A 56,362-nucleotide genomic window follows, 5' to 3' on the forward strand; every position below is an offset into this window, starting at 1 on the left:
CGCCCCCCCCCCCCGCCCCCCCCCCCCCGCGCGGGGGGCGGCGCGCCGCCGCGCCCCCCCCCCCCCCCCCCCCCCCCCGCGGCGTGTCTCAGGCGAAGGTGATGTTCTGGTCGCGCAACGGCACCGAACGGATGCGTTTGCCCGTCGCCGCGAAGTACGCATTGAGCACCGCTGGCGCTGCGACGCCGATGGTCGGCTCGCCGACTCCGCCCCAGAACCCGCCGCTCGGCACCATCACCGATTCGACCTTCGGCATCTCGTTGATGCGCATCGAATTGTAGGTGTCGAAGTTGGTCTGCTCGATCTTGCCGTCCTTGACGGTGCAGCCGCCGTAGAACAGCGCGGAGAGGCCATAGACGAAGGAGCCCGCGATCTGCCGCTCCACCTGCGCCGGATTGACGACGTAGCCGGGATCGGTGGAGGCGACGATGCGATGCACCTTGATCTTGTTGCCGTCGGTCACCGAGATCTCGGCGGCGCCGGCGACATAGCTGCCATAGCCCATCACCTGCGCGATGCCGCGATAGATGCCTTGCGCCGCCGGGGTGCTCCAGCCGATCTTCTCGGCCACGGCATTGAGCACCGCCAGATGCTTGGGGTGATTGCCCATCAGCTTGCGGCGAAACTCGATCGGGTCCTGGCCTGCGGCCTGGGCCAGCTCGTCCATGAAGCATTCCATGTAGATCGCGTTGTGATTGATGTTGACGCCGCGCCAGAAGCCCGGCGGAACGTGCGGGTTGCGCATCGCATGCTCGACCAGGAGGTTTGGCACGGAGTAACCGAACGCGGCTTCGCCGGACTGGGCGACGCCCTGGAATGCGGCCGGATCCATGCCGTTCTGCAGCGCTTCGGGGCGGAGCGAGAACAGGATCGATTGCCCGGACAGGCGGTAGTGCAGCGCGACCAGATTGTTGTCCGCATCGAACGCGCCGGTCATCTTGCACTGGGTGATCGGGTGATATCTGCCGTGCGCCATGTCCTCTTCGCGCGACCACAACAGCTTGATCGGCGTGCCCGGCATCTGCTTGGCGATCAAGACGGCCTGACGGACATAGTCGGTCTGGCCGCGCCGGCCGAAGCCGCCGCCGGGCATCACCTTGTGCACGTCGCACTTCTCCGCCGGCAGGCCCGACGCTTCCAACGTGGCGGCGAAGGCCGCCTCGCCATTCTGCGTGCCGCACCAGACCTCGCACTTGTCGGCCGTGTAGAGCGCCGTGGCGTTCATCGGCTCCATCGTGGCGTGGTTCTGGTAGGGATAGCTGTAGACGGCCTCGATCTTCTTGGCGGCACCGGCGATCGCCGCCTTGGCGTCGCCGTTCTTGTTGCCGACATAGGCCGGCTGCGCGTTGTCGAGACCCTCGGCCAACCACTTTGCAATCGATTCGCTCGAGACCTTGGCGTTGTCGCCCTCGTCCCAGACGATCGGCAGCGCCTCCAACGCGGTCTTGGCCTGCCACCAGGTATCGGCAACAACCGCGACCGCGGTGTCGCCGACCTTGACGACCTTCTTGACGCCTTTCATGTCGGTGATCTTGGCTTCGTCATAGCTCTTCAGCTTGCCGCCGAACACCGGGCAATCCTTGATCGCGGCGTTCAGCATGCCCGGCAGCTTGACGTCGATGCCGTAGATCATGGTGCCGGTGGTCTTCTCGGCGGTGTCCAGCCGCTTCACGCCCTTGCCGATCAGCTTCCAGTCCTTGGGGTCCTTCAGCTTGACCTCGGCCGGCGGCGTCAGCTTGGCCGCGGCCTCGGCGACCTTGCCGTAGGTCGTGGTCTTGCCGGACGGCGTGTGGGTGATGACGCTGTTGGCGGCGGCGCATTCGGACGCCGGCACTTTCCACGCCTCGGCGGCGGCCTGGATCAGCATCACGCGTGCGGTGGCACCGCCCTTGCGGACATAGTCTTGCGAAGAGCGGATGCCGCGGCTGCCGCCGGTCGAGAAATCGCCCCAGACGCGCTTGCGGGCGACGCTCTGGCCCGGTGTCGGATATTCGGTCGAGACCTTCGACCAGTCGCATTCGAGTTCCTCGGCGACGAGCTGGGCGAGGCCGGTGAGCGAGCCCTGGCCCATTTCGGAGCGGGCGATGCGGATGACGACGGTGTCGTCGGGCCTGACCACGACCCAGGCGCCGATCTCGGGGGAGCCGTCGGCCGCGCGGACCACGGCGGGGCCGCCGAAGGGGATATCGAGGCCGATTGCGAGACCTGCGCCGACCGCGGCGGTGCCGATGACGAAGGCACGGCGGTTCATGCTGGGAGAGACATGCTTGTTCATGTGGCGGCTCCTTACGCGCTTGCGATCGTGTGGATCGCTTCGCGCACCTGCTGGAAGGTGCCGCAGCGGCAGATATTGGTGATGGCCTCGTCGATGTCGGCGTCGGTCGGCTTCGGCTTCTCGCTCAGCAGCGCCGCCACCGCCATGATCATGCCGCTCTGGCAATAGCCGCATTGCGGCACGTCCTGGGCAATCCAGGCTTCCTGCACCTTGTGCAGTGCGTTGCCGGAGGCGAGCCCTTCGATGGTCGTGATCTTCTTGCCTGCGGCCTCGCCGACCGAAACGCCGCAGGAGCGGGTGGCGACGCCGTCGATGTGAACGGTGCAGGCGCCGCATTGTGCAATGCCGCAGCCATATTTCGTGCCGGTCAGGCCGGCATTCTCGCGGATCGCCCAGAGCAGGGGCGTATCCGGCTCGACGTCGAGCGTGAAGGTTTTTCCGTTGATTGTTAGGTTTGCCATCGCAGTCCCCTGATTGGCCCAATCCACCGATTGGACTCAGGGGCGCAATGTGTCCGGCAAATTGGAAACGTTCAAATCAACAGTCCGGGGGGTAGCCGCCAGAGATTTGCTCCCTGGGCGGCCCGCGGCACGGCTTGGGGCGACGTCTACCGGCTTCCGTGCGCAGACGCCCTTGGAACCGGAGCGACAGTTTGTCTCTTTTGCCGGGGTGCAAGTCGACAATGCTCTGCTACAGTGGAATCAGCCAAAAAGAGGTTCCATGAACGTACCGCAGCCTTGCAAAGTCCTGATGCTCTATCCGCTGTTCTCGGCAGAGTCCTTCTGGAGCTTTGGCGAATCCTGCAAAGTGTTGGGCGTGAAGCGCCCTGCGGCCCCTTTGGGGCTGATCACCGTTGCCGCGATGTTGCCCGAGCACTGGACGGTCCGGCTGATCGATTGCAACACGGAAGCCTTCAGCGACGAGGATCTTTCCTGGGCCGACGTCGTCTTCACGGGCGGAATGATGCCGCAGCAGGCCGACACGCTGCGCCTGATCGAAATTTGCCGTGCCGCGGGCAAGCCGGTGGTCGTCGGCGGTCCCGATCCCACCTCAAGCCCCCATATCTATGAGAGGGCCGACTTCCAGGTGCTCGGAGAGGCCGAGAGCGTTCTCCACGAATTCGTCGCGGCCTGGGACAGTGGCGCCCGCTCCGGCGTCTTCATCGCGCCAAAATTCCAGGCCGACGTCACCAAGACGCCGGTGCCGCGCTTCGACCTGCTGAAGTTCGAGGACTACCTTTATCTCGGTGTGCAGTATTCCCGCGGCTGCCCGTTCACCTGCGAGTTCTGCGACATCATCGAGCTCTATGGCCGGGTGCCGCGAACCAAGACGAATGAGCAAATGCTGAACGAGCTCGACAGGCTCTACGCCATGGGCTACCGTGGCCATCTCGACTTCGTCGACGACAATTTCATCGGCAACAAGAAGTCGCTGCGGCTGTTCCTGCCCCAGCTCGCCGAATGGCAGCGTGCTCACGGCTATCCCTTCGAATTGTCGACTGAGGCCTCGGTCAATCTGGCCGACGATCCCGAGCTGTTGGAGCTGATGGGTCAGGCGAATTTCTTCGCCATCTTCGTCGGCATCGAAAGTCCGGATCCGGCGACGCTGGTCGCGATGCGGAAGAAGCAGAACACGCGGCGCAACATCGCCGAGAGCATCCACAAGATCTACGCCGCGGGCATGCTCGTCACCGCGGGTTTCATCGTCGGCTTCGACAATGAGAAGCTCTCGATGGCGGATGCCATGATCGACTTCATCGAAGAGGCGGCGATCCCGGTCAGCATGGTCGGCCTGCTCTATGCCTTGCCGAACACGCAGCTGACGCGCCGCCTCGAGCGCGAAGGCCGGCTGCACCCCGGCCACGATTTGGCGCCGACCATCGGCGCGGATCAGTGCACCGCCGGGATCAACTTCGATCCGGTGCGCCCGTTGCGCGACATCCTGACGGACTACAAGCGCGTGCTGGAGCACATCTACAGCCCAGAGGCCTATGCAAGGCGCGTTGATCGCCTGATGACGCTGCTCGACCGGTCCAGGCAGCGCCAAGAGCTCGCCGAGGGCGATATCCGCGCCGGGCTCGGGGCGATGGAAACGGTGCACAAGGTGGTCACAGCCCTTCCCGAGGCGCGAGGGCCGCTGTGGCAGACCTTCATGAACTGCGCCAAGCGCGACACCTCATCGGCGCGGATTGCCGTGCAGATGATCGCGGCTTATGCGCATCTCGGGCCGTTCTCGCGCAAGGTCATCGCTGCCATCGATGAGCGCCTCGCTGCGCTCGACGAGGAGACCGTCATTCCGGCCGCGACTGTCGACGTAACGGCGGCCCGGCATCTGGCCTGACGGTCTACTTCACCGCCAGCCGCAAAAAGCTCATCACGCTGCCGAGCGCGGCGAAGCCGGCGCCAAGTGCCAATGCCACGACTGCGCCGTCGTGACCGGCCAGCGAGAAGCAGGCTGCGGCGAGCGCGGCCCCCGTCGTCTGCCCGGTCAGGCGCGCGGTGGCGACGATGCCGGAGGCGCTGCCGCTGCGATGTGGCGGCGCGCTCGACATCACCGCCTTCATGTTCGGCGCCTGGAAGAAGCCGAATCCCATGCCGCAGATCACCATCCGCCAGATGATGTCGGGGATCGCAGGATTGGCCGGCAGCATCGCCAGCAGCGCCATGCCGAGGCCGAGCATCACGAGCCCAATGCCGCCGAGCAGTCCGACCGCGTGCCGGTCGGAGAGGCGCCCCGCGATCGGCGCCATGATGCCGACCACCAGCGGCCACGGCGTCATGAAGAAGCCGGTCTCGACCTGCGAACGCCCCAGCACGTCCTCGAAATAGAACGGCAGCGAGACAAAGGCGAGGCCCTGCACCGCGAACGAGCATACCGCGGTCGCCGCCGACAGCGCGAACATCGGCCGACTGAACAGATCGATCGGCAGCATCGGCGCGGGATGGTCGGCATGGCGGCGCGTCAGGATGAAGCCGAGCACCAGGGCCGTGAGCAGCTCGATGCCCACGACCACTGGTGACAGATTGTGCGCAGCACTGCCGATGCCCGTGATGAACAACCCGAGACAGGCCGACGCCAGGATCGCGCCGAGGAAGTCAAAGCCGTGATCGGCGCGCGGCGTTTTCGGCAGCATCGCAAAGCCGATGCCGATCGCGACGAGGCCGAACGGGATGTTGACGGCGAACAGCCATGGCCACGGGCCGAGCGCGAGGATGGCGGAGGCGATCGAGGGACCGAAGGTGAAGGCGGTCGCGACCACCAGCGCGTTGTGGCCGAAGCCGCGGCCGAGCATCCGGCCGGGATAGACGAAGCGCACCAGCGCCGTGTTGACGCTCATGATGCCGCTCGCACCTAACCCTTGCAGCGTGCGCGCAACCAGCAGGCTCTCCAGCGACCAGGCCACCGCGCAGAACAGCGAGGCGATGGTGAACAGGATCAGGCCGCCGAGATAGATGCGCTGGTGCCCGACGATCTCGCCGAGTGCTCCCAACGGCAGCAGCGTCGCCACCAGCGCGATCTGGTAGACGTTGACCACCCAGACCGATTGCTCAGGGCTGACATGCAGGTCGCCGGCAATGGCGGGCAGCGCGATGTTGGCGATCGCGGTGTCGAGCGAGGCCATGGCCAGCGCGGTGAAGATCGCGGCAATGGCCCAGCGCCGCTGTGCGGGCGGAAGGCCGTCGGAAATGGTGTGGTCGGGCTTGCGCGCGGCGGCGGGTAACGTGATTGTCATTGCGTTAGCGCGTTGCTCCGGCGGCCGGCTCCAGGGGACTTGGCATGTACTACGGCGCGGCCGCCTTCCACAGGCATATGCTTGCATGCAGTGTATGCGCGAAGGCTGGGCGATGATTCCTGGCGCCGGCGTATGATCGCATGAGCTGCTGCAATGTCAGGGGAGCGCCATGCACATCGTCGTTTTGCCCGGTGACGGCATCGGGCCCGAGATCACGACCGCGACATCAGGCGTGTTGCGTGCCGCCTCCGAGCGCTTCCAGCTCAATCTGCGGCTGGAGGAGCACGCAGTTGGCCATGCGAGCCTCAAACAATTCGGTACGACGGTGCGCCCCGAGCTGCTCGACATCGTCCGTGCCGCCGACGGGCTGATCCTCGGGCCGACCGCGACTTTCGACTTCAAGGACGAGGCCCATGGCGAGATCAACCCGTCGCGGTATTTCCGCAAGAACCTCGACCTCTACGCCAATGTCCGGCCCGCACGCACCTATGCGGGGCTGTCCGGCCGGGTCGGTGATTTCGACCTTGTCGTGGTGCGCGAGAACACGGAAGGGTTTTACGCCGACCGCAACATGGAGCAGGGCAATGGCGAGATGCTGGTCACATCGGATGTCGTGATCTCGCTGCGCCGGATCACGCGCCATTGCTGCGAACGCATCGCGCATGCGGCGTGCCGGCTGGCGATGAAGCGGCGCAAGCATCTCACCATCGTGCACAAGGCCAATGTGCTCAAGCTCGGCGACGGCATGTTCCTCGACATCTGCCGCGAGGCGGCGAATGCCTATCCCGGCCTCGCCCTCGACGACATCCTCGTCGACGCCATGATGGCGCATGTTGTACGCAACCCCGACCGCTTCGACGTCATCGTCGCCACCAACATGTTCGGCGACATCCTGTCCGATCTCACCGCAGAGCTTTCCGGCAGCCTCGGCCTCGGCGGCTCGCTCAATGTCGGTCACAGCCACGCCATGGCGCAGGCCGCGCACGGTTCGGCGCCTGACATTGCAGGCCAGGACGTCGCAAATCCGGTCTCGCTGGTCCTGTCGACGGCCCTGCTGCTGGCCTGGCACGGCGAGAACAGCGGCGCGGTACGGTACGAGGAAGCCGCTCGTGCGATCGAGGTGGCGGTGGCAAAAGCGATCGGCGAAGGCAGGGCAACGCGCGATGTCGGCGGCAAGCTCGGGACCATCGCGGCGGGGGCCGCGATCGCAGAGATCTTGCAGGCGGAGTGAGGTGGTCCTGCGGGTCTTGCGTGTTTTTTTTTAAGGCTCAAAACAAAAAACGCGAAAACAACCCCATGCACAGTAGAAGGCCCCTTGATTAATAAGGGATTTCCGAAACGCGCAGCGACGACATTTGCCGCGGCCATGACGTTGACGCGTCGGGCAAAACACTGGCAGGATGCCAGGACTGCACCGGTCCGCAAAAGACCATGTGTGCTTCCCGTGAAGGAGCGATGCCCGCTCCTGTGCTGAAGCAGATCTACGCGGGCAGCTCCGGCATTCACCTTTTGGACCCGTTGCAGACGTTAGGCTGGATATGTTGCCTTTTCCACCGCACGTTGAGGTATCATAAATTCTGAACTGCTAGCTGGGTTGTATGGCCTGGATTGTTGCCTTCGCAGTCTTAGTGTTTGTTTACCGTCGCGCGACGCGTGCTGGCGACCGGCTTGCGGAACTGAAACCGACGGGAATGCTGCGCTCGCCGCTGTTCTACTCACAAACGGCGCTCCTTTGCGTTCTAGTGGTGCTTATGTTGGCTCCGGGTTACCTGCCACACGAGCGGTGGGCTGTTGCCGCCTATCTTGTCGTCCTGGTGATCGTGGTAGCAGCGCTCTTGTTCGTGCGGCGCGCATTGAAATGGCGCTACCCCGTTTAATGTGATCACTTCCGCTTATGGCCCTTATCGTCGCTTGGCATACGGCATCGGCAGGTCCGGAGTCTGGCTAGAGCAGAAGTCATCGCCTCCGGTGCAGACTGCCGCCTTTGACCTGACCCGGTCATCAGTGCAGCTTGGACCAACGTAGAACAATGGCTGTTCTCAGCCGGGGTGTATGAGATCGGATTGATAATGAAACGACGAGAATTCCTGACTTTGGTTGGTGTGGCGTCTGCGTTGCCTCTGGCAGCGCGAGCACAGCAAGTGAAGCGAATGCCCCGAATTGGCCTTCTCCTCCCCCCACCGCGGAATTTGGAAGTAGACTCATTCCTCAAGGGGCTCAGCGATCTCGGTTGGGTTAACGGCGCGAACATTCATGTCGAATATCGCGACGCCGGTGGCGACGACGCCAGGCTGCCGGCGCTTGCGAATGAACTTGTCGCTCTTGATATTGACGTTCTCGTCACAGCCACATTCCCCGGGATTCTTGCCGCTCATAACGCGACGGCAAAAATTCCGACCGTAATGATCGTGGGCCCCGATCTGGTGACCATAGGCCTTGCAGCCAGCATGGCTCATCCTGGCGGCAACATCACGGGGCAAACCTTTTTCCTCACAGAACTGGCTGCAAAGCGCCTGGAGATTCTCGCAGGCTTGGCTCCCTCGACCAGACGCGTGGGGGTGCTCATGCAGCGAGGAAATCCCCTGAACAACGCTACAATGAGCACCATGAGGAACGCGGCGCAGGCATTGAAGATGGAGCTACTACCTATCGAGGTCGACGTTCCCGGCGATCTCGAAAGCGCGCTGTCACTCGTCGGCTCTAACCCGATGGACGGCCTCGTGATCACGGACGCAAACGCGTTTGTCACCAACACGTCCATGGTGGCCGCGATTGTGGACAAATGCAGGGTGCCATCGGTTGCCGCACCCATCGTCGCCTCCCGCGGGGCCGCCCTGATGGGTTACGGTGTGGACTTCACCGCAATGTTCCGCCACGCGGCTGTTTTCGTCGACAAGGTATTGAAGGGTGCCAACCCCGCCGAGATTCCCATCGAGCAGCCGACGCAGTTCAAGACCGTCATCAACCACAAGACCGCAAAGGCGCTCGGCGTCGAGATACCTCCGTCGTTGCTGGTGCGCGCGGACGACGTGATCGAATAACTGCGGCGGCCTTTCGGCGAGCGGGCGAGCCAATTCGCTCAGAACTGATACCTCCTCAGCCCCCCATCCACCGGGATCACCGTGCCCGTGATGTAGCGCGCCACGGGCGACGCCAGAAAGACCGCGAGCGCGGCGAGGTCTTCGGGCTCGCCCCAATAGCCGACAGGAATCTCCTCCTCCGCGAACCGCTCGCGATAATCGGGCGCGTAGTTGCGGCGGATCTGTTCGCTCATGATGCGGCCGGGCGGGATGCAGTTGATGGTGATGCCGTGCTCGCCGATCTCACGCGACAGGCCCTTGGCCCAGGCGTGCACGGCGGCTTTGGCGGCGAACGCGGCGTTGAGGCCTTCCGGCTCGGACTTGCCGGTGATGTTGACGATGCGGCCCCATTTGCGTTCGATCATCTGCGGCAGCAGCGCATGCGCGATGCGGCGATAGCTGGTGAAGTTCAGCGCGATCGCTTCGTCCCATTGGCTGTCGGGCGCATCGACGGGGAGGGGGCGGCTGCCGCCGGCATTGTTGATGAGGATGTCGACATGGCCGAGCTCGCTCACGGCGAAGGCCGAAATCCTCTCCGCCGCGTCCTTGGCCATCACGTCCTGCTCGAATGGCGTGATCAGACCGGAGCCGACTTCGCTCACCAGCTCGGCGAGCAGGTCGGTGCGCCGTGCCACGCCGACGACGCGCACGCCTTCAGCAGCCAAGCCCTTGGCGATGGCACGGCCGATACCGACGCTCGCTCCGGTGACGACGGCGGTTTTCGATTTGAGCCCGAGATCCATGGTGACACGCCCTCTTGTTTGCTTTTCTGCTTGTCGCTGTTCGTTCGGCTGTTCGTTTTTCTGTTCGTTTCCTGCCCTGTCCCGTCAGCCTGATTTGCCCGACCGGGACGAGCAGTGGTAACCAAGAGCCGCGTTGAAGGAAACACGAAAAAGAAAAGGCGCCGAGCGATGGTCTGGGATCCGCAGCAATATCTGAAATTCTCGGGGCACCGCCTCCGGCCCGCCGTCGACCTCTTGATGCGGATTCCGGATTCTGGCCCGCGTGCGGTTGCCGATCTCGGTGCCGGCGCCGGCAACGTCACCAGGCTGATCAAGGAGCGTTGGCCGGACGCGACGGTGACCGGTGTCGAGGGATCAGCCGAGATGGTTGCCGCCGGCCGCAAGGCGGCGCCGGACGTGGAATGGTCGCACGAGGATCTCGGCCATTGGCGCCCGACGAAGCAATATGACGTGGTCTATTCCAATGCCGCGCTGCACTGGCTGCCCAATCATGCGGCACTGTTTCCGTCGATCATGGAGAAAGTGACGCCCGGCGGAATGCTCGCTGTGCAGATGCCGCGCAACTTTCTGGCGCCCTCGCATGTGCTGATTGGCGAGACGGCGCTGAACGGTCCCTGGCGGTCCAAGGTCGAGCATCTCGTCACGCCGCCGCCGGTCGAAGCGCCGGCCTATTATCACGGTCTTCTTGCTCCTATGTCGGCCAATATCGACATCTGGGAGACCGAATATCTGCAGGTGCTGGAAGGCGAGAACCCCGTGAAAGAGTGGACCAAGGGGACTTGGCTGACGCGCTATCTCGACATCCTGCAGGGCGACGAGAAGGCAGCGTTCGAAGCCGCCTATGGGATGAGGGTCGCGAAAGCCTATCCGAAGAACGCCGCGGGACAGACGCTGTTTCCCTTCCGGCGTCTGTTCATGGTCGCCCAGCGCAACGGCTGATCGTACTGCCGCAATGCGACATAAGCGCTCGCTTCCGGGAACGCAGCAGGTGCCGGGTTGCGCAAGACAGCTTGGCTGCGGCAAATTGGGCTTAGGTCTAGTTGTTCGGGTGGCGGATTGCTGTCAGTACTGAAATCGGAAAACAAAAAAGACCCGGTTTTAGAGGTTGTTGGGAGGTTCGTTCATGCGCAAGCTGCTTCTTGCGGTCGCCGCCGCAGCTGTTCTCGTGAGTCCCGTCTTGTCTCCGGTCTTGGCCCAGGCCCAGAGCCCGATCGTCATCAAATTCAGCCACGTCGTTGCCAACGACACTCCTAAGGGCAAGGGCGCCCTGAAGTTTAAGGAACTCGCGGAGAAGTACACCGACGGGAAGGTCAAGGTCGAAATCTACCCGAACTCCACGCTGTACAAGGACAAGGAGGAGATCGAGGCGCTGCAGCTCGGCTCGGTGCAGATGCTTGCCCCCTCGACCGCGAAGTTCGCACCGCTCGGTATCAAGGAATTCGAGGCGCTCGACCTGCCCTGGTTGTTCAAGGACGACCAGACCTATTCCAACGCGATGACGGGCACGATCGGCAAGTGGCTGTTCCAGAGGCTCGAGACCAAGGGCATCACCGGGCTCGCTTATTGGGACAACGGCTTCCACATGCTCTCCGCTAATCGTCCCCTGATGAAGCCGGCCGATTTCCAGGGTCTGAAATTCCGCATCTCCGGATCGAAGGTCGCCGACCAATATCTCCGGATCATGGGCTCGATCCCCCAGATCATGGCGTTTTCTGAAGTCTACCAAGCTTTGCAGACAGGCGTGGTCGACGGCTGCGAGAACACCGCCTCCAATTACCTGACGCAGAAATTCTACGAGGTGCAGAAGGACATCACCGTGTCCTATCACGCGCACCTGCAATATGCTGTGATCGTCAATTCGAAATTCTGGTCCGGCCTGCCGCCCGATATCCGCGCCCAGCTCGAGAAGGCGATGAACGAGGCGACCGACTATACCAACTCGATCGCGCGCCAGGAAAACGAGGATGCGCTGGCCGAGATCAAGAAGACGGGCAAGACCACGCTGCATTATCTGACTGACGCCGATCGCAAGGCGTGGCAGGAAGCGATGCAGCCGACCTACAAATGGGCGAAGGGGCGGGTCGGGCAGGAGGTGCTCGATCTCGTCGCCAAGGAACTCGACGTCAAGATGAACTGACGCCGGCGCGCTATAAGAACAACCATGAACGGTCGGGGGTGATCGCACTCCCGGCCGTTGCTCTTGAATGATGAGCCAAGCTGAGGGGACCAAGTTGCTGCGTGCATTGAATCGTGTGCTCGATCATCTCGAGGAATGGCTGATCGCGACGATGATCGCGGCCGCGACATTGCTCATCTTCGTTGCCGTGCTGCACCGATATGGCGCCGGGCTGTCGATCGACATCGCCAAATGGGCGGAGGCCCGCAACCTGGCCTTGCTGGCCGTCCCCGCGCGAGCGGCGTTCGTCTGGCTTGCCGCTCTCGATTTGTCCTGGGCGCAGGAACTCTGCATCTACATGTTCATCTGGATGGCGAAGTTCGGTGCGGCCTACGGGGTGCGCACCGGCATCCATGTCGGCGTCGACGTCCTGGTCAATGTCCTTCCCGGCGGATCGCGCCGCCGCGTCATCACGTTCGGCCTAATGTGCGGCGCCCTTTTCACTGCCATCGTGTGCTATTTCGGTGCCGCGTTCGTCGGCCAGATGTGGCAGACCGGCCAGCAATCCAACGATTTGGAAGCGCCGATGTGGCTGGTGTATCTCACCATCCCGCTCGGCTCCGGGCTGATGTGCTTCCGCTTCCTGCAGGTCGCCTGGTCGTTCTATCACACCGGCGAGCTGCCGCATCACGACATGGCCGGCGTCGAGGGCGTCGAAATAGACCCGGTCCATCCGGCCCCGGTCACGCGCAGTCAGGTCGTCCGCGACGAACGCAGCCCGCTCGGCTGGGTCCTGATGTTGTTGCCGGTCCTGATCGTCGCCGTGTGCTTCGCCCATTCGGCGCACGTGATCACGCTGCCGCAGGGGCTGCGTGTCGCCGTGGTTTTCGGCCTTCTGCTGTCGTTGATGCTCACGGGCATGCCGATCTCGATCGCGCTCGGTCTGACCGTGCTCAGCTTCATGTTCACGCTAACCGACGTGCGAACGGAATCGGTGGCGCTGAAGCTGTTCACCGGCATCGAGAGCTTCGAGATCATGGCGATCCCGTTCTTCATCCTTGCCGGCAACTTCCTGACCCATGGCGGCGTGGCGCGCCGGATGATCACGTTCGCGACGTCGCTGGTCGGCCATTGGTATGGCGGCCTTGCGCTCTCGGGCGTGGTCGCCTGCGCGCTGTTCGCCGCGATTTCCGGCTCGTCGCCGGCCACCGTGGTGGCGATCGGATCGGTGATCCTGCCCGCGATGGTCGCGCAGGGATTCCCGAAGAGGTTCGGGGCGGGCGTGATCACGACCTCGGGCTCGCTGGGAATTCTCATTCCACCGTCGATTCCAATGGTGCTTTTTGCCGTCTCCACCAACACCTCCGTGGGCAAGCTGTTCATCGCCGGCATCGTGCCGGGAATGGTGCTCGCCATGCTGCTCGGCGCAACGACGTTCTATCGGGCCTGGCGTAACGACTATCCGAGGATGCCGAAAGCAACCCTCTACGAGCGCTTCGATGCGTTCCGCAAGTCGATCTGGGGTATCCTGCTGATCGTGATCGTGATCGGCGGCATCTATAGCGGCCTGTTCACCCCGACCGAAGCTGCCGCCGTCAGCGCGGTGTACGCCTTCATCGTCGCAGTCTTCATCTACAAGGATCTGAAGCTGCGAGACGTGCCGCGCGTGCTGCTGTCGTCGGCAAATCTTTCGGCGATGCTGCTCTACATCATCACCAATGCCGTCTTGTTCTCGTTCCTGATGACTTACGAGAACGTGCCGCAAGCGCTCGCGCAATGGATGATCGACCAGGGCCTCGGCTGGATCGGCTTCCTCCTCGTCGTCAATCTCCTGCTGCTATTGGCCGGCAACGTGATGGAGCCATCCTCGATCATCCTGATCATGGCGCCGATCCTGTTTCCGGTTGCGATCAAGCTCGGCATCGATCCGATCCATTTCGGCATCCTGATGACGGTCAACATGGAGGTCGGGCTGTGCCATCCGCCGGTCGGCCTCAATCTCTACGTCGCCTCGGGCATCGCCAAGATGGGCATCACCGAGCTCACGGTGGCGGTGTGGCCGTGGCTCCTGACCATGCTGGGATTCCTGGTGGTCGTGACATACTGGCCGGGTCTGTCGCTGTGGCTGCCGAGGCTATTGGGCATGTAACCGGGCACAGGCGATGCATGGCTAACGCGCGGTAAATCCGCTCGTTCAAATGCCACCGCTGTGCGATGCACACATTTTTACAGATGTGCGGTAGGACCATGCGAGCGGATGAGGCTGGCATGTCGTTCAATAGAATGGAATCCGGACGGGCGTCGATTTCCGATGTCGTCTACATGGAAGTGATCACGGGCCTGCACGGCACGACGGTGCCCACCATTCTCGCCGCCGTCTGCCAGGTGATGGTCGGCGCGATCACGACCTACGAGACCGGTGACGCGGTCACGGCAGCCCTTACGGTCGCCGGTGTCGTGGTGGCCATGATCCGTCTGTTCGAAATCGCTGCGTTCCGCCGTCGCCTCACGCAGCCGCCGCGGCTGGATCGGGCCGAGGCCGCGCGCTGGGAACGGCGGTACATTTCCGGCACCGTCATGACGGCCTTGGTGCTCGGCGTGTTTGCGGCGCGCAGCATTGTGCTGGGCGACGCGCTCTGCTGCGTGATGGCGGTCGGCATCGGTTTCGGCTTCGGTGCCGGCGTGGTGGCGCGGCTGGCGCTGCGCCCGGTCGCAGCGCTGCTCGATCTGGTTGCGATCGCCGCGCCTGCCGCGATCGTGACGTTCATGGAGCCCGATCTGCGCCATGTCGGGCTCGGACTCCTCATCCTGATGTATGTGGCTGCGAGCTTCGAGATGGTACGGCTGAGCTTCAATGCCTCGATCAGCCAGATCACGCTCAAGCGACAGTTCGAACAGCTCGCGCGCTCGGATTCGATGACCGGCGTCTTCAACCGTTCGGTGCTGGCGGAGGATCTGCCGCGCATGCTGGCGGACAGAACTTCCGGCATGATCGCCGTCCACGCGCTCGATCTCGATCGCTTCAAGGAGGCCAATGACCGCTTCGGCCATCCTGTCGGCGACGCGCTGCTCAAGCAGGTGGCCGGGCGGCTCAAGGCGCTTGCCGCAGCTCATGATCTCGTGGTCCGGATGGGCGGCGACGAGTTCATCCTGGTGCAGCGCGCGGCGACCGATGCGGAAGCGATGGCACGGCGGATCGTGCAATCGCTCAGCGCGCCCTATGATGTCGACGGGCAGGTGATCGGGCTCGGCGTCAGCGTCGGCGTTGCTGTCGCGCCGCAGGATGGGCGCACGGTGGAGGGGCTGTTGTCGCGCTCCGACCGGGCGATGTACCGCGCCAAGCAGGACGGCGGCGGCTACGTGCTGGCGCGGGAGCTGCGGACGGCGGACATGCGCGCCTCCGGTAAGCCGGTGGCCGGAGGTTTGGCTGCGTAAGGACTTGTTGGAACCGCAATCGAGATGCGGTTAGATGCCTCCCAAGAGACGAGCCGGGAGGGCATTATGAGCAGCATCGAAGCCAGCGACACGCCGAAGGGCGCAACGCCGTCCGTCATCGCGCAGCAAACAGCGATGCTGAACGCGCTGCCGTTCTCCGACACGCGGGATTTCGACGATTCCGCGCGCGGCTTTCTCGGCACGATCGAGAACGCGGAGATCGCCAATCCGCAAGGGCGAACGGTCTGGAGCCTCGAGCCTTACGGCTTCCTGTCGACTGAAGAGGCGCCAGCCACCGTCAATCCGAGCCTGTGGCGGCAGTCGCGGCTCAACATGCAGCACGGCCTGTTCGAGGTCGTGCCCGGCGTGTACCAGGTGCGTGGGCTCGACATCGCCAACATGACGCTGATCGAAGGCGACAGCGGCGTGATCGTGGTCGACACCCTGACCTCGATCGAGGGGGCGCGCGCCGCGCTCGATCTCTACTACAAGCATCGCGGCCAGCGACCGGTCGCGACCGTGATCTTCACGCACACCCACACCGACCATTGGGGCGGTGCGCGCGGCGTGCTGGAGGAGGATGCACTCGCGAGCGGCCGCGTACCGATCATCGCGCCGAACTTGTTCATGGAGCATGCCGTCTCCGAGAACATCATCGCGGGACCTGCGATGCTGCGCCGGGCGCAGTACCAGTTCGGGCCTCTCCTCGCCAAGGGCGCGCGCGGGCAGGTCGATTGCGGGCTCGGCAAGTCGATGGCGACTGGTTCAGTGGCGCTGCTGCGGCCGACCGATTTGATCATGGCGACCGGCGACCGGCGCGTGATCGACGGCGTCACATTCGAATTCCAGATGGCGCCGAACAGCGAAGCGCCGGCGGAGATGCATTTCTTCATCCCGCGTTACAAGCTGTTGAACCTGGCCGAGAACTGCACCCACAATTTCCACAATCTGCTGCCGTTCCGCGGCGCCGACGTGCGCGACGCGCTGGCCTGGTCGAAATATCTGGGCGAGGCCTTGCAGCTCTGGGGATGGCAAGGCGGAGGCGATGTGCGGCCAGCATCACTGGCCGGTGTGGGGACACGAACGCATCGGCACGATGATCCGCCAGCAGCGCGACCTCTATAAGTTCGCGCATGACCAGACCATCCGCCTGATGAACCACGGCCTCACCGCGGCCGAGATCGCCGAAACGATCCAGCTGCCCAACAGCCTCGAGGGCGCCTGGCACGGCCGCGGCTATTACGGCCACATCCGGCATAACGTGAAGGCGATCTATCAAAAGTATCTGGGCTGGTACGACGCCAATCCGGTCAATCTCGATCCGCTGCCCCCGGTTGAGTCGGGCAGGAAATATGTCGAGTACATGGGCGGCGCCGACGCCATCCTCGCGCGGGCGCGTGTCGATTTCGACAAGGGCGAATTCCGCTTCGTGGCGCAGGCGCTCGGCCATCTCGTCTTTGCCGAGCCGGACAATCAGGCTGCGCGTGCGTTGCTGGCGGATACGTTGGAGCAGCTCGGCTATGCCGCTGAAAGCGTGACTTGGCGCAATGCCTATCTGTTCGGCGCGCAGGAATTGCGCCAGGGCATGCCGAAGGTGCCGGCACGCCCGCCGATGCCGCGCGAGACGCTGGCGGCGCTGCGTACCTCACAGCTCTGGGACGTGCTCGGCATCCGCCTCAACGGACCCAAGGCGGAAGGAAAGCACATCGTGCTGAACTGGAGCTTCTCCGACACCGGCGAGACCTTCGTGCTCAATCTGGAGAACTGCGCGCTCACCTACACGGAGGGCATGCAGGCGGACAATGCCGATGCCAGCTTCACGCTCGCGCGGTCGACGCTCGATGAGGTGATCGCAAAACTGACCAGCTTCCCGGAGGCCGTGACCGCCGGCAAGGTCAAATTCGCCGGCAACCCGATGCGCCTGGCCGAGCTGATGGGCCTGATGGACGAATTCCCGCGCATGTTCGAGATCGTCGAGCCGAAGCGGGCGGTGGTGAGGTAGGGCAGCCGTCACCGCGTTCCCACTGTCATCGTCCGGCTTGACCGGACGATCCAGTACTCCGCGGCGGGAGTTGCGTGAGCAAACTGCTGCCGCGGCGTACTGGATGCCCCGCCAGCGCGGGGCATGACAGCGGCTACTCCGCGCTGCTCACCAGCTTGATCCGCGGCGCCTGTTCCTCGCCAAGGCTCCGATAGGCCGCGAGATAATCCAGCGCCATCCGCCGCGCCGTGAAGCGCGTCTCGAATTGCTTGCGGATGACGGAGCGGTCGAGTTGCGACAGGCGACCGACGACGCCGGCTGCGCTGAGGACGTCCTCGACGACGAAGCCGGTGAGGCCCTCGTCGATGATCTCCGGCACCGAGCCGCGGTTGAAGGCGATGACCGGCGTTCCGCAGGCCATGGCTTCGATCATCACCAGGCCGAACGGCTCCGGCCAGTCGATCGGCAACAAGAGGCCGAGCGCGCCGCTCAAAAAGTCCGACTTCTCGTGATCGCTGATCTCGCCGATGAATTCCACCAGCGGATTGTTCTCGATCATCGGCCGGATCAGCTCGTCGTAGTAATCCTGGTCAGCACGATCGACCTTGGCGGCGATCTTGAGCGGAATGCCGCAATGCGTCGCGATCTTGATGGCGCGGTCGACGCCCTTTTCCGGCGCGATGCGGCCGAGCACGGCGAGGTATTCCTGTTTCGCCGGCTTCGGCGTCAGCAGGTTCTCGGGTAGGCCGTGGTGGATCGTCCTCACCCAATTCGCCTGCGGCACCGGCCGGCGCTGCGCGTTCGAGATCGAGATGACGGGGACCTTCGAGAAGGTGTTGAAGACCGGTTGATGCTCCGGCAGGTCGAGCCGGCCGTGCAGCGTGGTCAGGAACGGCGTCGGCTGCCGGTAGAACAGCGACCACGGATAATAATCGAGATGGAAGTGGAGGAAGTCGAACTCCTCGTCGTCACATTTCTGCCGCACCCGCTCCAGCATCACCATGTGCAGCGCATTGGGATCGCGCACGGAACCGTCGAGGCGGAGCGCCCGCGGCCACAGCGCATCCAGCTTTGCCGAGGTTTGCGAGTCGCCGCTGGCGAACAGCGTCACATCGTGCCCAAGGGCCACCAGCTCTTCCGTCAACCAATGCACCACCCGCTCGGTGCCGCCATACAGCTTGGGTGGAACAGCCTCCGTCAACGGAGCTACCTGCGCGATGCGCATCTCACCATCTCCTCTGTGCGATCATGATTGTAGAAAGCCCCCGCCTGTTCAGCACCGGCACGCCAGACAAGGGAACGTTCCCGCACTTGCGAAGTTCCTCCTTCCGAACGTTACTTATTCGACACGTCGGATGCCCGTCGCGATGCTGCCATCACATCTTCGCAGAACGCCCGCATCCGCATGTCGTGATGAGTGTGCCCGGGAACCGAGGCGAAGTGGTCGATGTTCAGTCGGCTAACAACAAAAGTTTGAATCATCACGACGGGGTCAATAGTCACATGGATCATCTTTCTGGGTATGCGCACCGGCCGTTTGCCTTTGTTTTGCGCTATCTTCGGCGTCGGCTCGCATCGCATCTCGTGATCCTGACGGCTGTGGTGGCGGCCGTTGCCTGCTCCGTAGGCACGCAGTACGGCGTCAAATCCCTCGTCGACAGTCTGTCGGCGGGCGCTTCTCATGGTGGAAGCGTATGGCTGGCATTCATTTTCCTCATGACGCTGATCGCCGCCGACAATTTCCTTTGGCGGATCGCGAGCTGGACCGCCAGCTTCACCTTCGTTCGTGTCACGGGTGATTTACGCCGTGACATATTTCGTCATCTGACCGGCCATGCGCCGAGCTACTTCTCCGACCGCATGCCCGGCATGCTGACCAGCCGCATCACGGCGACGTCGAATGCGGTGTTCACGGTCGAAAACATGTTCGTCTGGAATGTGTTGCCGCCGTGCATCGCAACGGTTGCGGCCATCGCGCTGATTGGAACCGTCAGCCCTTACATGGCACTCGGCCTGATGGTGATTGCCGGCGGCATGGTGCTTGCGATGTTCCGCCTTGCGGCCGCAGGGAAACCGCTGCATGACGACTTCGCCGACAAGGCCGCCGTCGTGGACGGCGAGATGATCGACGTCATCAGCAACATGCCGCTGGTGCGCGCGTTCTGCGGCATCGGGCACGAGCATGAGCGGTTCGACGCGACTGTGAACCGGGAGCTCACCGCGCGCGGCCGCAGCCTGCGCTATCTGGAGAAGCTGCGGCTTATCCATGCCGGCGTCACTGTCGTGCTCACGATTGCCCTGATGGCCTGGGCGATCATGCTCTGGCAGGATGGCCGGGCAACCACCGGCGACGTCGTGCTGGTCTGCACCCTCGGTCTCTCCATTCTGAACGCGACGCGCGATCTCGCGGTGGCGTTGGTCGACGTCACCCAGCACGTTGCGCGGCTGACCGAGGCGATCGCCACGCTGCTGGTGCCGCATGAATTGCGCGACCATCCCGAGGCCGAGCCGCTGGTGAAGAGCGGCGCCGCGATCGCGTTCAACAATGTCACCTTCGGCTATCCCGGCGGCGAAAAGATCTTCGAGCGCTTCAGCCTGCGCCTGCAACCCGGCCAGCGCGTCGGCCTGGTCGGCCAGTCGGGCGGCGGCAAGTCGACGCTGTTCACGCTGCTCCAGCGCTTCTACGATACCGACGAGGGCAGCATCACCATCGACGGCCAGGACATTTCCAAGGTGACGCAGCAGAGCCTGCGCGAGGCGATCTCCGTCGTGCCGCAGGACATCTCGCTGTTCCACCGCTCGATTCGCGAGAACATCCGCTATGGCCGCCCGAACGCGACCGACGACGAGGTGCTGCGTGCCGCGATTGCGGCGCGCTGCGATTTCGTCGAAAGCCTGCCTGGCGGTCTCGACACCATGGTCGGCGACCGCGGTGTCAAGATGTCCGGCGGTCAGCGCCAGCGCATCGCGATCGCGCGCGCCTTCCTGAAGGACGCGCCGATCCTGCTGCTGGACGAGGCGACCGCCGCGCTCGACAGCGAATCCGAGGAGGCGATCCGTGAGGCGTTGTCGCGGCTGATGCGCGGCCGCACCGTCATCGCGATCGCCCACCGCCTCGCGACCCTGCGCAATTTCGATCGCGTGGTCGTGTTGAGGGGTGGTAAGATCATCGAGGACGGGTCGCCCGAGCGTCTGATGCAGGGCCACGGTCCCTATCGTGAGCTGGTCACGCAGGAAATGAGCCGGCTCGCCCAAGCCGCCGCGTAAACCAACAGTCGCGTTCGAGTCGGTTGCGTGTCGAAACAAGCGCAGGGGAGCTGCTGATGTCGGCTGAAGCCGTTACCCAATTCGTCTCCGTGACGCGGACCGTGGACCAGGTCGCGGAGCAGCCTTTCTATATTCCGATGACGGGACCGTCGGCGCGGCCGCGGCGTTCGCTCAAGCACGACGACACCTTTATCGTGCTCGACAGCCATGGCGACATCGGCGCTTCGGCTGGCGGGCCCGATGGCCTGTTCCACCACGACACGCGCTACCTTGCGAGGCTCGAGCTCGTGCTCGACGATCTCCAGCCGCTGCTGCTGGGCTCGAACCTGCGCGACGACAATTCAGCCCTGACCGTCGATCTCACCAATCCGGACATCTACCGGCAGGGCAGCCTCGTGCTGCAAAAGGACCTGCTGCACATCGTGCGCACGATCTTCCTGTGGCGCGGCACCGCCTATCAGCGCATCGGCGTGCAGAACCACGGCGACCGCCCGGCCGGCTTCGCGCTGACGCTGCTGTTCGATAACGACTTCGCCGATCTGTTCGAAGTCCGCGGCGAGCGGCGCCCGCGCCGCGGCATCGGCTCGAGCCGGCTGTTGGGACCGACCGACGTGCTGTTCGACTACCGCGGTCTTGATGACGCCGAGCGCACCACGGGCCTGCATTTCGATCCGCGCCCGACCAAGTTGTCGGTGAACGCCGCGACCTGGCAGCTCGAACTCGACCCGCATGAGTCGAAATCCCTGTTCGTGGCCGTATCCTGCAACCGGCCGGTCGCGGAGAAGCCGGCGCGCTTTTTCAGAAGCCTGCTCGCCCACCGCCGCGAGATGCGCCGATCGACGATGGGCGCTGCCAGCATCGAGACCTCCAACAACATCTTCAACGAGGTGCTGTGCCAGGCCATGGCCGACCTCAACATGCTGATGACGGAGACGCCGCAAGGCCGCTATCCCTATGCGGGGATTCCCTGGTACTCGACGACGTTCGGCCGTGACGGGCTGATCACCGCGTTGCAGATGCTGTGGGTCGATCCGCGGATCGCCAAGGGCGTGCTGCGGCGGCTCGCCCATTTCCAGGCCAAGGCGGTCGATCCGCTCGCCGATGCCGCGCCGGGCAAGATCCTGCATGAGATGCGCGGCGGCGAGATGGCGGCGCTGCGGGAGGTACCGTTCGCGCAATATTACGGTAGCGTCGATTCCACGGCCTTGTTCGTCCTGCTGGCAGGAAGCTATTTCGAACGCACCGGCGACGAGAAGACATTGACCGAGCTGTGGCCGGCCATCGAAGCGGGGTTGGCCTGGATCGACGGCCCCGGTGACCCCGACAAGGACGGCTTCGTCGAATATCAGCGCGCCACGGAAAAGGGCCTCGCCAACCAGGGCTGGAAGGATTCCTACGACGCGATCTTCCATGCCGATGGCCAGCTTGCGGAAGGCAATCTCGCGCTGGCCGAAGTGCAAGGTTACGTCTTTGCCGCCAAGCGGCTCGCCGCGCGCTGCGCGCTCCGGCTCGGCAAGCCTGATCTCGCCAGGAAGCTCGAGGCCGAAGCCAAGGCGCTGGCCGAGCGTTTCGAGACCGCGTTCTGGTGCGAGGAGCTCGGCACCTATGCGCTTGCGCTCGACGGCAAGAAGCGGCCCTGCAAGGTGCGGACCTCGAACGCCGGCCAGATCCTGTTCAGCGGCATGATCCGCGAGGACCGCGCGCGCCTCGTCGCCGCCGATTTGATGCGGCCGCATTTCTTCTCGGGCTGGGGCATCCGCACCGTCGCTGTCGGCGAGGTGCGATACAACCCGATGTCCTATCATGACGGGTCGATCTGGCCGCACGACAATGCGCTGATCGCGCTCGGGCTCGCGCGCTACGGGCTCAAGCATTCGGTCGCGCATGTCTTCAAGGGACTGTTCGACGCCGCGACCTACATGGACCTGCGCCGCTTGCCCGAATTGTTCTGCGGCTTCCGGCGCGAAAAGCGGCGCGGCCCTACGCTCTATCCGGTCGCCTGCGCGCCGCAGGCCTGGGCCAGCGCAACGGCGTTCACGCTATTGGAGGCGGCGCTGGGCATCGAGTTCGACGTTGCGCGCGGCGAGATCCGGCTGCGCAATCCGCATCTGCCGGCGTTTCTGCACGAGGTGATCTTGCGCGATCTGCGCCTGGGCGAATCCAGCGTGGACCTGCGCGTCAGCCGCCATGGCGACGACGTGGCGCTGGAAGTGTTGCGCACGCGTGGCCAGATCCAGGTCTCGATCGTGCTGGCGCGCTAGCGGCGCGCCGTGAGGAGGGTGCATGCGTACCGCCGGATGGTTGGCCCTGGGCGTCGTGATCGTCGGCGGGATGACGCTCGCCGTGTCACGTGCCGCGGAGGAGTCGCCCGCGCCCTCGACCGAAGCGAATGCACCGCCGACGGCGCAGCCGCCGGCGTCATCGGTCCCCGTCACGCCAAAGAATGCAGCGCCACCGCCGTCGGTCACGATCATCGGCGCGAGCGATGCGCACGGTGTGCTTGGCCGTGACGTGCTCAGCGCGGCGAACGAGGACATGGGCCGCATCGTCGACGTCATCGTCGATCGGAGCGGGCACGTGCGCGCCGCCGTGATCGATTTCGGCGGCTTCCTCGGCGTCGGCAGCCGCAAGATCGTGGTGGACTGGAACGCGATGCGGTTCGGCAAGATCGTCAACAAGAAGGACAGCATCACGCTGGAATTGACCAAGGCACAGGTCGCAGCCGCGCCGGAATACAAGGAGGACACGCCGATGGTGGTACTCGGCGCGTCCGGCAGCCTGCAGCCGCTGCAAGCTGTTCAGTAAGGCGCGGGGAGGGATGGCCGCCGGTGCTGTTGTCAAGGAAGCCGAATCATGCGGATCGCAAGGACCGCGTTGAGCAGGACAACGTTTCCACGCCGTCGCCTGCCGGCATTCCGGCGCCGTCGCGCCAGAGCCTGCGCGGCCTCGACTGGTTCATCTTCTTCCTCGCCGACGTGCAGACCGGATTCGGGCCGTTCATCGCGGTCTATTTGACGACCCAGAAATGGACCCAGGTCGAGATCGGCCTCGTGTTGTCGATCGGCGGCATCGTTGCCTTGATCGGCCAGATGCCGGGCGGCGCCATCATCGATGCCGCGAAATCCGAGCGACTGGTCGCAGGCCTCGCCATCGCCACCATCGGCTGCTGCGCGCTCGCCTATGCGGCGATGCCGATCTTCCCCGTGGTGGTGGCTGCGGCCACCTTGCACGCCGCCGCGAGCTGCGTGCTCGGACCGGCGATCGCGGCAATCAGTCTCGGTCTGGTCGGCCCGCTCGCGATCGGCGAGCGTCTCGGCCGCAACGCGCGCTTTGCCTCGCTTGGCAACGGTGTTGCGGCCGCGGTGATGGGAACGGCCGGCTATCTGCTGTCGAGCCGCTCGGTGTTCCTGGTCACCTTCCTGCTCGCAATCCCCACCTTGATCGCCCTCTCTCGCATCCGCGAGCACGAGGTCGACATCGCACGCTGTCACGGCGAGATGCCGCGCGAGGCGGAGGATCGCGGCGACACCAATATCTGGCACTTGATCCGGCAGCGGCCGCTCATTGTCTTCGCGCTCAGCGTGCTCTTGTTGCAGCTCGCGAACGCCTCGATGATGCCGCTGATGGCAAGCGCGGTGACGGCGCGATCGAGCGAGTGGGCGACGGTGCTCGTCGCGTTTTGCATCGTCGTGCCGCAGGCGATCGTGGCGCTGCTGTCGCCGAGCGTAGGGCGCAAGGCGCAAGCATGGGGCCGCAGGCCGCTGCTGCTGATCGGATTCGCGGCGCTGACGATTCGCGGTCTGCTGTTCGCGACCGTGCGCGATCCGTATCTGCTGGTGCTGGTGCAGGTGTTCGACGGCCTCACCGCGGCGGTGTTCGCGGTGATGATCCCGTTGATCGTGGCCGACGTCGCCTTCGGCAGCGGCCATTTCAACCTCGCGCAGGGCATCGTCGGCACGGCGATGGGCATCGGCGCGTCGATGAGCACCGCGCTTGGCGGCTATGTCAGCGATAAATTCGGCAATGCCATGGCGTTCACCGGATTGTCCGGCGTCGCGGCGACGGGACTTCTGCTTATTCTGCTTGTGATGCCGGAGACGCGGCGCAAGGGCATGATCGCAGCAAAAGAAATGGCCGGCTGAACCAATTCAGCCGGCCATGAGCGGGTGGGAGAGGGGAGATCAGGCGTCGAGATTGTGCAGGCGTGCGCGGTTGCGCAACACGATCTGGCGGGCGCCGGAGAAGCCGAGAATGCCTTGGGCGTGAAGCTGTGACAGCGCGCGCGAGACGGTCTCGAGCGTGAGACCGAGATAGTCGCCGATGTCGCGGCGGCACATCGGCAGCGCCATCATGCCGGCAACCGCGAGGCGGCGGTCCATTTCGAGCAGGAAGGTTGCGACGCGCTCCATCGCGGTCTTGCGGCCCAGCAGCAGCATGTGGTCTTCGGCGTGGCGAAGCTCACCGGCGGTCATGGCCCAGAGCTTGCGGGCGACCTGGACGTCGGTGGCTGCGGCCTTCTCGAGGCTCGCGCGCTTCACGAGGCGCACCGTGGTGTCGATGATAGCTTCAGCAGCGAGGCGGTGGGTGGTGCCGGATTCGAGGCCGAATACGTCGCCGGGAAGGTGGAAGGAGCCGATCTGGCGGCGGCCATCGGAGAGAAGCTTGTAGCTGCGCACGGCGCCGGTGACGACCTGATAGACATACTCGGCCGGCTCGTCCTCGCCATAGATCTCCTCTTCCTTGCGGTAGGAGAACTCGGTGGCAACGAGACCGACATGGCCGGCAATCGCACCGAACTGGTCGGAGACGGGATGGCCCGGGGCGATCTTGCTGCCGTTGATCTGGGTCTTGATCGCCTGGGTGTTGATCGTCTGGGTCAGCATCTGCGCCATCTCCGTTGTGATGACGCTTTGGTACGCGGTATCGGATGCCTCGAAAATTTCGCGAGATATCTTAAGGGGGGTGCCTTACGTAGAATCCCGTAGGTCAGCTATGGACCCGGTTCTGGATGGCGTGGCGAATGCGTTTGACCAGGTTTTCGTCCAGAAGCGGCTTCAGAATTACCTCGTTCACGCCTGCGGCCGCCGCCCGGGCCGAGATATTCGGGTCGGGATAGCCGGTGATCAGGATCACCGGGGTACCGCCCTCGGAGAGGCGCAGCCGCCCGGCCAGCTCGATGCCGTTGATGTCGGGCATTTTGTAGTCGATCACGTAACAGTCTGCACCGGACGGGCTCGCCGCATTGAGCAGCGCCGTGGCATTTCGAAAGGTCCGCACGGCAAAGCCGTCGGTTTCCAACAGGAAGCGCAGGGAGCCCAGCACGGCGGCGTCGTCGTCCACCACATAGACGGTTGGTTTCGCGGGTGACGACATCGGGAGCCGCTCAGGATGGGAGCTGATCGCAATCATTCCGATCTGGTAGCACAGGGCGAGCGACCGGTTTTGACTTGCCTCAATCCTGGTGACTTCAATCGTTGAGCATTCCGGCGCGCATCGCCAGCCGGACCAGCTCCGACAGGCTGTTGGCCTGCATCTTGGTCATCACGTTGGCCCGGTAGACCTCGATGGTACGCGGGCTGATGTCGTACTCGCGGGCGATCAGCTTGTTGGAGAGGCCCGCGATCAGCCCCTCCATGACCTGGCGCTCCCTGGGGCTCAGGGAAGCGACGCGAGCGGCGAGGTCCTGGGCCACGGCCTCGTTCCTGGCCGCCGGCTCGCCCTCGCGGATCGCGGATTCGATCATGGCGACGAGGCGGTCATCTTCGAACGGCTTTTCCAGGAAATCCATGGCACCGAGTTTCATCGCCTCGACCGCGAGCGGCACGTCGCCATGGCCGGTCATGATCAGGATTGGAAACCGGCTGCGCTGCGCCTTCAGGCGCTTGAGAAGCTCGATCCCGTCGATACCGGGCATCCGCACGTCGGAGACGACGCAGCCGAAGGCGAGGCCGGGCAGGGCGTCGAGAAAACTCTGCGCGTTGTCGAACAGTGTGACGCCGAAGCCAGCTGAATCCAGCAGGAAATTCAGCGAATCCCGCATCGCCTCGTCGTCGTCAATGACGTAGATGATTCCCTTGGTCGTCATGGATCAGTTCTCGTCGGCTGCCGGCAACGTGAAGCGGAATGTCGCTCCACCCGATGCGTTGCTCTCGGCCCACATCCGGCCGCCGTGAGCCTCGATGATCGAGCGGCTGATGGACAGTCCTACGCCCATGCCGGTGTCCTTGGTGGTGAAGAAAGTCTGAAACAGGTTTGGCATGACGTCGTCCTGGAAGCCGGAGCCGGTGTCGGAGACCTCGATCTCGATCATGTCGTCGGCGGCGCGGGTGTTGGTGACGACGAGCTCGCGCCGTGGCGACTGCGCCATCGCTTCCAGCGCGTTGCGGAACAGGTTGACCAGCACCTGCTGGATTTGCACCCGGTCGGCGAGCACGAGATCGGCATTTGGATTGAGGCCGAAACGGAGCTGCACATCCTGCTCGCGCGCGCCTGCCAGCCCGAGGGCGCCGGCCTCTTCGATCAGTCTGGACAGACTCTCGACCCGTTTCTCCGACTCGCCGCGGGAGACGAAGTCGCGCAAGCGCCGGATGATCTGGCCGGCGCGCAGCGCCTGTTCGGCGGCGCGGTCCAGCGCGCTCTCGATCTTCGGCGCATTCGGATCCTGGCTTCCGGCGAGCAACCGCCGCGACCCCTTCATGTAGTTGCTGATCGCTGCCAGCGGCTGGTTCAGCTCGTGGGCGAGCGCGGACGCCATTTCGCCCATCGCGCTCAATCGCGAGACATGGACGAGCTCGGATTGCAATTCCTGGAGCCGCGTCTGGGTTTTCTGATGCTCGGTCAGATCGCGGACGAAGCCGGTAAAATAGGGCTCGCCGCCCGACTGCATCTCGCCGATCGACAGGTGCATCGGAAAGGTCGTGCCGTCGCGGCGCTTGCCGGTCACGATGCGACCGATGCCGATGATGTGTGGGTCGCTGGTGGTCCGGTAGCGCGCGATGTAGCCGTCGTGACGTGAGCTGTCGGGCTCCGGCATCAGGATGCGGACGTTCTGCCCGATCGCCTCCGACTCGACCCAGCCGAACAGGCGCTCCGCCGCCGTGCTGAAGAGCTGGATGATGCCATGGCCGTCGATGACGATCATGGCATCGGGAATCGTCTGGAGGATCGAGCGGAGGTGACTCTCGCGGGTGCGCAGGGTTTCCTCGACCTGCTTCTCCTCATCGACGTCAAGAAAGATGCCGCTGAGATGTCGAGCGGCGCCGGCGTCGTCTCGAATCAGCCCCGCGCGGGCGCGAATCCACTGCGCTCTGCCCGACGCCCCCGCGACCCTGAACGACACGTCGAAGCTGCCGCCCCGTTCGGAGACGCGCCGGATCGCGATCTCGATCCGCTCGCGGTCGTTCGGCTCCAGCCGGGACAGGAACAGCGCGTAACTCACCGATTGGCCAGATTCGATTCCGAATAGGCTTCTGGCCGTCTCCGACCACTCCAATTCCAGTGTCGTGAGATCGAGATCCCAGGTCCCGACGCCAAATCCTTCGATTCGAACGCGGAAATGTTCGCCCCGGCCGTCATCTTGCGGATGAATCACACGGGTCGGCGCCAAACGATCACTCCCATTCTGATGCGGGGAACCGCACAGCGTTACCGTCGGCAATGTACCCAAGGAGGGGCCAGAGGCAAGTTCCGATGTCTTATACCATTGGCAGATTTCAGGCCGGCGCGGTGATCCAAGGTTTTGATCTATCTCATCCTGCCAGGCAGCGGCCGGCTTACGATCGGATCAAAGCCCATTGCTTCGGAGAATCTCGATGACATACGCGACCGTGATGGTCAGCCTGGCGCTCGATCAGCCCAACGAGGCGCGGCTTCAGGTCGCGGGCGAGCTTGCCGAACGATTTGAGGCGTCGATCATCGGCGTTGCTTCGGCGCAATTCGCCCCGCCGCTCTATTTCAGCGATGGCACTGCAGCGCAGGCACTGATCGATGAGGGGGAAGCCTCGGTCAAGCGACGCCTGGGCGAGCTCGAGGCGCAATTCCGCGCCGCGATCCGGAATCGCGGCGGACATGTGGAATGGCGCAGCGCCATGGATTTCCCGGCGCGCTTTACGTTCACTCAGGCGCGTTGCGCCGACATGGTCGTCACCGGCGGCCAGAGCCCGGCCTTCTCCGACGCCTTCGCGCTCGCGAGCCCCAAGGATCTGGTGATGCAGGCCGGCCGGCCGATCCTGGTCGTGCCTGACGGGGTCAACTGGCTCGATCTGCGCAGCGTCCTGGTCGCGTGGAAGGATACGCCGGAAGCGCGGCGGGCGCTCGCCGATGCGCTGCCGATACTACGCAAGGCCAGGGATGTCACCGTCCTCGCAATTCCCGAAGGCGACGACGACCGCCCTGCCGCGGTCGCTGGCGTGACCGACGTGACGGCGTGGCTTGCCCGCCACGGCGTGACCGCGATCGCGCGCGTTTCCGAAGCGGCCCGGAACGAAACCGTCGCCGGGCAACTGGAGAAAATTGCCGGCGATGTCGGCGCCAGTCTGATTGTCGCCGGTGCCTACGGTCATTCGCGCTTCCGCGAACTGATCCTCGGCGGCGTCACCCAATATCTGGTCACTCAATCTGCCCGCTGCGTGCTGCTGTCGCACTGACGCGGGAGCGATGCAAGACGAATCAAAGAGGACGCGCCGTGTACAGATTCCTTGAACAGACCGTCGACGGCTACATGACGCACGACGTCAGGACTGTGAGGCGCGACCTCGACCTGCTCGCGCTCAGCGAGATGTTCGAACGCGATGATTTCAATTCCTACCCCGTCGAGGACGACGGGCAGGTCGTCGGCATCGTCACCAAGTTCGACATCCTGAAGTGCTTCGCCTTCACGCCGAGCCAGATGCTGCCGCGCTACCACGACCTGATGAGCCGCAAAATCGGCGACGTCATGACGCCCGACTTCATCTATGTCAGCCCCGACACGCGGCTGACGCGCGTGCTCCAGATCATGGTCGAGCACCGCATCAGGAGCATCATCGTGCTCGACGGCGCGCAGAAGCTGGTCGGTATCGTCGCGCGCGAGGACGTCATCACGGCGCTCAAGGCGACGGCGCGGGAGTGAGAATTGTCGGCTCCATAATTACGGGAGAGTCTTTTTCTTCCCTTCTCCCCTTGTGGGAGAAGGTGGCATAGGCGGCTTTCGGCGCCGTTCTTAAGAACGCCGAAGCGAAGCTTCGGCTATGGCGCCGGATGAGGGGTTTTCTCCACCGAAAGAGTCTTCGTGCGGGGACCAACCCCTCACCCAAGTGAGTGCGCGGCATGGTCCTCGCTGCCCTCTCCCACAAGGGGATAGGGCACTTTAACAACCGCCTCACATTAACAGAAATCCACATAGCTTGATTTCAATCAATTCCCCGCGAGGGCGAATGTGGTTTCTGGCCCTGTGTTCTTTCAGAGAGAATCCGCATGAGCCAGCCCTCCATCTCCAAGTCCATGACGTCAGGTGAAAGCGGCCTGGCTGTCGTGTTCGCGGTCACCGCCTTCCTCTGCGTGATTGCCTCGGCCAAGGCGCTCGATGCGCCCTTCGCCTTCCATGCCGCGCTGAGCGCGGCGGCCAGCCTCGCGGCGGTCTTCTGCATCATCAACCGTTATCTCGATCGACCGGCGGCGTTGCCGCCTGCAGAGATCAGCGGCCGGCCCAATTACAACATGGGCCCCATCAAGTTCTCCTCCGTCATGGCGATGTTCTGGGGCATTGCCGGCTTTCTCGTCGGCCTCATCATCGCCTCGCAACTGGCGTGGCCGGCGCTGAACTTCGATCTGCCCTGGACCAGCTTCGGCCGCCTGCGTCCGCTGCACACGTCCGCAGTGATCTTTGCCTTCGGCGGCAACGTCCTGATCGCGACCTCCTTCTACGTCGTCCAGAAGAGCTGCCGCGTTCGGCTTGCAGGCGATCTCGCGCCATGGTTCGTCGTCGTCGGCTACAATTTCTTCATCCTGATCGCCGGCACCGGCTATCTGCTCGGCGTCACCCAGTCGAAGGAATATGCCGAGCCGGAATGGTACGCCGATCTGTGGCTGACCATCGTCTGGGTCACCTATCTGCTGGTCTTCCTTGCCACGATCATCAAGCGCAAGGAACCGCACATCTTCGTCGCGAACTGGTTCTATCTCGCTTTCATCGTGACGATTGCGGTCTTGCATCTCGGTAACAACCCGGCTCTGCCAGTTTCGGTGTTCGGCTCGAAATCCTACATCGCCTGGGGCGGCATCCAGGACGCCATGTTCCAGTGGTGGTACGGCCACAACGCGGTCGGCTTCTTCCTGACCGCCGGCTTCCTCGCCATCATGTACTACTTCATCCCCAAGCGCGCCGAGCGGCCGATCTATTCGTACCGCCTCTCGATCATCCACTTCTGGGCGCTGATCTTCCTCTACATCTGGGCCGGCCCGCACCATCTGCACTACACGGCGCTGCCGGACTGGACCCAGACGCTCGGCATGACATTCTCGATCATGCTGTGGATGCCGTCCTGGGGCGGCATGATCAACGGCCTGATGACGCTGTCGGGCGCCTGGGACAAGCTGCGCACCGATCCCGTGCTGCGCATGCTCGTGGTCTCCGTCGCCTTCTACGGCATGTCGACCTTCGAAGGACCGATGATGTCGATCAAGGTGGTCAACTCGCTCAGCCACTACACCGACTGGACCATCGGCCACGTGCATTCCGGCGCGCTCGGCTGGGTCGGTTTCGTCTCCTTCGGCGCGCTCTACTGCCTGGTGCCCTGGATCTGGAATCGCAAGGGCCTCTACAGCCTTAAGCTCGTCAACTGGCACTTCTGGATCGCGACGCTTGGCATCGTCCTCTACATCTCGGCGATGTGGGTGTCCGGCATCCTCCAGGGCCTGATGTGGCGCGCCTACACCTCGCTCGGCTTCCTCGAATATTCCTTCATCGAGACCGTCGAAGCGATGCATCCCTTCTACATCATCCGCGCTGCCGGCGGCGGGCTGTTCCTGATCGGCGCGTTGATCATGGCCTACAATCTCTGGATGACCGTTCGCGTCGGCGAACAGGAAGTCCAGATGCCCGTCGCTCTTCAGCCGGCGGAATGAGGAGTTTTCCATGTCGTTCTGGACACGCCACCAAATCTTCGAAAAGAACTCGATCATCCTGATCGTCGGCATCCTGCTGGTGATCGCGATCGGCGGTCTCGTCGAGATCACCCCGCTGTTCTACCTCAAGAGCACGATCGAGGCGGTCGACGGGATCAGGCCGTATACGCCGCTGGAGCTCGCCGGGCGCAACGTCTACATCCGCGAAGGCTGCTATCTCTGCCATTCGCAGATGATCCGGCCCTTGCGCGACGAGGTCGAGCGCTACGGCCATTTCTCGCTGGCCGCCGAGAGCATGTACGACCATCCGTTCCAGTGGGGCTCGAAGCGCACCGGTCCCGATCTTGCCCGCGTCGGCGCCAAATATTCCGACGACTGGCACGTCACCCATCTGACCAATCCGCGCGCAATCGTGCCGCAATCGGTGATGCCCGGCTACCCGTTCCTGAGCCAGACCGAGGTCGATCCGGACACGATCGCCGACCACATGCGCACGCTGCGGACCGTCGGCACGCCCTACACCGACGACCAGATCGCCAATGCGGGCGCCGACATGAAAGCCCAGGCCGATCCTGACAATGCCGGCTCCGACGCTTTCACCAAGCGCTACGCCAAGGCCGTGGTGCGCAACTTCGACGGCAAGGCCGGCACGCCGACCGAGATGGACGCGCTGATCGCCTATCTCCAGATGCTCGGCACGCTGGTCGACTTCAAGATCTACAACGAGAAAGCCAATCTTCGCTGAGAAGGCACAACGATGAAAGCCATCCTGACCCTCGACAATCTCGCGTCCGGTCTCGTGACCACGATCTGGACGCCGGTGTTCGTCGCGATCTTTGTCGCGATCATCGCCTACGCATTCTGGCCCCGTAACAAGGCAGCTTTCGACGAAGCGGCACACCTGCCGTTGCGGGAGGAGTAAGAGATCATGACCGATCATCATAGCGACATCGATCCCGTCTCCGGCAGGTCCACGACCGGACATGAGTGGGACGGCATCAAGGAGCTCAACACGCCGCTGCCGCGCTGGTGGGTAATCACCTTCTACCTCACCATCGTCTGGGCGGTCGGCTACTGGATCGTGTATCCGGCCTGGCCGCTGATCTCGGGCAATACCACGGGCCTGTTCGGCTACTCGACACGCGCCGACGTCGCGGTCGAGCTCGCCAACCTCGAGAAGATCCGCGGAGCCAAGATGGTTGCCTTGGGCGCGGCCTCGCTCGTCGAGATCGAGAAGGACCCGGCGCTGCTCGCGCTCGCCCGCGCCAAGGGCAAGACCGTGTTCGGCGACAATTGCGCGCCGTGTCACGGCTCAGGCGGCGCCGGTGCCAAGGGCTATCCGAACCTGAACGACGACGACTGGCTGTGGGGCGGATCGCTCGACCAGATCATGCAGACCATCCAGTTCGGCGCACGTTCCGGCCACGCCAAGACGCATGAAGGCCAGATGCTCGCATTCGGCAAGGACGGCGTGCTGAAGCCGGAGGAGATCGTCACGGCCGCCAACTATGTCCGGGCACTGTCGGGCCTTCCGACCCGCAAGGGCTATGACGCGGCCAAGGGCGAGAAGATCTTCGCGGAGAATTGCGTCGCCTGCCATGGCGACGGCGGCAAGGGCAACCCGGAGATGGGCGCCCCCAATTTGACCGACAAGATCTGGCTCTATGGTTCGGACGAGGCGACGCTGATCGAGACCATCAGCCAGGGCCGCGCGGGCGTGATGCCGGCCTGGGAAGGGCGGCTCGATCCCGCCACCATCAAGGCGATGGCAGTTTACGTCCACTCGCTGGGCGGCGGAAAATAGCCAATTGGGAACAAGCGGGGGCGAACAAAAAACGCTCCCGCTTGCGCTGGATCAACTGACGCGGCGGCGTCGGGTCTAGGTTTTATCGCACCTCCCGAAAAGCTGCAGGCGATGAACAGGACCGTGAACCCAAAAGAGCTCCCATTAGACGATGACAACGGGCCGCTCTATGTGGCCCAGAAGAAAGTCTATCCCCAGAGCATCTCCGGCACCTTCCGCCGGATCAAATGGGGCCTGATGGCGTTCTGCCTCGGCGTCTACTACTTCCTGCCGTTCGTGCGCTGGAACCGCGGCCTCGGTGCTCCGAGCCAAGCGGTGCTGATCGATCTTCCCAACAGCCGCTTCTATTTCTTCTTCATCGAGCTGTGGCCGCAGGAGGTCTACTACTTCACCGGCCTGCTGATCGTCGCCGCGGTGGCGCTATTCCTGATGAACTCGGTCGGCGGCCGCATCTGGTGCGGCTATCTCTGTCCGCAGACCGTGTGGACGGACCTGTTCTATGCGGTCGAGCGTCTGATCGAGGGCGACCGGCGCGAGCGGATGAAGAAGGACAAATCGTCCGACCCGATGAAGCTGGAGCGCATCTCCGAGATCGTGCTCAAGCATTCGATCTGGCTCTTGATCGGGTGGTGGACCGGCGGCGCATGGGTGCTCTATTTCAACGACGCACCGACGCTGGTCAGGGAACTCGTCACCTTCCAGGCGCCGATGATCGCCTATATCTGGATCGGCATTCTCACCGCGACGACCTACGTGCTCGCCGGCTTCATGCGCGAGCAGGTCTGCACCTATATGTGCCCGTGGCCGCGGATCCAGGCCGCGCTCACCGATGAATGGGCGCTCAACGTGACCTATCGTTACGATCGCGGCGAGAAGCGTACGTCGGTCAAGAAGGCGGCCGAGCTGCGCGCGCTCGGCGAGCAAGTCGGCGACTGCGTCGACTGTTATCAATGCGTCGCCGTGTGTCCGACCGGCATCGACATCCGCAATGGACCGCAGCTCGAATGCATCCAGTGCGGGCTCTGCATCGACGCCTGCGACAACGTGATGACCAAGATCGGCCGGCCGAAGCGGCTGATCGGCTACGACAACGACGTCAACATCCAGCGCCGCCAGGAAGGCAAGGCGCCGGTCTACCGCATTGTCCGGGCTCGCACCGTCGCCTACAGCGCGATCATCGCGGCGGTCGGTGGCATCATGATCTATACGCTGGCGACCCGCAGCCTGCTCGACGTCAACGTGCTGCACGACCGCAACCCGGTCGCGGTCAGGCTCAGCGACGGCTCGGTCCGCAACGCCTACACGGTGCGGTTGCTCAACAAGAGCGGCTACGACCGCGTCATTGCGATCGACGCGAGCGGTCCGGTTAATGCGACGATCCATGTCATCGGGATCGATTCCGTGACGCAGGACCGGCCGATGATCGTGGTTCCGCGCGACTCCACCAGCGAGCTGCGGGTGCTCGTGACCGCGCCGGTCGAGGGCAATCCGGAAAAGTCGATCCCGGTTCGCTTTCACGTCACCGATATCGGTCTCGGCGAAGTCGCCAGCGCCACCGACAATTTCGTCGCGCCCTAGGATCAGGAGTTTGCCATGGCAACCAAGCCGCTGACCGGAACCAAGGTGTTTCTGATGCTGGTCGCCTTCTTCGGCGTCGTGATCGGCGTCAACGTGACCATGATGAAGCTCGCGATCGCGACGCTGCCAGGCACGGACGTCGACAGCCCCTATGCCGCGGGCCTCGCCTATGATCGCGAAATCTCGGCGGCGCAGGACCAGGCCGCGCGCAAATGGAAGGTCAACGCCCATGTCGAGCGCCGCGCCGATGGTGGCGCCGTGCTTCAGGTCGAGGCGCGCGACGCGAGCGGCCAGCCGATCGCCGGACTGAAATTCGGAGGCCGCCTGGAGCGGCCGACCGACAAGCGCGCCGATCTCGCAATCGAGCTCTCGGAGGCCGGCATCGGGCTCTATCGCGGCAATGCCGCATCGGTCGCACCGGGCCAGTGGGACCTGGTGATCGAGGGCGAGACGCGGGGAGCGCGCGTGTTCATGTCGCGCAACCGCGTGATCCTGAACTGAAGGATTTTGCCATGCACGTCTCGCGCGACTTTTCGCATTACGTCCGGACTGCGGGCGAGGGCGTCCAGCACATCGATCTCGCGGTCGAGGGCGTTCACTGCGCCGGCTGCATGGCCAAGATCGAGCGCGGGCTGTCCGCGATTCCCGACGTCACGCTGGCGCGCGTGAACCTCACCGACCGGCGCGTTGCGCTGGAATGGAAGGCGGGCACGCTCGATCCGGCACGCTTCATCGATCGCCTCGAAGAGCTCGGCTACAAGGCCTATCCTTACGAGACCGAGAGCGCGGAGGCGACCGAGGTCGCCGAATCGCGCTTCCTGCTGCGTTGCCTCGGCGTCGCCGCGTTCGCCACCATGAACGTGATGATGCTGTCGATTCCGGTGTGGTCCGGCAACGTCTCGGACATGCTGCCGGAGCAGCGCGATTTCTTCCACTGGCTGTCGGCGCTGATCGCACTGCCGGCGGCGGCCTATGCCGGCCAGCCGTTCTTCCGCTCGGCCTGGCGCGCGCTGTCGGCCAAGACCACCAACATGGACGTGCCGATCTCGATCGGCGTGACACTGGCGCTCGGCATGTCCGTGGTTGAGACCATCAACCACGCCGAGCACGCCTATTTCGACGCGGCGATCATGCTGCTCACTTTCCTCCTGGTCGGCCGCTTTCTCGACCAGAATATGCGGCGGCGGACCCGCGCGGTCGCAGGCAATCTCGCCGCGCTCAAGGCGGAGACCGCGGCCAAGTTCGTCGGGCCTGGCGAGATATCTCAAGTGCCGGTGGCCGCGATCTATCCCGGCGACATCGTGCTGCTGCGGCCCGGCGAGCGCTGCGCGGTCGACGGCACCGTGATCGAGGGCCGTTCCGAAATCGACCAGAGCCTGATCACCGGCGAGACGCTCTACGTCACGGCAGGCCAGGGCACGCCGGTCTATGCGGGATCGATGAACATCTCGGGCAGCTTGCGGGTGCGGGTCTCGGCGGCCTCCGAGGCGACGCTGCTCGCCGAGATCACGCGGCTGCTCGACAACGCGCTGCAGGCGCGCTCGCGCTACATGCGGCTCGCAGACCGCGCCTCGCGACTCTATGCGCCCGTGGTGCATGCCACCGCGCTCGTCACCATCCTCGGCTGGGTCATCGCGGGCGCCGGCTGGCATGATGCGATCGTGACCGGCGTCGCGGTGCTGATCATCACCTGTCCCTGCGCGCTCGGGCTCGCCATTCCGACGGTGCAGACGATCGCCTCGGGCGCAATGTTCAGATCGGGCGTACTGCTCAATTCGGGCGATGCCATCGAGCGTCTCGCAGAAGCCGATCACGTCATCTTCGACAAGACCGGGACGCTGACGCTGCCCGATCTCGACGTGATGAACGCCGCCGATATCCCCGCTGATGTCTTCGAGCTTGCCGGACGGCTCGCGCTGTCGAGCCATCATCCGGTCGCCGCCGCCGTCGCGCAGGCCTCCGACGCCAGATCGCCGATCGTCAGCGCGGTAGAGGAAGCCGGCCAGGGCGTGCGCGCTGTGGTCGATGGCATCGAGATTCGCCTTGGCCGTCCGTCCTTCTGCGGCGCCGAGACGCTGGTGTCCGACGTGACAAATCTCGATCCCGAAGCCTCCGTCGTGGCTTTCAGCAAGGGCGGCGATAAATTCATCCTCTCTGTGCGCCAGGGCCTCCGTCCCGATGCGCAGGCTGTGATCGCAGCGCTGAAGGCGCGCAATATCGGCATCGAGATTCTCTCCGGCGACCGTGAACCGGCGGTGATCGCGGCGGCCCACGCGCTGGGCATCTCGGAATGGCGCGCCGGGGTGACCCCAGCCGACAAGATCGCGCGGATCGAGGTCTTGAAGCAGAGGGGCATGAAGGTCCTGATGGTCGGCGACGGCATGAACGATGCGCCCTCGCTGGCGGCAGCGCACGTCTCGATGTCGCCGATCTCGGCCGCGCATTTGAGCCAGGCGACCGCCGATCTCGTCTTCCTCGGCCGGCCGCTGGCCCCGGTCGTCGCCGCCATCGACGCTTCGCGCAAGGCGCTGCACTTGATGCGGCAAAATCTCTGGCTTGCGATCGGCTACAATGTCCTCGCGGTGCCGGTGGCGATCAGCGGCGTCGTGACGCCCCTGATCGCGGCTGCCGCCATGAGCGGATCCTCGATCCTGGTGATGCTGAATTCGCTGCGCGCGCGCAGCGCCTCGCGGGAGATCGCGTGATGGAAATCCTGGTCATCCTGGTGCCGCTGGCGCTGATGCTCGGTCTCGCCGGTCTCGCCGCCTTCCTCTGGTCGCTCCGGAGCGGCCAGTACGACGATCTCGACGGCGCCGCCTGGCGCGCCATCGCCGACGACGAGCCGCCGCAGGAAGCGCCGGCCAAGCGCTAGCGCTTCAAGGCGAGCGTCAGCAGGGCCGCGACCGCGAGCGCCAGGCCCACCCCGGCCACGCAGGCATGCCAGCCATACGCGTCGAACAGCCGGCCGAGGACGGCGGTGCCGATGAGCCCGCCGCAGAAATAGCAGGCGAGATAGGTGCCGCTGGCGATGCCGCGGTTTTCAGCCGCAGCCTGTCCGACGAATCCTGTCGCAGCCGCTTGCGCGGAAAAGGTGCCGATTCCGACCAGAACCATCCCGGCGAGGACCGCGCCCAGGTGTGGGGCCAGCATCAGCGGCAAGCCGATCCCGGCGGTCGCGAGCGAGCCCCAGATCGTCGGACGCGTTCCGAGGCGCGACGCCACTTTGCCGGCCAGCAACGTCGTGACCACCGAAGGCAGGAAGACGAAGTAAACGAAGCCGAGGTCCATCATGCCCAGCGACAGCGGTGGCCGAACCAGAACGAAATTGACGAATGTGAAAGTGCCGATGAATGCGAACAGGATGCAGAAGCCGATGCCGTAGGCGGCACGCAGCCGTGAATCCCGCCACTGCGCGATCGTCGCGCCAAGCGCCGACGCCTTCGGCGTCGTTGCACGCGTCGGCTGTACGCGCGCAGTGGTGAAATAGACCAGTGCGGCGCCGGCCAGATTAAGGGCTGCAAAGAAATAGAAATTCCATGCCAGGCCAAGGCTATCGGCGATCGCGGCCGAGACCAGCCGGCCGACGAGATTGCTGGCGACGTTTCCCGTGATGTAGGCGGCAAAGGCGCCGCCGGAATCCATTGCGCTGCATTGCTCGCCGAGATGAGCCAATGTCAATGCGAAGGCGGATGCCATGCAGAGGCCCTGCGCGACCCGCAGGCCGGTGAAGACGGCAAGATTGGGCGCAGTCGCCAGCAGGCTCGTCGGAATCGCGAGCAGGGTCAGGCTGAGCAGGATGCCGATCCGCCTGTCGATGTGCGGGCTGAGAAAGCCGACGACGAGGCCTGCGACGGCCATGCCGAACGTGCTTGCGTTGACCGCCAGGCTCATCGCCGCTGGTGCGACACCGTAGTGACGTGTCAGCGAGGGCAGGATTGCCTGTGTCGCGAACAGGTCGACGACGGTGAGGAAGGCAGTGAGGCCGATCACGAGGGAGCGAAGCGCGAGACCTGGTGAATGCGCGTCCATCGTCATCGCGGTCGGTTTGATCGGCGCGGAAAGATCGGTCATGGCAGGCCTTCCTTGTGATGAATGTGGCGCCCGCATGCGGGGCAGCATGGGGATCCCGGGCGCCACATTCCGTCAGGCGTGCTGGGGTCGCGCACCCGTTACATGTTGTGGTCGTGCGGGTCCTTGCGGACGTCGCCGACATAGAGGATGACCGTTTCCTTGCCGAGGTTCTTCCACCAGTGCGAGGTGCCGGACACCTCGGGGCGGATGTCGCCGGCCTTGTGCACGATCGGATCGACGCAGTTGGACGCGTGTTCGACGATCTCGCCTTGCTGCACGAAGATCAGGGCAGGGCGGTCGTCATGGCTGTGCCAGGGCACGATGCCGCCGGGCTCGATGGTCAGCTTGCGGAAGCGCAGCTCGCGGCCTTCGATATGCGCCGGCTGTTTGCCGAGGTCGATGGCGCCGAGCGTGACGTCGGTGACGCCGACCGGCTTGTAGTCGACCATCTGCTGCGCGTTCGGCTTGATCTTGTCGGCCGGGCATTCGCCGGCGGAGACTGGCTGCGCCGAGAGTGTCAATACGCCGAGGATGGCAAGGCCGGGCCAGACCGCGCGCGACAAGGTGTGATGCTTGAACATCGGGACGTCTCCTGTGTTGGCCGCAACCGCAATGGTCGCCGGCTATGTCGGGACTTTCGTCGAAAGAGTGCTCGTTCTGAAATGCTCTTTCGCTCTCGCTGCGATAGACCGGCGCTATCGGGCCCGATACGCGCTCGCTATCGAACCGATTGGGGATCGGCATTTCCGCTTTCCCAGCGATTGGCGTTCGATGGCAGGGCGCCCGATTGGCGGGCGTTCACGTCAATCCGGAGGAGCATCTCATGACGACATTGTCCAAGACCTTGATTGCCACGGCTGCGTTCGCGGTCATCGCCACATCGGCCTTCTCGGAGGCCACATGGGACTTCAAGGCCGGCATGGCCTACATGTATGGCGGTCCCGGCAAGATGTCGGCGATGGCCATGGCCCCGGCGGAGAAGAACCACGAGGCCATGATGAAGAGCGCCAAGAAGGTCCCTGACAACACCGTCTTCTTCATGGACAACGGATCGCTGTATTCCACCTCGGGGCGGCTGGACCCGACCGGCAATTTCTACGTGAACTGATCGCGTGCGCATGACGGCCGCCCCTTGCGGGCGGCCGGATCGGGCACCTAATATTCGTCCCCTGAACGCTGGAGCGCAAGATGACCTCTCTCTCGCCGGCCGATGCCGAGCGGCTCAAACTCGCCTTCCAGCGCTGCCGTGACATGGATGGCACGCTGAACGAGCAGCTCCGCGCCTATGCCGACGCCAGCCGCGACGTGTTCCCGGCCTATGGCGAGGCAGTCGATCATCTGGTGACCAGGTTGAATGGAAACGGCGGCGGCGACACCGCGCCGCGTCCGGGCGAGGCGATGCCGCCGTTCATGTTGCCGGACGAAAGCGGGCGTCTCGTCGCGCTGTCCTCGCTGCTGGAGAGCGGCCCGGTCGCCGTGATGTTCTTCCGCGGCCATTGGTGCCCCTATTGCCGGCTCAATGTTCGCGCGGTGGTCCAGGCGCTTGATCGCATCGAGTCCATGGGTGCGCGAATCGTCGCGGTCATGCCGGAGACGCAGGAATATACCCAGCAGCTCAAAGCGGAAGCTGATGCGCCATTTCCGATCCTGACCGACCTCGACAACGGCTATGCGCTGTCGCTCAATCTCGCGATCTGGCTAGGTGCCGAGATCCAGAGCCTGTTGTCCTACCAGGACATGGCGAAATTCCACGGCAATGATGGCTGGATGCTGCCGATCCCGGCCGTGTTCGTCGTCGGCCGCGACGGTCTGGTGAAAGCCCGCTTCGTCGATCCGGACTTCCGCAAGCGAATGGAGGTCGATGATCTGCTTGAAGCGTTGGAAGGCGCGAGCAGGGAAGCCTAAAAGGGTCAGCAGCGAGCGTCGCTGCTAACCCGCAATCTCCCGCCAATCCGCACCGCGCAGCATGCGCATCACGGCATTGGCCACCGCCGTACGCTGCCGGCCGGCCACCCCGTAGAGGCTGACGGTGCGACGGGCGTCCAGCCCGGCGACCGCAGCGCGCGTCAGCGTCTCCGGAACGGGCGAGGTGTGCGGCACCATGGCGACGCCGATGTCGGCCTCGACCAGCTCGATCAGGTCGCGCTCGTTCGAGATTTCGTGACCCTGTTCGACCGCGATGCCGTGCTCGCGCAGGCTCGCCGAGATACGGACGGAATGCTCGCAAAACGTCCGGCTCAGCAGCTGCTCCGCGCGCAAATCGTCCAGTTCGATGCTGCTGCGGCCTGCGAGCCGGTGTCCGTCGCTGACCACGAGCTCGAAGCTCTCGGTGAACAGCGGCCAGACATCGAGCCGCTCCCAGGCCTCGTCGATGTCGGCGGCAATCCCGAGCTCGGCCTCGCCCTTCTTCAGCAAGTCGGCCACTTCACGACTCGAGCCGCGCAGGAAGCGGAATTCGAGCCGGTTGAACTGCCGTTTGATCTGGTTGAGATGCGGGATGAGGAGCGAAAGATCGATCGAATGCGTCAGCGCGACGCGAAGCGCGCCGATCTCGCCGCTGCGGAAAGAGGAGGCCAGCGAGCGTGCGCCGGTGGCCGCATCAAAACACTGCTTCAGCAGCGGATGCATGCGCTGGCCGAGCTCGGTCAATTGTGCCGCAGGCCGTTCGCGGCGAAACAGATCGCCGCCGAGTTCGGCCTCGAGCTGCTTGATCGCGCGCGTCAGCGAAGGCTGCGTCACGTTGCAGTCCTCGGCGGCACGCGTGAAGTTCAAGAGCTGCGCCACCGCGAGGAAATAGCGGACCTGATGCATTTCCATTGGATCGGCTCTCCAGCAAGACCAGGCGGAGGCTAGCCGATCGGGGCGGGGAATGACATCCCGGCCGCAATAGCGCCCGGGCATGGTTTCGGAAGCTAACGGGCATTTCCGTCAAACCGGGCGATGCTTCACAGTCGGCTCAACACCAGTCGTCGGAGGATTTGCCAGTGAATATGTCCGTCAAGCCGCAGACGTCCGCCGCCCGGGCGCTCGCGGGCAAGGTTGCGCTGGTCACGGGGTCAACCAGTGGCATCGGCCTCGGTATCGCGCGGGCACTTGCCGCGGCCGGCGCCGACATCGTGCTGAACGGCCTTGGTGTGGCGGCCGAGCTCGATCGGACGCGCGAGCAGATCGCGGCCGAGTTCGGCGTCAAGGCAAGTTTTTCGCCGGCCGACATGACCAGGCCGAATTCGATCGCCGAGATGATCGCGGCGACGGTCGCGCAGGCTGGCCGGCTGGATATCCTGATCAACAATGCCGGCATCCAGCACGTTGCGCCGCTGGAGCAGTTTCCGGTCGAGAAATGGGACCAGATCCTCGCGATCAATCTGTCGTCGGCCTTCCACACCACGCGGCTCGCGCTGCCCGCAATGCGACAGAACGGGTTCGGGCGGATCATCAACATCGCCTCCGCGCACGGCCTGGTCGGCTCACCGTTCAAGGCGGCCTATGTCGCGGCCAAGCACGGCATCGTCGGGCTCACCAAGGTGACTGCGCTGGAGACGGCAGAAGAGGGCATCACCTGCAACGCGATCTGTCCCGGGTATGTCTATACGCCGCTGGTCGAGGCGCAGATCGACGGACAGGCCAAGGCGCACGGGATCTCGCGCGACCAGGTGATCCGCGACGTGCTGCTGGCGCAACAGCCGAACAAGCGCTTCTCGACCGTCGAGGAGCTCGGTGCGCTCAGCGTATTCCTGTCGACCGACGCGGCGGCCACGATCACCGGGATTGCGTTGCCCGTCGACGGAGGCTGGACCGCGCATTGAAGGCGAGCGCGTAACAAAACATCGCGAGGAACGAACATGGCAAGGATACGGGCTCTCAGGGAGCAGGATATGAACGGCGTAAAGCCCGATACCAGCGTGTCGAAGGATCTGCCCGGCCAGGTGGTGCTGGTGCTTCAGGGCGGCGGTGCGCTCGGGTCCTATCAGGCCGGGGTGTACCAGGCGCTGCACGAGGCCGGCATCGAGCCGGACTGGATCATCGGCACCTCGATCGGCGCCATCAATGCCTGCCTCATTGCGGGCAACGCGCCCGACCAGCGGCTGCAGCGCCTGAAGGAGTTCTGGAAACGAATGGAGCAGAATCCGGTCTGGAATCTGCGCACCGCGTTTCCCGACTTCAACGAAAAGCTCGCCTATTGGTCGACCGTGACCCACGGCATTCCCGGCTTCTTCCGTCCCAATCCATTGGCGCATGCGGGCGATTCCTATCCCCTCGGAGCCGATCACGCCGGCTTCTATTCGACGGCCCCGCTGGAGCGGACGCTGCTCGAGCTCGTCGATTTCGGCCGGATCAATCGCTGTGCGCCACGGTTGACGGTCGGCGCCGCTCACGTCCGCAACAGCCAGATGCGCTATTTCGACAGCCGCGACGGTGAGCTGACGGTGAAGCATGTCATGGCGTCAGGCGCGCTGCCGCCGGCGTTTCCGGCCGTGCGGATCGATGGCGAGCTCTATTGGGACGGCGGTATTTTGTCGAACACGCCGACCGAGGCGGTCTTTGATGATAATCCGCGTAAAAATTCGCTGATCTTCGCCGTGCATTTGTGGAATCCCGTCGGCGCCGAGCCAACCACGATGGCGGAGGTCTTGAACCGGCACAAGGACGTGCAGTATTCCAGCCGCATCGCGAGCCAGATCACGCGCCAGCAGCAAGCCCATCGCCTGCGCCATGTCATCAACCAGCTCGCCGCGCGACTGCCCGAGAGCGAGCGCAGCGATCCGGCGGTTCGTGAATTGGCGAGCTATGGTTGCCCGACACGCATGCATGTCGTGCGCCTGCTTGCGCCGCAGCTCGATCGCGAGAACCACACCAAGGATATCGACTTCAGTCCGTCCGGCATCATGCGGCGCTGGGATGCCGGCTATTCGCACACAAAGTCCGTGTTGGAGCGAAGGCCCTGGGTTGGCGAGTTCGATCCGCTTGCGGGCGTGGTGCTGCACGAACATATGGACGTCATGCCGATTGCGGCGGAGTGAGGGCTTCGTCCGTCATTGTTTCTCGCAGTGACGATTTCACGGGAAGGCCGTCCGGGTTATTGTCGCCCGCTGTCTTCGTCGCGAGGCCTTGCAATTGGTCGCTGAGAGAGATCTGGAATCTGCCCTCGATCAGGTTCGTGCTGATATGGCGGGACCGGTTGCTGGTGTGTTCGGCCCTGACACGATGACCTGGCAGATCGACCGCGAGGCCGTGATCTTTCTCGGCGCCGGTCGTGCGCTGTTGCTGCAGCTGGCGCATCCCTGGGTCGCTGCTGCCATCGCCGAGCATTCGAAAACCTTGGCCGATCCGATCGGACGATTTCATCGCACCTTCGACATCGTCTTTGCCATGGTGTTCGGCTCGCTCGACCGCGCGCTGTTGTCGTCGCGGCAACTGCACCGGCGCCACAGCATGATCGTCGGCGAGATGCCGGAGACCGTCGGTCCGTTCGCGGCAGGCTCGCGCTACTGTGCCAACGACATCCCGTCGCTGCGCTGGGTTCATGCCACGCTGGTCGAGACCGCGCTGATGTCGCATGATCTGGTTTTGCCGCCGCTTTCGGCGGAGGAACGCGAACGCTACTGGGCCGAGAGTCGGTTGTTCGGTGCCCTGTTCGGGTTGACGGCACACGATCTGCCCGCGGACTGGTCAGGCTTTGCGGCCTACACCGCGGCAATGACGCACTCGGATACGCTGACTGTCAGTCCGGCGGCGCGCGAGATCGCCGCGCAAATCTTTGGTGGCGCGCGCCCGTGGTTGCGTCCGCCGCGCTGGTATCGCGCGCTCACGGCAAGCCTGCTGCCGGAACGCCTGGGTGTGGGATTTGGGTTCGAGCTTGATGAGCGCGAGAAGAGGTCAGCCGACAACGCGCTGCAATGGATCCGACGCGTCTACCCGAAGTTGCCGGATCGCTTGCGCTATGTCGGTCCCTACCAGGAAGCGCAGGCGAGGCTGCGCGGCGAGCTGCAGCCGGACTGGATGACGCGGTGCCTTAACCGTGCCTGGATCGGACGGTCGCAGATGGATCAGCGCCGGAAGGGGTGAAGTCCTCCGCCGTTGCCACAAACCACCGTCATTGCGAGGAGCCCTTGCGACGAAGCAATCCAGGCTGCTGCCACGGAAACAGTCTGGATTGCTTCGCTACGCTCGCAAGGACGGAGCGCGAAGGACACGCCGTCGCCGCGCGCTCACACCGCCGCCAGCTTCCGGTACAGCGCGTTGTAGCTGCCGGCCGGGATGCTCCAGGAGAACGACCGTCCCATCGCACTGCGACGCATGGTGTCGAGCTGGTCCTGTGCCACGAAGGCGGAGAACGCCCGGCGGACGCCGCCGAGGAAGGACTCGTGCGAGGGTTTTGAGAACAGGAAGCCGGTTTCGCCGTCGGTAATGGTCTCGGCGAGGCCGCCGGTCTGGTGGCCGATCGGCAGCGAGCCGAAGCGCTGGGCGTACATCTGGCTGAGCCCGCAGGGCTCGAAGCGTGACGGCATCAATGTGAAATCGCTGCCGGCGAAGATGCGGCGCGCCTGGGCCTCGTTGAAGCCGATCACGACCCCGATCGCGTCAGGGCGCCGGCGATGCGCGTCGATCAGCGCCTGCTCGAGCGCCGGCTCCCCGGAGCCGGTGACCACGATCTGCCCGCCGGCATCGACGATCTCGTCGGCCGCCGCCAGCACGAGATCGATGCCCTTCTGGTGCACCAGCCGGGCGACGATGCCGAACATCGGGCCGCGCGACACCGCAAGCCCGAACTGCTTGCGCACATAGTCCGCATTGGCCTTCTTGCCTATCCAGTCGCCGGCGCCGAACTGCTGGGCAAGCTGGGCGCAGGAACGCGGGTCCCAGCTCTCGTCGATGCCGTTGAGGATGCCGGTGAGCTCGGCCGCGTCGGAGCGGACTCGAAGCAGGCCTTCGAGACCGCAGCCGAATTCATCCGTGGTGATCTCCCGCGCATAGGTGCCGCTGACTGTCGTGAGATGCGAGGCGTAGACCAGCCCGGCCTTGAGGAAGGAGAGCTGGTCGTAGAACTCGACGCCGTCGATATGGAAGGAGCTCTCCGGTGCGCCGATCCGCCGCAGCGAGTCCTTCGGGAAGAGGCCCTGATAGGCGAGGTTATGAATGGTCAGGATCGACGGCAGCTTGGAGCCGCGCCAAGCGAGGTAGGCCGGCACGAGCGAAGCCTGCCAGTCATTGGCATGGATCAGGTCTGCTGCCCAATCCTTGTCCAGCGTGCCCATCGCGAGCTCAGCGGCGGCCGAGGCAAAGCGAGCGAAACGGATGTCGTTGTCGGGCCAGTCGCGCCCGGACTCGTCGCCATAGGGGTTGCCGGGCCGGTCGTAGAGTTGCGAACACAACAACACATAGACCGGCAGACCGTCCTTGGTCGCGGCGCGGCCGAGCGAGCAGGCCGGCATCTCCGCGAACGCCGGACAGCGGCCAACGATCTGAATATGCGTGAGTTGTTCGATGATGTCGCGATAGCCAGGCAACATGACCCGGATGTCGGCGAAAGGACGGAGGGCTCGGGGGAGTGCAGCGGAAACGGCTCCAAGTCCGCCGACGCGGACAAAGTCGTCCATTTCTGTCGTAACGAACAAGACCCTCAAGAACTGCTGCCCTCTGCCGGAGCCCGATTGCTGCTATGCAAGAACGGGTCCAGTTGCCCCGGAATTCCCAAAGCCGCCCGCGAGACGTGTCTGTTCGCTAAAGACTTTCCTACTCAGCCGCCGCCCTCTAGGGTCGGCGCACCAACAACAGAGAACTTCGATAAGTTCCTAAGTGACTCAAGGACGCAAGCAGGCATGCAGCTATCAGATAAGCATGAGGGGACCACGACAAAGGCCTTCGCCGGCCTCCGTGTCCTGGATTTTTCGACCACCATCGCCGGTCCCCATTGTGCGCGGATGCTGGCCGACATGGGCGCCGAGGTCATCAAGATCGAGACCGACGGCGGCGAGACGATGCGGACCCGGCCGCCGCTGCGCAAGGGCTGCAGCACCGTGTTCGGCCAGCTCAACGTCGGCAAGAAGAGCGTCGTGCTCGACCTCAAGTCCGAGGACGGCAAGGAGGCGGTCCGCCGGCTGGCCGCGACTGCTGACATCCTGGTCGAGAACTTTCGCCCCGGCGTGATGCATCGGCTGCGGCTCGACTATGACAGAATACGCACCGTCAATCCGAAGCTGATCTACTGCTCGATCTCCGGCTACGGCCAGAGCGGCCCGTCGGCCGAGCTGCCGGCCTATGCGCCGGTGATCCATGCAGCCTCCGGTTACGACATGGCGCATCTCGCCTACCAGCCCGGCCGCAGCCGCCCGGATTATTGCGGCATCTACCATGCCGACGTCGTCACCGGCACCTACGGGTTTGGCGCGATCGCGTCGGCGCTCTACCAGCGCACCTTGACTGGGCTCGGCCAGCACATCGACGTTTCCATGCTGGAATCGATGCTGACGCTGACGCTGACGGAGTTGCAGAGTTCGCAATTCGCGGTGAAGCCGCCGCCGCGCCCGATGTTCGGGCCGACCGAGACGGCCAATGGCTATGTCATGATCACGGTCGCGAGCGAGAAGACGTTTCAGGGACTGATGGGCGTGATCGGCCGCCCCGACTGGATTTCCGATCCGCGCTTCGCCGCCTACGCGGCGCGCCGCGATCATTGGGCCGACTTGATGGACGGTGTCGAGGCCTGGTCGCGGCAGCTCTCGACCGATGTCTGTCTTGTCGCGCTAGGTGCGGCCGGCGTGCCGGCCTCGGCCTACCGCACTGTGTCCGAAGCACTGGCCGATCCGCAGCTCGCGCACCGTGAGGCGCTCTCGTCTGTGGAGGATGAAGGCGGTTCGTTCCAGGTGCTCAATCTGCCGTTCCGGATGACCGGTGCCGATACGACACCGGGCAAGACGATGGCCGTTCTTGGCGAGCACACCGACGGGCTGCGCGCGGAGATCGGGCTCACCGACGGTGGACCAATTCCGTCAGGCAAAACAGCCGCGCAAGGCTGACGAAGTCTGACGGACAGCTTCGTGCAGCGAGCAATGCGGCTTTCCGCGTGGCCGGCTTGCCATGATCCACCAGCCCACACTAGACAGGTCGAGTTTGTCTCGTCCTGCCGCCCATGCCATGGTGGCGGCGACAAGAAAAGTATCCGGGAGGACACCGATGAAAAGTTTCAAGGTCGCCGACTTCAAGGCGCCGCTGCAGGAGTTCGACGAGGCGACGCCGCAGCCGTCCGGCACGCAGGTGCTGATCAAGGTAAAGGCCGCCGGCGTCTGCCATAGCGACCTTCACATCTGGGAAGGCGGCTACGATCTCGGCCACGGCCGCAAGCCGCTCTCGCTGAAGGACCGCGGCATCAATTTGCCGCTGACCATGGGGCACGAGACGGTCGGCGAGGTCCTCGCCTTCGGCCCGAACGTGAAGTCGTCGGACCAGGGCGACGTGAAGATCGGCGATGTCGGGCTGGTCTATCCCTGGATCGGTTGCGGCAAATGCGCGACCTGTCTCGCCGGCGATGAGAACATGTGCCTGACGCCGCGCTCGCTCGGCGTCTACTGCGACGGTGGCTATTCCGACCACATGCTGGTGCCGCATCCGCGCTATTTGCTCAATCTGAGAGGCCTCGATCCCGCGTCGGCCGCACCCTACGCCTGCTCGGGCGTCACGACCTATAGCGCGCTGAAGAAGCTCGAGCAGCACTTCGACACGCCGATCGTGATGTTCGGTGCCGGCGGACTTGGCCTGATGGCACTGTCGCTGCTGAAGGCGATGGGCGGCAAGGGCGCGATCATGGTCGACATCGACGCGAAGAAGCGCGAAGGCGCGGAGCAAGCCGGCGCGCTCGCGACCGTCGATCCCAAGACGCCCGACGCGCTGGAGCAGCTTGCCAAGAAAGCCGGTGGTCCCATCCGCGCCGTGCTCGATCTCGTCGGCAACGCCGCCACCACCCAACTCGGCTTCGACTGCCTGACGAAGGGCGGCAAGCTCGTGCTCGTCGGCCTGTTCGGCGGCGGCGCGACCTGGGCGCTGCCGCTGATTCCGATCAAGGCGGTGACGATCCAGGGCAGCTATGTCGGCAATTTGCGCGAGACGCAGGAGTTGCTCGACCTCGTGCGAGCGAAGAACATAGCGCCGATCCCCGTGACGCGGCAGCCGCTCGCCAAGGCCAACGACGCGCTGGTGCAGCTGCAGCAGGGCGCGGTGGTTGGCCGCACGGTGCTGACGCCGTAGCCTCGGTCTATCCTCCGTCATTGCGAGCGCAGCGAAGCAGTCCAGAATCCCTCCGCGGAACAGTCTGGATTGCTTCGTCGCAAGAGCTCCTCGCAATGACGAGTCTCTCTCTCCTTCATTCGGAAGCCCCATGTCCGCAAATAACGCCTTCCACATTGCCGTGCTCGCCGGTGACGGCATCGGTCCCGAAGTCATGGCGCCGGCCATCGAAGTCCTGCGCAAGATCGAGACGAAATCCGGCCTGAGCTTCCGCTTCACCGAGGCGCCGGCGGGCGCCAATCATTATCTCGCCACCGGCAAGTCGATGCCCGATACCACCATCAAGCTGTGCGAGGAGGCGGACGCGATCCTGCTCGGCGCCTGCGGTCTGCCGTCGGTGCGCTACCCTGACAACACCGAGATCGCGCCGCAGATCGAGCTGCGTTTCATCTTCGATCTCTATGCCGGTGTGCGCCCGGCGCGGCTCATTCCGGGCGTACCGAGCCCGATAGTCGGCGCCGACCAGCGCGGCATCGATCTCGTCGTGATCAGGGAGTCTACCGAAGGCCTGTTCGCCTCGATGGGCAAGGGCGTCGTCACCCATGAGGAGGCGCGCGAGACCATGGTGATCACGCGCAAGACGTCCGAGCGCCTGTTCGAGTTCTCGTTTCGCCTCGCCGAACGGCGCAAGGCGCGCGGCAAGCCCGGCGCGCTCGCCTGCGTCGACAAGGCGAACGTGTTCAAGGCCTTTGCGTTCTTCCGCGGCATCTTCGACGACATCGCCAAGCGTCATCCGGAGGTGAAGACCGACCGGCTCTATGTCGATGCCTGCTCGGCGATGCTGGTGAAGCGTCCCTGGGATTTCGACGTGATGGTGATGGAGAACATGTTCGGCGACATCGTCTCCGACATCACCGCGAGCCTGATCGGCGGCCTCGGCATGGCGCCGTCGGCAGACATCGGCGACAAATACGCCGTGTTCCAGCCGTGCCACGGCACCGCGCCCGACATCATGGGGCAGGGCAAGGCCAATCCCACCGGGATGATCCTGTCGGCCGCGATGATGCTGGACTGGCTCGCCGACAAGCACGGCGTCGAGGGCGCGGCTGAGGCCGGCGAACAAATTGAGCGCGCCGTGGACAAGGTCTATGCCGGCGGCCTGAAGCCGATGGAATTCGGCGGCAGCAACGGCACCGCCGACATCACGAAGGCGGTGCTCGCGGCTTTGTAGGAAGAGAGGCCTCGCGGCCCCTTGTAGTTCACCAGCGACGCCAGTGGCGATGGCCCCAGCCCCACGGACGGCCGCCGTAGAAGCGTCGCGGGCCGCCGTAAAAGCCGTAGGCGCCATAATAGTTCGGACGCCAGAAGCAGCGACCCCAGGGGTTGCAGACCCAGCGCACCTGATCGACGTCGGCTGCCGGGCCGCTCGCGATACGGTCGGCCTGCGGAATGCCGTTCGGCATCGCTGCGAGCGCCTGTCCTGATGCGAGCGTTGCGCCGCCCAGGGCAGCCAGACCAACAACAGCAAATTTGAGTTTCATCGCAATCTCCCTCGTTTGATGGCGAGAGAACTTCCAGCAAATCAGCTGGTTGCTATGGTGTTGCAGCGGCGTGGGAATTTAATCTTCGTGAATGCATGTTCACGTTGGCGGCCGTCATCGCGAAGAGCCAAAGCGACGAAGCAGGCAGAGGCACTCTGGATTGTTTTTCATTTTGCTCGCTGATAACGGAATCACCGTCCCTGGAACTGCGGCTTGCGCTTCTCCATGAAGGCCTGCCGGCCCTCGCGAAAATCCGCGCTGTCCATGCAGGCCGTGCCGGCCGCCTTGATCGCGTCCATGTCGCGCCCGCTTTCGTCCTTCAACACTTGCGCGATGGTGAGCTTGGCAGCCTTGATCGCGAGCGGCGCATTTTGCGAGATCGTCTCGGCGATGGCCATGGTCTCGCCCCAGAGCTGATCCTCCGGAACCACGCGCTCGACCAACCCGATGCGCAGCGCTTCCGACGCATCGATGCGCATGCCCGTATACATCAGGAGTCGGGCCCAGGACGGGCCAACCAACGACACCAAGTGCTTCAATCCATCATAGCCATAGGCGATGCCGAGCTTCGCCGCGGGAATGCCGAACTGGCTGCCATGGGAGGCAATGCGGATGTCCGCGAGCATCGCCACTTGCATGCCGCCGCCGAGACAAAAGCCCTGGATGCAGGCAATGGTCGGCTTGGGATAATCGGCGAGCAGCGCGCGCTGGGCGGCGCTGCGTTTGCCATATTCCTCGGAAGCGGCGGCGTTATGGCGTGCCTTCTCGAACTGGCTGATGTCGGCGCCCGACACGAACGCCTTGCCGCCGCCGCCGCGCAGGATCACGACGCGCACGGCAGCGTCATCGCGTAAGGTTGTCAGCGCCTCGCCAAATCCCTCCCACATCTCCAGCGACATCGCATTGCGCTTGTCGGGATTGTTGAAGGTGATCACGCCGACGCCACCGGCTATGTGCTTGAGGATCTTGCCGTCGGCGTAAGGAGTTTCGGTCGTGCTGGACATGTCGGACATCGCGCTCGCTTTCGTTGGCGAAGCGCAATGTTCGGCCGGGGCGAGGCCAGGGTCAACCGCGGCAACGGACGTGGCTGTGCAGCCGCCTGTGCCGCGATTGCATGGCGCGATCTATCTCGTCATATGCGCGGTCAGCGGATGGCTGCCGGCATTGCTGAAGAAGGCCGCCTCTTCGGCGGTCGCCTCCAGCAGCTGCTCGTCCTGGTTATAGACGTCGTTGCGGAACTGGACGGTCTGGTCCTTGGTCATCCACGCCGTGAGATAGATCCAGGCCACCGGCACTTTCTTCACCATGGCGATTTCGAGATGCTGGCCGCTGGCGATTTCCGCGTCGATCGCGGCGCGGCTCCATTTCGGCTGGTCCTTCAACAGCCACGCGGCGAGATCGCGCACATTGTCGACGCGCGAGCAGCCATGGGAATCGAAGCGGTAATCATCGCTGAACAGATTGCGCTGGTTGGTGTCGTGCATGTAGACCGAATAGGAATTCGGCATGTCGATCTTGACCGCGCCGAGCGCGTTGAACGTGCCGTTGTGCTGGCGCACGGTGAAATTCGGCGTATGCGTGCCCGACCAATCAACCGAATTCGGATCGATCGGATTGTCGTGGGCGTCGAGCACCTCCATGTGCATGCGCGACAGATAGGTAGGATCCTTGCGCATATGCGCGGAGATCTCGGTCTTGGCGATCGAGGAAGGCACCGTCCAGGTCGGATTGAGGACGACGCTGCTGATCTGGGCCGTCAGCGTCGGCGAGGGCTTTTCGGTCTTGCCGACGATCACGCGATAGCGCCTCACCACGACGTCGTTCTCGATGGCTTCGGCGAAGGCGGCGGGGATGTTGACCACGACATAGCGCTGGCCGAAGCCGAAATTCATGTTCTCGAGCCGCTGCAGCGAAGCCTCCAGCTGCCGGATGCGCGTCTGCACCGGCACGTTCATCGCCGCGATCGTGCGTGGTGTCATCGTTCCGGTCGGTGCAAGGCCGTGGCGGGCCTGGAAGCGTTTCACGGCGTCGGCGAGATCCTGGTCGAAGGCGCCGCTCGCCCTGTCGGCGGCAAGATCGCCGGAGACGATCAGCCGCTTGCGCAGGAGATCGTCATTGGCGCCCTGGGCGCCGGGCGCGAATTTGGCGTCTGCCGGGATGGCCGGCCAGCCGCCGCGCACGGCCAGATCGGAATAGCTCAGTGCCGCATCCTTGATGCGCTGGGCGGATCCTTCGTCATAGGTCGGCTCATGCGTCAGCGCGAGCGCCGCGGCCGAGCGGCTTTCTGCCGTCGAAGCGGATGCCGGCGCGGCGGTTTTCGGGGCGGCTGCGTGGGCCGGATTGGCGGCGGCCGGCACGGTGCCAGCCGTAGTCGCCGGCTTAGGCCCGGCCTGCCCAATGGTCTCGGTCTGCGCAAGCGCGGAGGCGCTCGCAAGCATGCCGACGGCAATGATCATCGCATGGCGTTTCGACATGTGTCCCATATTCCCCATGAGAGCGAGGCCCGGACGGGCGATCGCGTCGGAAATTCCGGTGGTCGTGCTGATTCGAGAAATCGGCGAGAGGCTAGCGCCTCCCGGTTGCGGCTCCCTTAAGCACGGCGCATCACGAGCCCCGCACGTCGGACGGCGGTCTCTGGATTGGGTCGCGACAGGGCCGGAATCGGTTCGCGAAAACCGCGGGCGACGGCGGGAAAAATGGTCAACAAAAAGGGGCGGTGATGCCGCCCCGAGAAGTCTGCGCGAGCGCGCGGGCCGGATAGATCTCGTCCGGGTCTCGTCCAATCCAGCCGCGTCCCCGTGACGCGGCGGATTGAACATCGGGCGGAAAGGCGCGAACGCCGATCGGCTCAGGCTTCGTTCGCCGCGATCGATTCCATCAGAGAGACGAGCTGACGCTGCACCGTCTGGTCCTTGATCTTGCTGTAGGCGCGCAGCAGGCGGAGGCTGAAGGCCGAGTCCAGGAAGAGCAGGCTCTCGACTTCGCGCGCCTTGTTGTCGCCGTCATAGAAGAAGGTCACCGGCACATCGAGGGCGGTGGCGATCTGCTGAAGCCGGGCCGCGCCGACGCGATTGACGCCCTTCTCGTACTTCTGGACCTGCTGGAAACTGACGCCGAGCTTCTCGCCGAGCTCCGCCTGCGAGACCTTCATCTCGACGCGCCGCAGACGGATTCGCTTGCCCAACTCAATGTCCGGCTTGCCGGCACTGCGCTGCTTCATTCTCTTCGCCGCTGTCTTCATCTTTTTTCTCATCGGTCTTCGGTTGAAAACCCCCCGAAGAGGTGGGTCAGGGGTTCGCCCATATACTCGTCCTTGAATTCATGCGGGTGCACGAACTCTTCCTTAAACCACGGGAAACGCGCCGGATTGAAGGCTTCGATCAGCCAGTCAATCATGTGCCGCACTCGCGGAATCCGGCCGCTACCAGCGTGGTAGGACAACCAGATATCCAGCGATCTGTTCAGCTCGACCTCCAGTGGAATCAACTTCCCGCCAAGCGCGACGGCGTAGCTCGGGAATACGCCAATTCCGGCACCATTCGCGACCGCCCAGTAATTGGCGCTTGAGACGTTGGTCTTCATGACCAGAAGGTCACGCTCCGGAACGCCGGGGAAGAAGCTCTCGAAAGTTTGCTTGGCGTCGAGCTGGTCGGCGAACTGCAGCACCAGGCGGTGCTTGATCAACTCCATCGCCGAACGCGGCGCGCCATGTTTTGAAATGTATTTCTCGGAGGCCCAGAACATCAGATGCATGCGGCCGAGGCGCACCAGCTTGACGTCGAGCGCGGAGGGCCGCGACAGGTGAATGGCGACATCGGCCTCATGGCGAGAGACGTCGGCCGAGCGCATCGCGCAGTGCAGGTCGACCAGGATCTTCGGAAAGGCCTGCTGGAATTCGACCAGTCGCGGGGCGAGCCAGAATGTGCCCAGTCCCTCGGTGACGGCGACGCGGACCTCGCCGGACAGGGCGTTCGCCGTCGAATCGCTGGTGCGCAGCACGTCGAACGCGGCCGCCTCCATTTGCTCGACGGCGGAGACCACCAGCGCGCCTTCGTCGGTCAGATGAGTGCCGTGGACGTCGCGGGTGAACAGGGTGGTGCCGGTCTGGCGTTCGAAATCATCGATCCGGCGGCGGACGGCATTGATCGACAGCGACAGGCGCTCGGCCGCCGAACGGAAACTTCCGCATCGGACGACTTCCAGGAAAATGCGCGCCGCATCCCAGTCCGACAGGCCGCTGATGTTTGTCTTTGGGCGTTCCTGCAGTGGAACGCCCCTTTCCGCCAAGGAGTGCATACAAGTCCCTTCGGGTCGCTAAACTGGCAGAATCTGGCGCAAACCACAACCACTGCGGGTTGGGGAACGACGAGTTTTGAACGTCATCCTTACTACGCCGCAGGTGGTATTCCGGTGCTGCCAGGGCTGGGAACAAGGGCTGGGAATCGGGCAAACCATCGCCCGTATGAGGGGTGTGGCGTGAGTTCCGTTGTGAGCCGTGACATGGCTGCGGGATCGTCGGCGCTGTCCGCGATGAACGTCCATGGGCGAGACCCGGCGCCGCGTTCCGCGATGGATCAATTGCAGCACGCCAGGCGTTTTACGACTGAGCGTTTCGACGACGGTCGGCGGGGCGACGCGATACGCGCGGGAACCGCGGTTTCAAGGCAGAAACACACTGAAATCCTGTTCGGGGGCGCAGCGGCCTCGTGTTATCCTCAACGCTCCATGGGGGCCAAAAGGGTCGTCACAACCACGTCTCACAGGCCGAATTAGCGGAAAGAACGCCGTGTCGCATTCAGACGAACAGTTGCAGTCGGTGCTGGAAACGCTCGAAGAGTGCCGCAGGGTGCTCAACGAGAGCAACAGCCGCGAGTCGGCCGAGCTGCTGTCCATTGTCATCCTGGACGTGCGGATGAAACTCAAAGGAATTGACAGTGCCGATCTCAAGGCACTGTGCGACGAAATGCTGCGGACGGCCACGAACGAACCGCAGCCCCCCTCCAAGCAGACGCAGGACCAGCCCCGGCGTCCGCTGCTCCGCGTGGTGAAGTAGCCGCGCCGCCGAGTTTCGCTTTTTGGCGAGATTTGTGCGTGTCCCGATGCCGCATCTGTGATCACAGACGGCATCGGGAGGAGCCCTGGTTTTGTGCGCCTCTGTTGCGCATTCGCTGGCATCGGCTACACCAGAGCCGGTTCGGCTCCGGGCCGCGCGCATTCCCCGCGCGCCGCACCGGGGCCTGAGATGGCTCCGACTGCATCATGCAAAACGTTTCGATCCCGGCGGCGCTGATTGCCGGCCTCGTCAGCTTCCTCTCCCCTTGCGTCCTGCCGCTGGTTCCGCCCTACCTGATCTATCTGACGGGCGCGACGATCGAGCATGTCGAAAGCAACGAGCCCGCTTCGACCTCCAAGCG

The 56,362-nt window shown here is 64.2% G+C and carries 50 protein-coding genes and 2 pseudogenes (1 of these 52 cut by a window edge); 34 read left to right on the forward strand and 18 right to left on the reverse strand.

Going from position 1 to position 56,362, the window contains the following annotated elements:
• Positions 1-88: 88 nt before the first annotated feature.
• A complete protein-coding gene (locus tag AC0L30_RS00295; RefSeq protein WP_473403620.1) occupies positions 89-2,275 on the reverse strand; it encodes a xanthine dehydrogenase family protein molybdopterin-binding subunit in 2,187 nt (728 codons plus the stop codon).
• An 11-nt stretch (positions 2,276-2,286) separates the two neighbouring features.
• A complete protein-coding gene (locus AC0L30_RS00300; protein ID WP_007594050.1) occupies positions 2,287-2,736 on the reverse strand; it encodes a (2Fe-2S)-binding protein in 450 nt (149 codons plus the stop codon).
• 259 nt (positions 2,737-2,995) lie between these two features.
• On the opposite strand from AC0L30_RS00300, the gene AC0L30_RS00305 reads away from it, so the two are divergent.
• Positions 2,996-4,615 carry a B12-binding domain-containing radical SAM protein gene (locus tag AC0L30_RS00305; RefSeq protein ID WP_007594049.1) on the forward strand — a complete coding sequence of 540 codons (1,620 nt, stop codon included), beginning with the start codon at positions 2,996-2,998 and terminating at the stop codon, positions 4,613-4,615.
• Between the two features lie 4 nt (positions 4,616-4,619).
• On the opposite strand, the gene AC0L30_RS00310 is transcribed toward AC0L30_RS00305, so the two are convergent.
• Entirely contained in the window at positions 4,620-6,008 is a 1,389-nt protein-coding gene (locus tag AC0L30_RS00310) for an MFS transporter (RefSeq protein WP_007594048.1), read from the reverse strand.
• 169 nt (positions 6,009-6,177) lie between these two features.
• On the opposite strand from AC0L30_RS00310, the gene AC0L30_RS00315 reads away from it, so the two are divergent.
• The 3 genes from AC0L30_RS00315 (at position 6,178) to AC0L30_RS00325 (ending at position 9,049) form a co-directional block, all read left to right on the forward strand.
• Positions 6,178-7,239, forward strand: coding sequence for an isocitrate/isopropylmalate dehydrogenase family protein (locus tag AC0L30_RS00315; protein WP_007594047.1), 1,062 nt, complete (start codon positions 6,178-6,180; stop codon positions 7,237-7,239).
• Positions 7,240-7,606: 367 nt separating this feature from the next.
• Positions 7,607-7,885, forward strand: a complete 279-nt coding sequence (locus tag AC0L30_RS00320; protein WP_007594046.1) for a hypothetical protein — start codon at positions 7,607-7,609, stop codon at positions 7,883-7,885.
• A 192-nt stretch (positions 7,886-8,077) separates the two neighbouring features.
• Positions 8,078-9,049, forward strand: coding sequence for an ABC transporter substrate-binding protein (locus AC0L30_RS00325; RefSeq protein ID WP_007594045.1), 972 nt, complete (start codon positions 8,078-8,080; stop codon positions 9,047-9,049).
• A 38-nt stretch (positions 9,050-9,087) separates the two neighbouring features.
• Here the strand turns inward: AC0L30_RS00325 and AC0L30_RS00330 are convergent, their stop codons facing one another.
• Positions 9,088-9,831, reverse strand: coding sequence for an SDR family NAD(P)-dependent oxidoreductase (locus tag AC0L30_RS00330; protein ID WP_007594043.1), 744 nt, complete (start codon positions 9,829-9,831; stop codon positions 9,088-9,090).
• Between the two features lie 168 nt (positions 9,832-9,999).
• Here AC0L30_RS00330 and AC0L30_RS00335 point away from each other — a divergent pair, with 168 nt between their 5' ends.
• From AC0L30_RS00335 to AC0L30_RS00360, 6 genes and pseudogenes are all read left to right on the forward strand, one after another.
• Entirely contained in the window at positions 10,000-10,770 is a 771-nt protein-coding gene (locus AC0L30_RS00335; RefSeq protein WP_007594041.1) for a methyltransferase domain-containing protein, read from the forward strand.
• 184 nt (positions 10,771-10,954) lie between these two features.
• Complete coding sequence (locus AC0L30_RS00340) at positions 10,955-11,968, forward strand: DctP family TRAP transporter solute-binding subunit (protein ID WP_007594040.1); 1,014 nt, start codon at positions 10,955-10,957, stop codon at positions 11,966-11,968.
• A gap of 151 nt (positions 11,969-12,119) precedes the next feature.
• Positions 12,120-12,593: pseudogene (locus AC0L30_RS00345) on the forward strand (TRAP transporter small permease); the annotation flags it as partial.
• Between the two features lie 222 nt (positions 12,594-12,815).
• A complete protein-coding gene (locus AC0L30_RS00350) occupies positions 12,816-14,096 on the forward strand; it encodes a TRAP transporter large permease (protein ID WP_245286081.1) in 1,281 nt (426 codons plus the stop codon).
• A gap of 119 nt (positions 14,097-14,215) precedes the next feature.
• Positions 14,216-15,382 carry a GGDEF domain-containing protein gene (locus AC0L30_RS00355; RefSeq protein WP_007594038.1) on the forward strand — a complete coding sequence of 389 codons (1,167 nt, stop codon included), beginning with the start codon at positions 14,216-14,218 and terminating at the stop codon, positions 15,380-15,382.
• A gap of 66 nt (positions 15,383-15,448) precedes the next feature.
• Positions 15,449-17,384, forward strand: a pseudogene (locus AC0L30_RS00360) (alkyl/aryl-sulfatase).
• 133 nt (positions 17,385-17,517) lie between these two features.
• Here the strand turns inward: AC0L30_RS00360 and AC0L30_RS00365 are convergent.
• Positions 17,518-18,588 (reverse strand): glycosyltransferase family 4 protein, encoded by a 1,071-nt coding sequence (locus AC0L30_RS00365; RefSeq protein WP_007594036.1) that lies wholly within the window; start codon positions 18,586-18,588, stop codon positions 17,518-17,520.
• A 278-nt stretch (positions 18,589-18,866) separates the two neighbouring features.
• Between AC0L30_RS00365 and AC0L30_RS00370 the strand changes: the two genes are divergently transcribed.
• Genes AC0L30_RS00370 through AC0L30_RS00385 form a run of 4 tightly spaced genes read left to right on the forward strand, consistent with a single transcriptional unit; the run spans position 18,867 to position 24,772 of the window.
• A complete protein-coding gene (locus tag AC0L30_RS00370) occupies positions 18,867-20,630 on the forward strand; it encodes an ABC transporter ATP-binding protein (RefSeq protein ID WP_035993152.1) in 1,764 nt (587 codons plus the stop codon).
• A gap of 56 nt (positions 20,631-20,686) precedes the next feature.
• Positions 20,687-22,891 (forward strand): amylo-alpha-1,6-glucosidase, encoded by a 2,205-nt coding sequence (locus AC0L30_RS00375; RefSeq protein WP_007594034.1) that lies wholly within the window; start codon positions 20,687-20,689, stop codon positions 22,889-22,891.
• A 22-nt stretch (positions 22,892-22,913) separates the two neighbouring features.
• Positions 22,914-23,435 (forward strand): PRC-barrel domain-containing protein, encoded by a 522-nt coding sequence (locus tag AC0L30_RS00380; RefSeq protein WP_007594032.1) that lies wholly within the window; start codon positions 22,914-22,916, stop codon positions 23,433-23,435.
• Between the two features lie 23 nt (positions 23,436-23,458).
• Positions 23,459-24,772, forward strand: coding sequence for an MFS transporter (locus AC0L30_RS00385; RefSeq protein WP_007594030.1), 1,314 nt, complete (start codon positions 23,459-23,461; stop codon positions 24,770-24,772).
• 39 nt (positions 24,773-24,811) lie between these two features.
• On the opposite strand, the gene AC0L30_RS00390 is transcribed toward AC0L30_RS00385, so the two are convergent.
• The 4 genes from AC0L30_RS00390 to fixL form a co-directional block, all read right to left on the reverse strand.
• Positions 24,812-25,513 (reverse strand): helix-turn-helix domain-containing protein, encoded by a 702-nt coding sequence (locus AC0L30_RS00390; protein WP_007594028.1) that lies wholly within the window; start codon positions 25,511-25,513, stop codon positions 24,812-24,814.
• Positions 25,514-25,616: 103 nt separating this feature from the next.
• A complete protein-coding gene (locus tag AC0L30_RS00395) occupies positions 25,617-26,039 on the reverse strand; it encodes a response regulator (protein ID WP_035993149.1) in 423 nt (140 codons plus the stop codon).
• A gap of 58 nt (positions 26,040-26,097) precedes the next feature.
• Entirely contained in the window at positions 26,098-26,715 is a 618-nt protein-coding gene (fixJ, locus tag AC0L30_RS00400; protein ID WP_007594024.1) for a response regulator FixJ, read from the reverse strand.
• 3 nt (positions 26,716-26,718) lie between these two features.
• The gene (gene fixL, locus AC0L30_RS00405; protein ID WP_007594022.1) at positions 26,719-28,236 is read right to left on the reverse strand and encodes a sensor protein FixL; all 1,518 of its coding nucleotides are present in this window, start codon (positions 28,234-28,236) and stop codon (positions 26,719-26,721) included.
• Between the two features lie 205 nt (positions 28,237-28,441).
• On the opposite strand from fixL, the gene AC0L30_RS00410 reads away from it, so the two are divergent.
• The 10 genes from AC0L30_RS00410 (at position 28,442) to ccoS (ending at position 37,987) form a co-directional block, all read left to right on the forward strand.
• Positions 28,442-29,275: a universal stress protein gene (locus AC0L30_RS00410; RefSeq protein ID WP_007594020.1), complete on the forward strand. Its 834-nt coding sequence runs from the start codon at positions 28,442-28,444 to the stop codon at positions 29,273-29,275.
• 38 nt (positions 29,276-29,313) lie between these two features.
• Positions 29,314-29,739, forward strand: coding sequence for a CBS domain-containing protein (locus tag AC0L30_RS00415; RefSeq protein ID WP_007594019.1), 426 nt, complete (start codon positions 29,314-29,316; stop codon positions 29,737-29,739).
• A gap of 344 nt (positions 29,740-30,083) precedes the next feature.
• Positions 30,084-31,733, forward strand: coding sequence for a cytochrome-c oxidase, cbb3-type subunit I (gene ccoN / locus AC0L30_RS00420; protein WP_007594018.1), 1,650 nt, complete (start codon positions 30,084-30,086; stop codon positions 31,731-31,733).
• Positions 31,734-31,743: 10 nt separating this feature from the next.
• Positions 31,744-32,478: a cytochrome-c oxidase, cbb3-type subunit II gene (gene ccoO / locus AC0L30_RS00425; protein WP_007594017.1), complete on the forward strand. Its 735-nt coding sequence runs from the start codon at positions 31,744-31,746 to the stop codon at positions 32,476-32,478.
• A gap of 12 nt (positions 32,479-32,490) precedes the next feature.
• Positions 32,491-32,655: a CcoQ/FixQ family Cbb3-type cytochrome c oxidase assembly chaperone gene (locus tag AC0L30_RS00430; RefSeq protein WP_007594016.1), complete on the forward strand. Its 165-nt coding sequence runs from the start codon at positions 32,491-32,493 to the stop codon at positions 32,653-32,655.
• A gap of 6 nt (positions 32,656-32,661) precedes the next feature.
• Positions 32,662-33,537 (forward strand): cytochrome-c oxidase, cbb3-type subunit III, encoded by an 876-nt coding sequence (gene ccoP, locus AC0L30_RS00435; RefSeq protein WP_007594015.1) that lies wholly within the window; start codon positions 32,662-32,664, stop codon positions 33,535-33,537.
• Positions 33,538-33,648: 111 nt separating this feature from the next.
• A complete protein-coding gene (gene ccoG / locus AC0L30_RS00440) occupies positions 33,649-35,115 on the forward strand; it encodes a cytochrome c oxidase accessory protein CcoG (RefSeq protein WP_007594014.1) in 1,467 nt (488 codons plus the stop codon).
• Positions 35,116-35,130: 15 nt separating this feature from the next.
• Complete coding sequence (locus tag AC0L30_RS00445; protein WP_354127773.1) at positions 35,131-35,616, forward strand: FixH family protein; 486 nt, start codon at positions 35,131-35,133, stop codon at positions 35,614-35,616.
• Between the two features lie 11 nt (positions 35,617-35,627).
• Entirely contained in the window at positions 35,628-37,820 is a 2,193-nt protein-coding gene (locus tag AC0L30_RS00450; protein WP_007594009.1) for a cation-translocating P-type ATPase, read from the forward strand.
• The gene (ccoS, locus tag AC0L30_RS00455) at positions 37,820-37,987 is read left to right on the forward strand and encodes a cbb3-type cytochrome oxidase assembly protein CcoS (RefSeq protein WP_007594007.1); all 168 of its coding nucleotides are present in this window, start codon (positions 37,820-37,822) and stop codon (positions 37,985-37,987) included. Before AC0L30_RS00450 ends, ccoS begins: the two co-directional genes overlap by 1 nt.
• Here the strand turns inward: ccoS and AC0L30_RS00460 are convergent.
• Both AC0L30_RS00460 and AC0L30_RS00465 read right to left on the reverse strand, forming a co-directional pair.
• Positions 37,984-39,186 carry an MFS transporter gene (locus tag AC0L30_RS00460; RefSeq protein ID WP_007594006.1) on the reverse strand — a complete coding sequence of 401 codons (1,203 nt, stop codon included), beginning with the start codon at positions 39,184-39,186 and terminating at the stop codon, positions 37,984-37,986. The two genes, ccoS and AC0L30_RS00460, sit on opposite strands and share 4 nt — an antisense overlap.
• Positions 39,187-39,284: 98 nt before the next feature.
• On the reverse strand, positions 39,285-39,767 hold the full coding sequence (locus tag AC0L30_RS00465) for a cupin domain-containing protein (RefSeq protein WP_007594004.1): 483 nt from the start codon (positions 39,765-39,767) through the stop codon (positions 39,285-39,287).
• Positions 39,768-40,009: 242 nt separating this feature from the next.
• Between AC0L30_RS00465 and AC0L30_RS00470 the strand changes: the two genes are divergently transcribed.
• Both AC0L30_RS00470 and AC0L30_RS00475 read left to right on the forward strand, forming a co-directional pair.
• Positions 40,010-40,294 carry a hypothetical protein gene (locus tag AC0L30_RS00470; protein WP_007594003.1) on the forward strand — a complete coding sequence of 95 codons (285 nt, stop codon included), beginning with the start codon at positions 40,010-40,012 and terminating at the stop codon, positions 40,292-40,294.
• Positions 40,295-40,374: 80 nt separating this feature from the next.
• Entirely contained in the window at positions 40,375-41,091 is a 717-nt protein-coding gene (locus tag AC0L30_RS00475) for a peroxiredoxin-like family protein (protein WP_473403621.1), read from the forward strand.
• A 24-nt stretch (positions 41,092-41,115) separates the two neighbouring features.
• On the opposite strand, the gene AC0L30_RS00480 is transcribed toward AC0L30_RS00475, so the two are convergent.
• Positions 41,116-42,003, reverse strand: coding sequence for a LysR family transcriptional regulator (locus AC0L30_RS00480; protein ID WP_354163203.1), 888 nt, complete (start codon positions 42,001-42,003; stop codon positions 41,116-41,118).
• 173 nt (positions 42,004-42,176) lie between these two features.
• On the opposite strand from AC0L30_RS00480, the gene AC0L30_RS00485 reads away from it, so the two are divergent.
• The 3 genes from AC0L30_RS00485 to AC0L30_RS00495 all read left to right on the forward strand — a co-directional run bounded on the left by AC0L30_RS00485 (position 42,177) and on the right by AC0L30_RS00495 (position 45,252).
• A complete protein-coding gene (locus AC0L30_RS00485) occupies positions 42,177-42,992 on the forward strand; it encodes a 3-hydroxybutyrate dehydrogenase (RefSeq protein WP_354163356.1) in 816 nt (271 codons plus the stop codon).
• A 69-nt stretch (positions 42,993-43,061) separates the two neighbouring features.
• Positions 43,062-44,207 carry a patatin-like phospholipase family protein gene (locus AC0L30_RS00490; protein ID WP_473255068.1) on the forward strand — a complete coding sequence of 382 codons (1,146 nt, stop codon included), beginning with the start codon at positions 43,062-43,064 and terminating at the stop codon, positions 44,205-44,207.
• A 94-nt stretch (positions 44,208-44,301) separates the two neighbouring features.
• Entirely contained in the window at positions 44,302-45,252 is a 951-nt protein-coding gene (locus AC0L30_RS00495) for an oxygenase MpaB family protein (RefSeq protein ID WP_354127766.1), read from the forward strand.
• Between the two features lie 143 nt (positions 45,253-45,395).
• Here AC0L30_RS00495 and glgA read toward each other — a convergent pair whose 3' ends face one another.
• Positions 45,396-46,811: a glycogen synthase GlgA gene (gene glgA, locus AC0L30_RS00500; protein WP_219682748.1), complete on the reverse strand. Its 1,416-nt coding sequence runs from the start codon at positions 46,809-46,811 to the stop codon at positions 45,396-45,398.
• Between the two features lie 195 nt (positions 46,812-47,006).
• On the opposite strand from glgA, the gene AC0L30_RS00505 reads away from it, so the two are divergent.
• The 3 genes from AC0L30_RS00505 (at position 47,007) to AC0L30_RS00515 (ending at position 50,638) form a co-directional block, all read left to right on the forward strand.
• The gene (locus AC0L30_RS00505; RefSeq protein ID WP_473255069.1) at positions 47,007-48,203 is read left to right on the forward strand and encodes a CaiB/BaiF CoA transferase family protein; all 1,197 of its coding nucleotides are present in this window, start codon (positions 47,007-47,009) and stop codon (positions 48,201-48,203) included.
• 157 nt (positions 48,204-48,360) lie between these two features.
• Positions 48,361-49,428 carry an alcohol dehydrogenase gene (locus AC0L30_RS00510; protein WP_473366247.1) on the forward strand — a complete coding sequence of 356 codons (1,068 nt, stop codon included), beginning with the start codon at positions 48,361-48,363 and terminating at the stop codon, positions 49,426-49,428.
• A gap of 130 nt (positions 49,429-49,558) precedes the next feature.
• A complete protein-coding gene (locus AC0L30_RS00515) occupies positions 49,559-50,638 on the forward strand; it encodes an isocitrate/isopropylmalate dehydrogenase family protein (protein ID WP_007593989.1) in 1,080 nt (359 codons plus the stop codon).
• 28 nt (positions 50,639-50,666) lie between these two features.
• Here the strand turns inward: AC0L30_RS00515 and AC0L30_RS00520 are convergent, their stop codons facing one another.
• The 5 genes from AC0L30_RS00520 to AC0L30_RS00540 all read right to left on the reverse strand — a co-directional run bounded on the left by AC0L30_RS00520 (position 50,667) and on the right by AC0L30_RS00540 (position 55,244).
• Entirely contained in the window at positions 50,667-50,948 is a 282-nt protein-coding gene (locus AC0L30_RS00520; protein ID WP_007593987.1) for a hypothetical protein, read from the reverse strand.
• Positions 50,949-51,139: 191 nt separating this feature from the next.
• A complete protein-coding gene (locus AC0L30_RS00525) occupies positions 51,140-51,961 on the reverse strand; it encodes an enoyl-CoA hydratase (protein ID WP_473403622.1) in 822 nt (273 codons plus the stop codon).
• A gap of 111 nt (positions 51,962-52,072) precedes the next feature.
• Positions 52,073-53,422, reverse strand: a complete 1,350-nt coding sequence (locus AC0L30_RS00530) for a L,D-transpeptidase family protein (RefSeq protein WP_473403623.1) — start codon at positions 53,420-53,422, stop codon at positions 52,073-52,075.
• A gap of 374 nt (positions 53,423-53,796) precedes the next feature.
• Positions 53,797-54,168 (reverse strand): helix-turn-helix domain-containing protein, encoded by a 372-nt coding sequence (locus AC0L30_RS00535; protein WP_026233304.1) that lies wholly within the window; start codon positions 54,166-54,168, stop codon positions 53,797-53,799.
• Positions 54,169-54,197: 29 nt separating this feature from the next.
• Positions 54,198-55,244 (reverse strand): LysR family transcriptional regulator, encoded by a 1,047-nt coding sequence (locus tag AC0L30_RS00540; RefSeq protein WP_219682743.1) that lies wholly within the window; start codon positions 55,242-55,244, stop codon positions 54,198-54,200.
• Between the two features lie 490 nt (positions 55,245-55,734).
• Here AC0L30_RS00540 and AC0L30_RS00545 point away from each other — a divergent pair, with 490 nt between their 5' ends.
• Both AC0L30_RS00545 and AC0L30_RS00550 read left to right on the forward strand, forming a co-directional pair.
• Positions 55,735-56,001, forward strand: coding sequence for a hypothetical protein (locus AC0L30_RS00545; protein WP_007593979.1), 267 nt, complete (start codon positions 55,735-55,737; stop codon positions 55,999-56,001).
• Between the two features lie 206 nt (positions 56,002-56,207).
• Positions 56,208-56,362: the 5' end (the start) of a cytochrome c biogenesis CcdA family protein gene (locus tag AC0L30_RS00550; RefSeq protein WP_007593977.1), read on the forward strand. 577 nt of this gene lie beyond the right edge of the window; 155 of the gene's 732 nt are visible here — the first part of the coding sequence; its start codon is at positions 56,208-56,210; the stop codon falls past the right edge of the window.

This window comes from Bradyrhizobium sp. MI1.11, assembly GCF_055811255.1.

What these genes read in the sequence shown, in the direction of transcription:
- AC0L30_RS00380 (WP_007594032.1), top strand. Translation starts at nt 22,914, where the DNA reads ATGCGTACCGCCGGATGGTTGGCCCTGGGCGTCGTGATCGTCGGCGGG.
- AC0L30_RS00395 (WP_035993149.1), bottom strand. Translation starts at nt 26,039, where the DNA reads ATGATTGCGATCAGCTCCCATCCTGAGCGGCTCCCGATGTCGTCACCC.
- ccoP (WP_007594015.1), top strand. Translation starts at nt 32,662, where the DNA reads ATGACCGATCATCATAGCGACATCGATCCCGTCTCCGGCAGGTCCACG.
- AC0L30_RS00325 (WP_007594045.1), top strand. Translation starts at nt 8,078, where the DNA reads ATGAAACGACGAGAATTCCTGACTTTGGTTGGTGTGGCGTCTGCGTTG.
- AC0L30_RS00535 (WP_026233304.1), bottom strand. Translation starts at nt 54,168, where the DNA reads ATGAAGCAGCGCAGTGCCGGCAAGCCGGACATTGAGTTGGGCAAGCGA.
- AC0L30_RS00410 (WP_007594020.1), top strand. Translation starts at nt 28,442, where the DNA reads ATGACATACGCGACCGTGATGGTCAGCCTGGCGCTCGATCAGCCCAAC.
- AC0L30_RS00540 (WP_219682743.1), bottom strand. Translation starts at nt 55,244, where the DNA reads ATGCACTCCTTGGCGGAAAGGGGCGTTCCACTGCAGGAACGCCCAAAG.
- AC0L30_RS00430 (WP_007594016.1), top strand. Translation starts at nt 32,491, where the DNA reads ATGAAAGCCATCCTGACCCTCGACAATCTCGCGTCCGGTCTCGTGACC.
- ccoN (WP_007594018.1), top strand. Translation starts at nt 30,084, where the DNA reads ATGAGCCAGCCCTCCATCTCCAAGTCCATGACGTCAGGTGAAAGCGGC.
- AC0L30_RS00305 (WP_007594049.1), top strand. Translation starts at nt 2,996, where the DNA reads ATGAACGTACCGCAGCCTTGCAAAGTCCTGATGCTCTATCCGCTGTTC.
- AC0L30_RS00370 (WP_035993152.1), top strand. Translation starts at nt 18,867, where the DNA reads ATGGATCATCTTTCTGGGTATGCGCACCGGCCGTTTGCCTTTGTTTTG.
- AC0L30_RS00460 (WP_007594006.1), bottom strand. Translation starts at nt 39,186, where the DNA reads ATGACCGATCTTTCCGCGCCGATCAAACCGACCGCGATGACGATGGAC.
- AC0L30_RS00445 (WP_354127773.1), top strand. Translation starts at nt 35,131, where the DNA reads ATGGCAACCAAGCCGCTGACCGGAACCAAGGTGTTTCTGATGCTGGTC.
- AC0L30_RS00365 (WP_007594036.1), bottom strand. Translation starts at nt 18,588, where the DNA reads ATGCGCATCGCGCAGGTAGCTCCGTTGACGGAGGCTGTTCCACCCAAG.
- AC0L30_RS00355 (WP_007594038.1), top strand. Translation starts at nt 14,216, where the DNA reads ATGTCGTTCAATAGAATGGAATCCGGACGGGCGTCGATTTCCGATGTC.
- AC0L30_RS00330 (WP_007594043.1), bottom strand. Translation starts at nt 9,831, where the DNA reads ATGGATCTCGGGCTCAAATCGAAAACCGCCGTCGTCACCGGAGCGAGC.
- AC0L30_RS00510 (WP_473366247.1), top strand. Translation starts at nt 48,361, where the DNA reads ATGAAAAGTTTCAAGGTCGCCGACTTCAAGGCGCCGCTGCAGGAGTTC.
- fixJ (WP_007594024.1), bottom strand. Translation starts at nt 26,715, where the DNA reads ATGACGACCAAGGGAATCATCTACGTCATTGACGACGACGAGGCGATG.
- AC0L30_RS00335 (WP_007594041.1), top strand. Translation starts at nt 10,000, where the DNA reads ATGGTCTGGGATCCGCAGCAATATCTGAAATTCTCGGGGCACCGCCTC.
- ccoO (WP_007594017.1), top strand. Translation starts at nt 31,744, where the DNA reads ATGTCGTTCTGGACACGCCACCAAATCTTCGAAAAGAACTCGATCATC.
- ccoS (WP_007594007.1), top strand. Translation starts at nt 37,820, where the DNA reads ATGGAAATCCTGGTCATCCTGGTGCCGCTGGCGCTGATGCTCGGTCTC.
- AC0L30_RS00320 (WP_007594046.1), top strand. Translation starts at nt 7,607, where the DNA reads ATGGCCTGGATTGTTGCCTTCGCAGTCTTAGTGTTTGTTTACCGTCGC.
- ccoG (WP_007594014.1), top strand. Translation starts at nt 33,649, where the DNA reads ATGAACAGGACCGTGAACCCAAAAGAGCTCCCATTAGACGATGACAAC.
- AC0L30_RS00375 (WP_007594034.1), top strand. Translation starts at nt 20,687, where the DNA reads ATGTCGGCTGAAGCCGTTACCCAATTCGTCTCCGTGACGCGGACCGTG.
- AC0L30_RS00515 (WP_007593989.1), top strand. Translation starts at nt 49,559, where the DNA reads ATGTCCGCAAATAACGCCTTCCACATTGCCGTGCTCGCCGGTGACGGC.
- AC0L30_RS00480 (WP_354163203.1), bottom strand. Translation starts at nt 42,003, where the DNA reads ATGGAAATGCATCAGGTCCGCTATTTCCTCGCGGTGGCGCAGCTCTTG.
- AC0L30_RS00340 (WP_007594040.1), top strand. Translation starts at nt 10,955, where the DNA reads ATGCGCAAGCTGCTTCTTGCGGTCGCCGCCGCAGCTGTTCTCGTGAGT.
- AC0L30_RS00525 (WP_473403622.1), bottom strand. Translation starts at nt 51,961, where the DNA reads ATGTCCGACATGTCCAGCACGACCGAAACTCCTTACGCCGACGGCAAG.
- AC0L30_RS00470 (WP_007594003.1), top strand. Translation starts at nt 40,010, where the DNA reads ATGACGACATTGTCCAAGACCTTGATTGCCACGGCTGCGTTCGCGGTC.
- AC0L30_RS00295 (WP_473403620.1), bottom strand. Translation starts at nt 2,275, where the DNA reads ATGAACAAGCATGTCTCTCCCAGCATGAACCGCCGTGCCTTCGTCATC.
- AC0L30_RS00300 (WP_007594050.1), bottom strand. Translation starts at nt 2,736, where the DNA reads ATGGCAAACCTAACAATCAACGGAAAAACCTTCACGCTCGACGTCGAG.
- AC0L30_RS00465 (WP_007594004.1), bottom strand. Translation starts at nt 39,767, where the DNA reads ATGTTCAAGCATCACACCTTGTCGCGCGCGGTCTGGCCCGGCCTTGCC.
- AC0L30_RS00485 (WP_354163356.1), top strand. Translation starts at nt 42,177, where the DNA reads ATGTCCGTCAAGCCGCAGACGTCCGCCGCCCGGGCGCTCGCGGGCAAG.
- AC0L30_RS00475 (WP_473403621.1), top strand. Translation starts at nt 40,375, where the DNA reads ATGACCTCTCTCTCGCCGGCCGATGCCGAGCGGCTCAAACTCGCCTTC.
- AC0L30_RS00315 (WP_007594047.1), top strand. Translation starts at nt 6,178, where the DNA reads ATGCACATCGTCGTTTTGCCCGGTGACGGCATCGGGCCCGAGATCACG.
- AC0L30_RS00520 (WP_007593987.1), bottom strand. Translation starts at nt 50,948, where the DNA reads ATGAAACTCAAATTTGCTGTTGTTGGTCTGGCTGCCCTGGGCGGCGCA.
- AC0L30_RS00530 (WP_473403623.1), bottom strand. Translation starts at nt 53,422, where the DNA reads ATGTCGAAACGCCATGCGATGATCATTGCCGTCGGCATGCTTGCGAGC.
- AC0L30_RS00450 (WP_007594009.1), top strand. Translation starts at nt 35,628, where the DNA reads ATGCACGTCTCGCGCGACTTTTCGCATTACGTCCGGACTGCGGGCGAG.
- AC0L30_RS00390 (WP_007594028.1), bottom strand. Translation starts at nt 25,513, where the DNA reads ATGCTGACCCAGACGATCAACACCCAGGCGATCAAGACCCAGATCAAC.
- AC0L30_RS00310 (WP_007594048.1), bottom strand. Translation starts at nt 6,008, where the DNA reads ATGACAATCACGTTACCCGCCGCCGCGCGCAAGCCCGACCACACCATT.
- AC0L30_RS00505 (WP_473255069.1), top strand. Translation starts at nt 47,007, where the DNA reads ATGCAGCTATCAGATAAGCATGAGGGGACCACGACAAAGGCCTTCGCC.
- AC0L30_RS00490 (WP_473255068.1), top strand. Translation starts at nt 43,062, where the DNA reads ATGAACGGCGTAAAGCCCGATACCAGCGTGTCGAAGGATCTGCCCGGC.